56 protein-coding genes, 2 other RNA genes and 1 other annotated feature (1 of these 59 only partly in view) are annotated in these 57,671 nt (G+C 48.4%); of the genes, 31 read left to right on the plus strand and 27 right to left on the minus strand.

The features are described 5' to 3' along the window. Positions 1-110: the 3' end of a Vmh family MBL fold metallo-hydrolase gene (locus FDW97_RS00825; RefSeq protein ID WP_137350507.1), read on the plus strand. It extends 742 nt beyond the left edge of the window; 110 of the gene's 852 nt are visible here — the last part of the coding sequence; its start codon lies beyond the left edge, outside the window; the stop codon is at positions 108-110. 67 nt (positions 111-177) lie between these two features. Here the strand turns inward: FDW97_RS00825 and FDW97_RS00830 are convergent, their stop codons facing one another. The 3 genes from FDW97_RS00830 to FDW97_RS00840 form a co-directional block, all read right to left on the minus strand. Continuing rightward, a complete protein-coding gene (locus FDW97_RS00830) occupies positions 178-366 on the minus strand; it encodes a YdiH family protein (protein WP_029139522.1) in 189 nt (62 codons plus the stop codon). 77 nt (positions 367-443) lie between these two features. Then, on the minus strand, positions 444-854 hold the full coding sequence (gene menI, locus FDW97_RS00835) for a 1,4-dihydroxy-2-naphthoyl-CoA hydrolase (RefSeq protein WP_042308766.1): 411 nt from the start codon (positions 852-854) through the stop codon (positions 444-446). Next, entirely contained in the window at positions 851-3,907 is a 3,057-nt protein-coding gene (locus FDW97_RS00840; RefSeq protein WP_137350508.1) for an FAD-binding and (Fe-S)-binding domain-containing protein, read from the minus strand. Before FDW97_RS00840 ends, menI begins: the two co-directional genes overlap by 4 nt. A gap of 213 nt (positions 3,908-4,120) precedes the next feature. Between FDW97_RS00840 and ydiK the strand changes: the two genes are divergently transcribed. Continuing rightward, positions 4,121-5,221, plus strand: coding sequence for an AI-2E family transporter YdiK (ydiK, locus tag FDW97_RS00845; RefSeq protein WP_069324246.1), 1,101 nt, complete (start codon positions 4,121-4,123; stop codon positions 5,219-5,221). Between the two features lie 184 nt (positions 5,222-5,405). After that, positions 5,406-5,513, plus strand: an RNA gene (gene rprA, locus FDW97_RS00850) — antisense sRNA RprA. Positions 5,514-5,740: 227 nt separating this feature from the next. Here rprA (FDW97_RS00850) and FDW97_RS00855 read toward each other — a convergent pair. The 4 genes from FDW97_RS00855 to FDW97_RS23380 all read right to left on the minus strand — a co-directional run bounded on the left by FDW97_RS00855 (position 5,741) and on the right by FDW97_RS23380 (position 8,996). Continuing rightward, the gene (locus tag FDW97_RS00855; RefSeq protein ID WP_137350509.1) at positions 5,741-7,885 is read right to left on the minus strand and encodes a phage tail tape measure C-terminal domain-containing protein; all 2,145 of its coding nucleotides are present in this window, start codon (positions 7,883-7,885) and stop codon (positions 5,741-5,743) included. A 173-nt stretch (positions 7,886-8,058) separates the two neighbouring features. Then, positions 8,059-8,391, minus strand: a complete 333-nt coding sequence (locus tag FDW97_RS00860; RefSeq protein WP_137350510.1) for a hypothetical protein — start codon at positions 8,389-8,391, stop codon at positions 8,059-8,061. 75 nt (positions 8,392-8,466) lie between these two features. Beyond that, entirely contained in the window at positions 8,467-8,754 is a 288-nt protein-coding gene (locus tag FDW97_RS00865) for a hypothetical protein (protein ID WP_137350511.1), read from the minus strand. A 77-nt stretch (positions 8,755-8,831) separates the two neighbouring features. After that, positions 8,832-8,996, minus strand: a complete 165-nt coding sequence (locus FDW97_RS23380; protein ID WP_170973646.1) for a hypothetical protein — start codon at positions 8,994-8,996, stop codon at positions 8,832-8,834. Between the two features lie 109 nt (positions 8,997-9,105). Here FDW97_RS23380 and FDW97_RS00870 point away from each other — a divergent pair, with 109 nt between their 5' ends. Both FDW97_RS00870 and FDW97_RS00875 read left to right on the plus strand, forming a co-directional pair. Beyond that, positions 9,106-9,465 carry a hypothetical protein gene (locus tag FDW97_RS00870; RefSeq protein ID WP_137350512.1) on the plus strand — a complete coding sequence of 120 codons (360 nt, stop codon included), beginning with the start codon at positions 9,106-9,108 and terminating at the stop codon, positions 9,463-9,465. A gap of 84 nt (positions 9,466-9,549) precedes the next feature. Further along, a complete protein-coding gene (locus FDW97_RS00875; protein ID WP_137350513.1) occupies positions 9,550-9,888 on the plus strand; it encodes a hypothetical protein in 339 nt (112 codons plus the stop codon). Between the two features lie 324 nt (positions 9,889-10,212). Here FDW97_RS00875 and FDW97_RS00880 read toward each other — a convergent pair whose 3' ends face one another. Together FDW97_RS00880 and FDW97_RS00885 are read right to left on the minus strand one after the other, a co-directional pair. Continuing rightward, positions 10,213-11,379, minus strand: coding sequence for a HEPN domain-containing protein (locus FDW97_RS00880; RefSeq protein ID WP_137350514.1), 1,167 nt, complete (start codon positions 11,377-11,379; stop codon positions 10,213-10,215). A gap of 358 nt (positions 11,380-11,737) precedes the next feature. Beyond that, complete coding sequence (locus FDW97_RS00885; protein ID WP_137350515.1) at positions 11,738-11,989, minus strand: helix-turn-helix transcriptional regulator; 252 nt, start codon at positions 11,987-11,989, stop codon at positions 11,738-11,740. 873 nt (positions 11,990-12,862) lie between these two features. On the opposite strand from FDW97_RS00885, the gene FDW97_RS00890 reads away from it, so the two are divergent. From FDW97_RS00890 to FDW97_RS23385, 5 genes are all read left to right on the plus strand, one after another. Beyond that, entirely contained in the window at positions 12,863-13,132 is a 270-nt protein-coding gene (locus FDW97_RS00890; protein ID WP_137350516.1) for a hypothetical protein, read from the plus strand. Positions 13,133-13,147: 15 nt separating this feature from the next. Further along, on the plus strand, positions 13,148-15,037 hold the full coding sequence (locus FDW97_RS00895) for a DUF3987 domain-containing protein (RefSeq protein ID WP_137350517.1): 1,890 nt from the start codon (positions 13,148-13,150) through the stop codon (positions 15,035-15,037). A gap of 69 nt (positions 15,038-15,106) precedes the next feature. Continuing rightward, positions 15,107-15,433, plus strand: coding sequence for a hypothetical protein (locus FDW97_RS00900; protein ID WP_137350518.1), 327 nt, complete (start codon positions 15,107-15,109; stop codon positions 15,431-15,433). Further along, complete coding sequence (locus tag FDW97_RS00905; RefSeq protein ID WP_170973647.1) at positions 15,426-16,430, plus strand: primase-helicase zinc-binding domain-containing protein; 1,005 nt, start codon at positions 15,426-15,428, stop codon at positions 16,428-16,430. Before FDW97_RS00900 ends, FDW97_RS00905 begins: the two co-directional genes overlap by 8 nt. A gap of 160 nt (positions 16,431-16,590) precedes the next feature. Further along, positions 16,591-16,890 carry a GIY-YIG nuclease family protein gene (locus FDW97_RS23385; RefSeq protein WP_170973649.1) on the plus strand — a complete coding sequence of 100 codons (300 nt, stop codon included), beginning with the start codon at positions 16,591-16,593 and terminating at the stop codon, positions 16,888-16,890. Between the two features lie 135 nt (positions 16,891-17,025). On the opposite strand, the gene FDW97_RS00915 is transcribed toward FDW97_RS23385, so the two are convergent. Next, on the minus strand, positions 17,026-17,622 hold the full coding sequence (locus FDW97_RS00915) for a DUF4145 domain-containing protein (protein WP_249359779.1): 597 nt from the start codon (positions 17,620-17,622) through the stop codon (positions 17,026-17,028). Between the two features lie 411 nt (positions 17,623-18,033). Further along, complete coding sequence (locus FDW97_RS23555; RefSeq protein ID WP_249359780.1) at positions 18,034-19,251, minus strand: phage integrase SAM-like domain-containing protein; 1,218 nt, start codon at positions 19,249-19,251, stop codon at positions 18,034-18,036. A gap of 39 nt (positions 19,252-19,290) precedes the next feature. Between FDW97_RS23555 and rprA (FDW97_RS00925) the strand changes: the two genes are divergently transcribed. From rprA (FDW97_RS00925) to FDW97_RS00960, 8 genes are all read left to right on the plus strand, one after another. Then, positions 19,291-19,387: antisense sRNA RprA (gene rprA, locus FDW97_RS00925), an RNA gene on the plus strand. A gap of 158 nt (positions 19,388-19,545) precedes the next feature. Beyond that, positions 19,546-19,902 carry a YdiL family protein gene (locus FDW97_RS00930; protein ID WP_038640241.1) on the plus strand — a complete coding sequence of 119 codons (357 nt, stop codon included), beginning with the start codon at positions 19,546-19,548 and terminating at the stop codon, positions 19,900-19,902. A 48-nt stretch (positions 19,903-19,950) separates the two neighbouring features. After that, complete coding sequence (locus FDW97_RS00935) at positions 19,951-21,171, plus strand: MFS transporter (RefSeq protein WP_137350521.1); 1,221 nt, start codon at positions 19,951-19,953, stop codon at positions 21,169-21,171. A gap of 238 nt (positions 21,172-21,409) precedes the next feature. Beyond that, the gene (locus tag FDW97_RS00940) at positions 21,410-22,645 is read left to right on the plus strand and encodes an MFS transporter (RefSeq protein WP_038640238.1); all 1,236 of its coding nucleotides are present in this window, start codon (positions 21,410-21,412) and stop codon (positions 22,643-22,645) included. A 21-nt stretch (positions 22,646-22,666) separates the two neighbouring features. Beyond that, on the plus strand, positions 22,667-23,533 hold the full coding sequence (gene ydiB / locus FDW97_RS00945; protein ID WP_069324249.1) for a quinate/shikimate dehydrogenase: 867 nt from the start codon (positions 22,667-22,669) through the stop codon (positions 23,531-23,533). 36 nt (positions 23,534-23,569) lie between these two features. Continuing rightward, a complete protein-coding gene (gene aroD, locus FDW97_RS00950; RefSeq protein ID WP_137350522.1) occupies positions 23,570-24,328 on the plus strand; it encodes a type I 3-dehydroquinate dehydratase in 759 nt (252 codons plus the stop codon). Positions 24,329-24,485: 157 nt separating this feature from the next. Continuing rightward, positions 24,486-26,081 carry an acyl CoA:acetate/3-ketoacid CoA transferase gene (locus tag FDW97_RS00955; RefSeq protein WP_137350523.1) on the plus strand — a complete coding sequence of 532 codons (1,596 nt, stop codon included), beginning with the start codon at positions 24,486-24,488 and terminating at the stop codon, positions 26,079-26,081. A 13-nt stretch (positions 26,082-26,094) separates the two neighbouring features. Beyond that, positions 26,095-27,246, plus strand: a complete 1,152-nt coding sequence (locus FDW97_RS00960) for an acyl-CoA dehydrogenase (protein WP_038640230.1) — start codon at positions 26,095-26,097, stop codon at positions 27,244-27,246. A 54-nt stretch (positions 27,247-27,300) separates the two neighbouring features. On the opposite strand, the gene FDW97_RS00965 is transcribed toward FDW97_RS00960, so the two are convergent. Further along, positions 27,301-28,191 carry an AraC family transcriptional regulator gene (locus FDW97_RS00965; protein WP_121528971.1) on the minus strand — a complete coding sequence of 297 codons (891 nt, stop codon included), beginning with the start codon at positions 28,189-28,191 and terminating at the stop codon, positions 27,301-27,303. 474 nt (positions 28,192-28,665) lie between these two features. Here FDW97_RS00965 and FDW97_RS00970 point away from each other — a divergent pair, with 474 nt between their 5' ends. From FDW97_RS00970 to fadK, 5 genes are all read left to right on the plus strand, one after another. After that, positions 28,666-29,430, plus strand: coding sequence for an electron transfer flavoprotein (locus tag FDW97_RS00970; protein ID WP_137350524.1), 765 nt, complete (start codon positions 28,666-28,668; stop codon positions 29,428-29,430). A 21-nt stretch (positions 29,431-29,451) separates the two neighbouring features. Continuing rightward, a complete protein-coding gene (locus FDW97_RS00975) occupies positions 29,452-30,387 on the plus strand; it encodes an electron transfer flavoprotein subunit alpha (protein ID WP_137347204.1) in 936 nt (311 codons plus the stop codon). 55 nt (positions 30,388-30,442) lie between these two features. Further along, positions 30,443-31,732: an FAD-dependent oxidoreductase gene (locus tag FDW97_RS00980; RefSeq protein ID WP_085049450.1), complete on the plus strand. Its 1,290-nt coding sequence runs from the start codon at positions 30,443-30,445 to the stop codon at positions 31,730-31,732. Further along, the gene (locus FDW97_RS00985) at positions 31,729-32,022 is read left to right on the plus strand and encodes a ferredoxin (protein WP_038640220.1); all 294 of its coding nucleotides are present in this window, start codon (positions 31,729-31,731) and stop codon (positions 32,020-32,022) included. The genes FDW97_RS00980 and FDW97_RS00985 overlap by 4 nt, the downstream gene beginning before the upstream one ends. A gap of 81 nt (positions 32,023-32,103) precedes the next feature. After that, positions 32,104-33,741 (plus strand): medium-chain fatty-acid--CoA ligase, encoded by a 1,638-nt coding sequence (fadK, locus tag FDW97_RS00990; RefSeq protein ID WP_137350525.1) that lies wholly within the window; start codon positions 32,104-32,106, stop codon positions 33,739-33,741. 67 nt (positions 33,742-33,808) lie between these two features. Here fadK and ppsA read toward each other — a convergent pair whose 3' ends face one another. Further along, complete coding sequence (gene ppsA, locus FDW97_RS00995) at positions 33,809-36,187, minus strand: phosphoenolpyruvate synthase (RefSeq protein ID WP_042308787.1); 2,379 nt, start codon at positions 36,185-36,187, stop codon at positions 33,809-33,811. Between the two features lie 328 nt (positions 36,188-36,515). On the opposite strand from ppsA, the gene ppsR reads away from it, so the two are divergent. From ppsR to FDW97_RS01035, 8 genes are all read left to right on the plus strand, one after another. After that, the gene (gene ppsR / locus FDW97_RS01000; RefSeq protein ID WP_038640212.1) at positions 36,516-37,349 is read left to right on the plus strand and encodes a posphoenolpyruvate synthetase regulatory kinase/phosphorylase PpsR; all 834 of its coding nucleotides are present in this window, start codon (positions 36,516-36,518) and stop codon (positions 37,347-37,349) included. Between the two features lie 126 nt (positions 37,350-37,475). Further along, positions 37,476-38,522, plus strand: coding sequence for a 3-deoxy-7-phosphoheptulonate synthase AroH (gene aroH / locus FDW97_RS01005; protein ID WP_038640209.1), 1,047 nt, complete (start codon positions 37,476-37,478; stop codon positions 38,520-38,522). Positions 38,523-38,692: 170 nt separating this feature from the next. Next, positions 38,693-38,881 (plus strand): hemin uptake protein HemP, encoded by a 189-nt coding sequence (gene hemP / locus FDW97_RS01010; RefSeq protein WP_137350526.1) that lies wholly within the window; start codon positions 38,693-38,695, stop codon positions 38,879-38,881. 74 nt (positions 38,882-38,955) lie between these two features. Further along, positions 38,956-40,941 carry a TonB-dependent hemoglobin/transferrin/lactoferrin family receptor gene (locus FDW97_RS01015; protein ID WP_137350527.1) on the plus strand — a complete coding sequence of 662 codons (1,986 nt, stop codon included), beginning with the start codon at positions 38,956-38,958 and terminating at the stop codon, positions 40,939-40,941. Between the two features lie 47 nt (positions 40,942-40,988). Beyond that, the gene (locus FDW97_RS01020) at positions 40,989-42,020 is read left to right on the plus strand and encodes a hemin-degrading factor (protein ID WP_137350528.1); all 1,032 of its coding nucleotides are present in this window, start codon (positions 40,989-40,991) and stop codon (positions 42,018-42,020) included. Then, positions 42,017-42,838 (plus strand): hemin ABC transporter substrate-binding protein, encoded by an 822-nt coding sequence (locus FDW97_RS01025; RefSeq protein WP_038640201.1) that lies wholly within the window; start codon positions 42,017-42,019, stop codon positions 42,836-42,838. Before FDW97_RS01020 ends, FDW97_RS01025 begins: the two co-directional genes overlap by 4 nt. After that, positions 42,838-43,830 (plus strand): iron ABC transporter permease, encoded by a 993-nt coding sequence (locus tag FDW97_RS01030; protein ID WP_137350529.1) that lies wholly within the window; start codon positions 42,838-42,840, stop codon positions 43,828-43,830. The genes FDW97_RS01025 and FDW97_RS01030 overlap by 1 nt, the downstream gene beginning before the upstream one ends. Further along, a complete protein-coding gene (locus FDW97_RS01035; RefSeq protein WP_137350530.1) occupies positions 43,823-44,602 on the plus strand; it encodes a heme ABC transporter ATP-binding protein in 780 nt (259 codons plus the stop codon). The genes FDW97_RS01030 and FDW97_RS01035 overlap by 8 nt, the downstream gene beginning before the upstream one ends. Here FDW97_RS01035 and selO read toward each other — a convergent pair. The 14 genes from selO to thrS form a co-directional block, all read right to left on the minus strand. Next, positions 44,599-46,041: a protein adenylyltransferase SelO gene (selO, locus tag FDW97_RS01040; RefSeq protein WP_137350531.1), complete on the minus strand. Its 1,443-nt coding sequence runs from the start codon at positions 46,039-46,041 to the stop codon at positions 44,599-44,601. The two genes, FDW97_RS01035 and selO, sit on opposite strands and share 4 nt — an antisense overlap. A 61-nt stretch (positions 46,042-46,102) precedes the next feature. Continuing rightward, positions 46,103-46,816, minus strand: coding sequence for an EAL domain-containing protein (locus FDW97_RS01045; RefSeq protein WP_137350532.1), 714 nt, complete (start codon positions 46,814-46,816; stop codon positions 46,103-46,105). Between the two features lie 317 nt (positions 46,817-47,133). Continuing rightward, positions 47,134-47,598 (minus strand): NlpC/P60 family protein, encoded by a 465-nt coding sequence (locus FDW97_RS01050; protein ID WP_137350533.1) that lies wholly within the window; start codon positions 47,596-47,598, stop codon positions 47,134-47,136. 77 nt (positions 47,599-47,675) lie between these two features. Next, complete coding sequence (gene btuD, locus FDW97_RS01055; protein WP_137350534.1) at positions 47,676-48,425, minus strand: vitamin B12 ABC transporter ATP-binding protein BtuD; 750 nt, start codon at positions 48,423-48,425, stop codon at positions 47,676-47,678. Further along, the gene (locus FDW97_RS01060; RefSeq protein ID WP_038640185.1) at positions 48,425-48,976 is read right to left on the minus strand and encodes a glutathione peroxidase; all 552 of its coding nucleotides are present in this window, start codon (positions 48,974-48,976) and stop codon (positions 48,425-48,427) included. The genes btuD and FDW97_RS01060 overlap by 1 nt, the downstream gene beginning before the upstream one ends. 60 nt (positions 48,977-49,036) lie before the next feature. After that, entirely contained in the window at positions 49,037-50,017 is a 981-nt protein-coding gene (btuC, locus tag FDW97_RS01065; protein ID WP_042308812.1) for a vitamin B12 ABC transporter permease BtuC, read from the minus strand. A gap of 155 nt (positions 50,018-50,172) precedes the next feature. Beyond that, the gene (gene ihfA / locus FDW97_RS01070; RefSeq protein ID WP_003030571.1) at positions 50,173-50,472 is read right to left on the minus strand and encodes an integration host factor subunit alpha; all 300 of its coding nucleotides are present in this window, start codon (positions 50,470-50,472) and stop codon (positions 50,173-50,175) included. A gap of 4 nt (positions 50,473-50,476) precedes the next feature. Next, positions 50,477-52,864 (minus strand): phenylalanine--tRNA ligase subunit beta, encoded by a 2,388-nt coding sequence (gene pheT / locus FDW97_RS01075; protein WP_121528964.1) that lies wholly within the window; start codon positions 52,862-52,864, stop codon positions 50,477-50,479. A gap of 15 nt (positions 52,865-52,879) precedes the next feature. Next, positions 52,880-53,863, minus strand: coding sequence for a phenylalanine--tRNA ligase subunit alpha (gene pheS, locus FDW97_RS01080; protein WP_003832580.1), 984 nt, complete (start codon positions 53,861-53,863; stop codon positions 52,880-52,882). Positions 53,864-54,028: 165 nt separating this feature from the next. Then, positions 54,029-54,153 (minus strand) — a sequence feature (Phe leader region). Continuing rightward, on the minus strand, positions 54,104-54,148 hold the full coding sequence (pheM, locus tag FDW97_RS01085; RefSeq protein WP_001386830.1) for a pheST operon leader peptide PheM: 45 nt from the start codon (positions 54,146-54,148) through the stop codon (positions 54,104-54,106). Its footprint overlaps the feature before it by 45 nt. 119 nt (positions 54,154-54,272) lie before the next feature. Further along, on the minus strand, positions 54,273-54,629 hold the full coding sequence (rplT, locus tag FDW97_RS01090; RefSeq protein ID WP_003030578.1) for a 50S ribosomal protein L20: 357 nt from the start codon (positions 54,627-54,629) through the stop codon (positions 54,273-54,275). A 54-nt stretch (positions 54,630-54,683) separates the two neighbouring features. Beyond that, the gene (rpmI, locus tag FDW97_RS01095; protein WP_003030583.1) at positions 54,684-54,881 is read right to left on the minus strand and encodes a 50S ribosomal protein L35; all 198 of its coding nucleotides are present in this window, start codon (positions 54,879-54,881) and stop codon (positions 54,684-54,686) included. A gap of 96 nt (positions 54,882-54,977) precedes the next feature. After that, a complete protein-coding gene (gene infC, locus FDW97_RS01100; RefSeq protein WP_048997935.1) occupies positions 54,978-55,520 on the minus strand; it encodes a translation initiation factor IF-3 in 543 nt (180 codons plus the stop codon). Positions 55,521-55,523: 3 nt separating this feature from the next. Then, on the minus strand, positions 55,524-57,452 hold the full coding sequence (gene thrS / locus FDW97_RS01105) for a threonine--tRNA ligase (protein ID WP_032939806.1): 1,929 nt from the start codon (positions 57,450-57,452) through the stop codon (positions 55,524-55,526). Between the last annotated feature and the right edge of the window lie 219 nt (positions 57,453-57,671).

Genomic DNA, 57,671 nt, shown 5'->3' on the forward strand with positions numbered 1-57,671 from the left:
AAGGTTCAGCTTACGTGATTAAAACCATGACGGCGGCATGGCCAGGTCTGGCGGACGCCAGCTCTCTGGAGCTAAGCGCGAAGGTCAATACCGGTGAGATGAAGTGGTAAACAAGATTTAACGCCAAAAATAACCCCGAACGCATGTCGGGGTTACATTACAATAAGCATACCGGAATCAATGAACGCCCATGCGCCAGGCAAAATAGATCTCTTCTTTCAGTTCAGTTGAAGAGAGCGTCAATAAATCCGCAAACTCCAGCTCAAGCTGTTTCAGTCTTTTCAGGTACTGAGCCGGTGAAAGATCGGTTTTATCACGACGTAAAAACTCTATTGCCAGTTGGGCCGGGTCTAATTGGGTAGACATATCATCCTCGCTTGTGTTCAAAACCTGCACAGTATAACACCATTCACTGCGCAGATAATGACCAAAAGCAATATGCATCACAAAATAGCGGTCGTCAGACGCGATGTGCAACACAATCGCCCTTGCTCATCGAAGATTTCGATTTGCCATACCTGATGGCGAGAGCCAGTATGAATGGCGCTACACACGCCTCTGACACGCCCTTCCCGCGCAGAGCGAACATGGTTGGCATTAACCTCAAGGCCCACCACTTTTTGCTCTCCCTGAGTGCACAGGTAACCGGCCACTGAACCAATGCTTTCCGCCAACACCACCGATGCACCGCCATGTAGTAAACCAAAAGGTTGTTTGGTGCGATGGTCCACCGGCATTGTGGCCTCCAGGGTATCGTCGCCAATATGTTCAAAGCGAATGTCGAGCAACCCCACCATATTTCCTTCACCCATGGCATTGAGCGCCTCAAGAGTGACTTCACGTTTCCAGATCATCCTATAATCTCCAGCAGTGCCTGTAATGGATGGCGAACGCCCGTGCCTTCAACGCGTTTAACCTGGCTACGACAGGAATATCCGGTAGCCAGACAACGATTTCGCGGCAGTCGTTGCATTGCCTGGTGCCATGATAGCTCATAGATCCCCAGTGAGTTCTGGTGATTTTTCACTTCGTGCCCATAAGTGCCAGCCATGCCGCAGCACCCCACGCTGACGTTCTCCAGCCTGGCGCCAAAACGGGCAAAAATAGCTGCCCACTGCGCAGGCGCGCCTGGCAGGGCCGTCACTTCGGTACAATGACCAAAGAAATACCACGGCTCACCGGCAATAGCAGCTGGCTGCTGTGACGCCACAACGGTAGATAACCATTCGTTGACCAGCAATACATGGAAATCCCCCCGCTGTTCTCCAAGCGCCAGCTTGTATTCATCGCGATAACAGAGCACCAGCGCCGGATCAACGCCCACCATTGGAATATTCAGCTTCGCCACCCGGTTGAGAAACTCAGATGTCTTTTTCGCTGTTTTGGCAAAACGGTTTAAAAAGCCTTTAATGTGCTGCGCTTTGCCGTTTGGCGAGAACGGCAGCAGTACCGGCTGTAAGCCCAGTTTTTCTACCAGACGGATAAAATCAGCCACCACCTGCGCATCGTAATAGCTGGTGAACGGATCCTGTACCACCAGCACCATACGGGCTTTTTGTTCCGGGCTGAGTAATTCGAGCTGCTCCAGTGTCATGTTGGCAGAACGATGACCAACCAACTGACTTTGCAGCGACGGCGCAGACAACAACGGTAAATCCACCATACCGATGTGCTTTTTAGCCAGATTACGCACCAGCGGCTGATTGATGAAGAAATTAAACGTTTTGGGCGCACGCGCCATGAGCGGCGCATAACTCTCAACGGTCGCCACCATATGATCGCGCAACGGTCGCAGATAACGCGTGTGGTACAGTTGCAGGAAGCGCGAGCGGAACTCCGGTACATCAATTTTAATCGGACATTGCGTGGAACAGGCTTTACACGCCAGACAACCGGACATCGCCTCTTTGACTTCATGCGAGAAATCGTATTCGCCCTTACGCGCATGCCAGCTATTGCGGGTGCGGGCAATCAGCGTGCGTAAACTGGCGCGTTTTTCCGGCAGCTCTTTTTCCAGCTGTATCGGGTCAATTCCACGATCCGCCAACAGACGCAGCCATTCACGTACCAGCGTGGCACGGCCTTTCGGCGAGTGGATACGGTTGAGGCTGATTTTCATCGACGGGCACATGGGGCTTTTCGCATCAAAGTTAAAGCATAACCCGTTGCCGTTACACTCCATTGCTCCGCGCCACTCTTGCCGCACCGCCAATGGGATCTGTCGGTCATAAGTCCCGCGCTTGACGGCATCCACTTTCATCATTGGCGCGTCAACGTCTTCCGGTGGACAGATTTTCCCCGGGTTCAGCCGGTTTTGCGGATCAAATACCGACTTCACTTTGCGCAATTCGCGATACAGTTCGTCACCGAAAAACGCCGGACTGTATTCTGCACGAAAACCTTTCCCGTGTTCGCCCCACAGCAAACCACCATATTTTGCCGTCAGCGCGACCACATCGTCAGAAATGCGTTTCATCAGCACTTCTTGCTGCGGGTCACACATATCCAGCGCCGGTCTGACGTGCAGCACGCCGGCATCCACGTGACCAAACATGCCATAACTCAGACCGTGGCTGTCGAGCAGCGCACGGAACTCGGCAATGTAGTCAGCCAGATGCTCCGGCGGAACGCAGGTATCTTCAGCGAACGGAATAGGCTTCGCGGAACCTTTCGCATTTCCCAGCAAACCGACGGCTTTTTTACGCATGGCGTAAATGCGCTCCACGCCCGCGAGCTCAGTACACAGCTGCCAACCAATGACACCGGCTTCCTGACGGGCAATTAAGCCGTCCAGGCGTTCGCACAGCGCCCTGACCTGAGCATCAATCAATGCTTCATCATCACCCGCAAATTCGACGATATTCAGGCCCAGCATTTCTTTATCCGGTACGTCGGTAATCAACTCACTTACCGAATGCCAAACGATATCTTCCCGCGCCAGATTAAGCACTTTGGAGTCAACGGTTTCTACCGACAGTGCGCGCGCTTCCACCATAACCGGGGCGTTACGCAATGCTGAATCAAACGAGTCATACTTGACGTTGACCAATTGCCTGACTTTGGGCAACGGCGTGATATCCAGGCGCGCTTCGGTAATAAACGCCAGCGTACCTTCTGAGCCGGTAAGAATGCGGGTTAAATCAAATTCGGTCATCTCGTCGTTAAAGACGTGTCGGAGATCGTAACCGGTAAGGAAGCGATTGAGTTTGGGGAATTTATCAAGAATAAGCTGCCGGTTATCACGACACCGCTCATACACCGTCTTATAGATGCGGCCAATAGTGGTATTGCTGTTGCCCAGCGTTTGGGCGAGTTCGACCGGCATTGGCTGAGTATCAAGAATATCGCCGCCCATCAGCACCGCGCGGATACCCAGCACGTGATCGGAGGTTTTACCGTAAACCAACGAACCTTGTCCGGATGCGTCGGTATTGATCATCCCGCCCAACGTTGCCCGGTTACTGGTGGATAATTCCGGGGCAAAGAAATAGCCGTAAGGCTTCAGAAACTGGTTGAGCTGATCTTTGATTACCCCGGCTTCGACCCGCACCCAACCTTCCTGCGGGTTGATTTCAATAATGCGACTCATATAACGGGACATATCAACAACAATGCCCTGATTCAGCGCCTGACCGTTCGTCCCGGTACCGCCGCCGCGCGGGGTAAAAATCAACGACGAAAAAAGAGGTTCAGCCGCCAGACGGGCGATCAGCGCCACATCTGCCGTTGAACGCGGGAAAACCACAGCATCAGGAAGCAGCTGATAGATACTGTTATCCGTCGACATTGTCAGCCGATCGGCGTAGCTCGTTGCCGTATCGCCCGTGAATCCTTGCTGCTCCAGCGCCTGCAAAAAATTGAGCACCAGTTGAACGACACCTGGCGCCTGAGAAATTTGTGGAATCATTATAGTGACCCTTTCCTGCGGTCTGTGTTGTGAATTTAATCGTTTGCGTGTTGCTTTGTTTGTTGTATCACATTTTTTTCTAATACGCTCAGCAGATTTACAGGCAGAATCCGCCTGTTCAAAACCGCTGAAATTGCTCATCATTACAGGGTGTGATTTAAGTGTTCACGTCGCGTCAACGTTCTGACGCAAAGACAAAGGTGAAAAGTATTTATGGTAAATTTTCGTCAGCCCAGGGATATTGCGCAAGTGCTGCTAACGGTGCTGTTTTTAGCCATCATGATTGTGGCCTGTCTCTGGATTGTGCAGCCCTTTATCCTCGGTTTTGCATGGGCGGGTACGGTGGTCATCGCAACCTGGCCTATCCTGTTACGCTTGCAAAAACTGCTGTGGGGACGCCGTTCACTGGCGGTGCTGGTAATGACCCTGCTGTTGGTAATGTTGTTTATCATTCCTATTGCGCTGCTGGTTAATAGCATTGTTGATGGCAGCGGACCGTTGATCCATGCCGTCACCGCTGGCGATATGACGCTGCCGGATCTGGCGTGGTTGAACAGCATTCCGTTGGTGGGAGCCAAAATGTATGGCGCATGGCACAGCCTGCTGGATATGGGCGGCGCAGCCATTATGGCCAAAGTTCGGCCCTATGTCGGCGCCACAACGACCTGGTTTGTCGGTCAGGCTGCGCATATTGGTCGCTTTATGATGCATTGTGGCCTGATGCTGCTATTCAGCGCCCTGCTGTACTGGCGTGGTGAGCAGGTGGCGTTAGGGATCCGTCATTTCGCGTGTCGACTGGCATCCAAACGCGGTGATGCCGCCATTCTGCTGGCGGCGCAGGCCATTCGCGCTGTTGCGTTAGGTGTTGTGGTTACGGCTCTGGTGCAGGCGGTCCTCGGCGGCATTGGTCTGGCGGTAACCGGCGTGCCGTATGCGACGCTGCTGGCAGTATTAATGATCCTCTCCTGCCTGGTACAACTGGGGCCGCTGCCGGTGCTGGTCCCGGCCATTATCTGGTTGTACTGGACCGGGGATTCGACCTGGGGCACCGTGCTGCTGGTGTGGAGCGGTGTGGTCGGAACGCTGGATAACGTCATTCGCCCAATGTTGATTCGTATGGGCGCCGATTTGCCGCTGATCCTTATCCTTTCCGGGGTCATCGGCGGATTAATTGCATTCGGCATGATTGGTCTGTTTATCGGCCCGGTAGTCCTGGCCGTGTCCTGGCGTCTGTTCTCTGCCTGGGTGAATGAAGCGCCTGCGCCGGGGAGCGATCCGGACGAACTCCTCGCAGAAATAGAAAGCAATAAGTAATCCAACGTCAGGCGGCATTGTCGCCTGATTGTTTAGCAATGTTAATCTATCCCGTCCCGGTACTGAGTTAAACCGAACGGTACTCTCCTCGCAGCACTCATTTATGTCGCAAATTCTTTACAGTTTTTAAACTATTGAGATGAATCTGATCGACGTGAAAAATCAGTATGCCTACTATTAGCTCAAGGCTGTAGATCAACACATTGATTTATAAGCATGGAATTCCCCTGAGTGAAACAACGAATTGCTGTGTGTAGTCTTTGCCCATCTCCCACGATGGGCTTTTTTTTATCCTGATTTCGCGTCAGAACCAGCAATTACGGGGTTTAAGAGATTATAGGTATTAAGGGTATGCGATTACCTGTGAGCCTTTTGTGTACCATTTGTGTGCTATAAGGGTAAATCAGGCGAGTGTTACAATAATTTTCTGGCGGGAATTTTGGAGGGGATATCTCGAATTAAACCTAAAAACCCTCCACACCCTAAGGCCATGAAGGGATGATTTTCCGTGTTAACGGGTCAGCGCGTTGACCAGTTCCCTATTGATTTATTAATGCCGCCTTGTCGATTTGAATTAACATTCTGTTGTTTAACGTAATTTTGCATGAATTTATCAAGCGCAACCCCCATTTTCTGTAAGTCGCCATTACTTGCACTAACTTTGCTATCGATTCCCTTATTGCCATTATCATTAATGGTGATATTGATTGTTGGCGCGGCTGAACCCAATCCTGAACCTTGCGTTGCCCCAACGCTAGGAACCTGCATTAAACTTGAACCAAATAAGCCAGATACCCAATTAACCAAATCAGAGCCAGCCCAATAAGCGCCGCCAGTTGTATCAACGCCTTTTGCATTAAATCCCATCATGCCGCCGAAAAATGAATTAACAGGCTTCATAATATCCTGCTCAACAAACATTTTTTCAACGTCCATTAATACAGCTTTTAAAAACTTATCGATATCTAATTTTCCGGCATCTAGGAAATTAACCAACATGCTTTGCATATCGTCTAAAACATCTTTATATGTTGCAGCCGATTCAGCCATAATATTATTTAAATTATCGCTGTATGTAATCCATGCTTTTTTCATTCCATCCAGTGAGCTTTGATTTATTTCCTCTAATTGGCCATAATCGTCTTGCGCTTGCTGCAAATATTGCTGGCGTCCCAAATTAATACTTTGAAGCGCCTTTTTATATTCTTCATCATGCGGCTTATTTTGTCTGGTGTATTTCTGGTTTAATTCAGTAATGAGATTATCAGCATATTGGTTTTCTTGCTCAATTTGATTCAGGAAATTATGATAATCACCCGTCATTGAAAATTGATACGTTTTATTCTCAAAACTACGGTTTAATGAATCCATTCTATTTTGGTTTGAACGTGCGATGTTTTGATTCATCGCCTCCATATTATTAAACCACTCTTGCGCCTTTTTTGCGGCCTTTTGCGCATCACTCAAACCGTGATGTTCACTATAAGAGGGATGATATAATTTACTGAAATCATGATACGCCTTTGTATGGCTTAAATCAGGCGATTTAACAGAATCAATTGATTTCTGTATTGCACTACTGGCTTGTTCATTGGCATCAATAATGGCATCTTTCTTTTTCTTAATTCCATTTAAGATTTTCTGCTGTGTTTGCACTCCAACTGCTGAATACCCTAACGCCCCCATCCCCATATATTGCAAGGCTGTATCCCACCAAGAGTCCCCCTTTAATTCCCCTTGTGTTTTCTGTGATTCGCGCAACTCATTTTGCGCTCCCTGCATTAACTGCGCAATCATATCAGCGCCAGCGGCTTTGTAATTACCACTTTGAATATCGCCATTCACTTTATCAAGTAGGCCGTCACCCATTTTATAAAGTGCAGCATATCCTTTTGTTGCATCAGTCTGTGTTTCAGCAAGGATTTTTTCTAACGCGTCAGTTTGTTTTTCGCCAAACTCCTGCTGATATTGAAGAAGCATTGAACCATTCTTTTTCAAAAAATCAGGAGTTAATCCATCATTAAGCGCGTTAGTGACAAAATTCTCCTTAACTTCCCTTGATGCGTCTTTAATAGTTTGTAGTCCATTAACGATTTCATCAATTCTACCGGAAAATAATGAACCAGCATTTCCAGATAATATTGCTGATTGCTGTAAATCCTTTTGCGCTTGTGCGGCCTCCTGTATGCTTTCGGTTAGTGCCTCGATGCCCTCAAAGGCGGCTGTAAGCCCCATGACGAGGCCAGTGGAGGCAATGCCACCGATACCAGCCGAACCCATCATTATAGCCGCAGAGCCGCGCAGATTAGCCCATCGCCCTGACATAAGCTCATGCCCCATCACACCTAACTCACGTTGAGCGTTATGGTTCTCTTTAATTCCATTAATAAAATTAGTAAACCACTTATTACCAGCCTTTTCACCATCATTAATAATGTCGTTTGTAATGTGATTTTGCATCGCCTGAAAATCACGGGTAATATTACCCATCAATCCACGCCGCATCCCACCACCCAAATTTTGATTAGTAAATGACTCAACCATTTTATCAACATTACTTGTAACTCCCTGCGCCGATTTCGCAAGTTTATCTAAATCGCTAGATGCGCTTTTAACTTGTGACGTATCGACCGAAAAACCTAATTCAGCATTATCACCAGACATTTTATTTTACCTCTTTAATGTGTATTTGTTCGCTACGCTCACGCCCCTACGGGGCTGGTGAGGTGAAGAAAAGGAACTTTTAAACCTTGTATGGGAGTGATTTAATGTGATGGGTTAAATCCCTTAACCCATACAGCATATGGTTTTAAATGTAATTACGCACTTTAACTTTCTTATTTGGTGTTATTCTTAATCATCAATTTTTTAAGAATTTCATAGCGGTTATTCTTTTCCGCTTCTCCTTCATCATTTTTAGTGGCGATTTGTTCTTGCTTATAAATTGCCACATCAACTAAATCAAGCATCGTTCTAACCACTACTTTTCGCTTGTCATTTGATTTATTTAAAATACTGATAAGTGAGCGGCGTTTGTCATTTGCCAGTACCGTTGATGGAAATACTGATAAAGGTTTTAAATACGCATTACAGTACATAGTATCAGGGTTATCGCCATCCGTTTCAGGGTTAATAACAAATACCCCATAACGTCTTTTATCAATGCTCATTTTTAATCTCCTTTCTTAATACGTGAAAAGCCATTGCCATAATAACAATAAATGCAATAATCATTTTGAATAACCTTAATTTGAGGGTTGATGACAATTATTAAATTGACTTTTTTCCATTTCAATAATTGCTTGATTAGCCATTAATTTTTCATGAATAATCTGAACATTTCTGATATGAACATTTAAACTAGTTTCAGAGCCATTATAACTATACCCAAAATTAACAACCCCAACATCTATAATTGTTTTTAGTTCCTTATGGTATTCTTGCATCAATAATTGCTGTCTTAATTCCAGCACTTGCATATACTCACTATGTGAAATAGGCTGATTGGTTAACGCCTCGTGTTGTTGAAACATTTTTTAAATCTCCTATTAAGTAATAAAATATAATTTTCATTGTGATATCCTTTGCATGGTATGGTTTAAATTTATTTTTATTTTGATGCTGCAATTTCAGTTGGTAAACGACTAATTAGCATTTTGATAATTGCAGTTCTATTTAATCGAACGCCATATTTATTTTTATAATACTCCTTATAAGTCTCAATAATACTTAACTCTTGTTCATCAAGCGAGCATATAATACGCTTAACTGGCATAATTCATTCCTCTTGCTGATTGGGTGAAGCTATCATAAGATATATTACACACCATCCACAAGACTATTGTGGATATATTTTTGATGAATCCAATCTAAGGGATCAAATAATGATCAAGCCTGTCAACATATCGCCTATAAGCAAAGAAGAAGCACTCTCATTAGTCAAGCAAGCAGAAGCTAACCTATTGAAAGCTAACGAAAGACTAGATTACCTAACCAGAAAAACATATTTAATACAAATAACCATTGAAAATAAAATTTATTTTTTATGTGACGATGATTCTTTAAGTAAAAATTTCGGAGGGGCAATTAAATTCAAACGAAAATGCGATGCACAACAGGAATTAATGTTTTGGCTTGAGCGAATTGATGCCGTTGGAAATCCCAATCTTAAAAGCGAAATTGTCATTGAAAAAGATTTACTTAGAAATTTTATCTCACATACTGAGAAACAAATTAACAAGTAATCACCTTCTAATTATCGGTTCCAATAATTACCAGACACAAAAAGCGGGCTATCATGCTCGCTTTACTTTTTGAGGATTACAAGTATGAGCATTCTTGTTTTTGGTGTTATCGCTATGATTTTTTTTGCCGCCTGTACTGGCATATCAAAAGGAATGCAATCTGATTGGCCTGTCATAAAATATCGCGTCAAATTAATTGATGATAATGCCGTCTCTTTTTTTGAAGTGGATGGAGAAATGTTTACTCAAATTGAAACTGATTTTTTAAATAGACAGGGTGACGGGATTTACCATTTTGCTGGAGATAAAGGAAGCAATGCTTATATAACATACAGATTAATTAATGGTAAGGTGTGGTTTTGGTTATCTGATAACAAAGACATTGATGGAGTGCCAATTAAATTTATTCGTGAAAGGAATTAATGGCATAAAAATAAAAAATCACGATCATCGAATAAAACGGGAATCATCCCAAAACAGCCAAAGCACCAGCCATCAGAAAGGGGCGCTCTATGCGCCTCTATTCGGCTTCATCCTGACAGGCTACACAATCACACCCTATCACCTCTTACGCTTGCTAGATGTACGATTCCGGCGCAAATCTGAGGCATCTACCATCATGCCTCTATCTACCCTATGACGACAACCAGCCACACCATGATTGTTCAATTTGCGACCGATAGATTCACAGGAAGCATCAGGAGGCGATGACGCGCAAAGGCATACAATCGCATTACCTGACAGCCGTTAGCGCTGCTGCTCTGGACTGAGAAGCCCAAGATTACCCAACTCTTTCAATATAGACCTTCTCAAGAATATTTTTGCTATATATAGCATTCTTTTATCCTTTTCAGACAAATAATTTCTGACACCATGAATTATTTTAGATCTAATTTGATAAATTTCACGGAACATCTTTTTTATTTCATTTCTATCCTTGATGTTACGACCAATTAAGTATGCACATCTGTCAGATAGAATTGTTGTGAGACTTCCTTCATAATCATCATCACCAAAAATCGCTTCAAGTCCCATACATGACTGAATAAATGACATAGTGTCATCTTCGGTTATTTTTGAGTAAACTAACCAATCAATTGCCGCCTTGATTCGTAAGGATTCTTTAGAGTCGTCAGAAACCAATGTATTAGCAATATCAAAAGCATTATACAAGCCCAACGGACTAAAGCCCTCGTCGTTGATAGCATATTTATCATAATATGCCTCAATGTGATCACCCAACTTTGGATACATTTTTATATTAGGGTAATCACTGTTAACAATTTCTATTTTAGCGTTGTTGCCACCACCCCATTTAGGAAAAGGTGATAGTACTTGATTGGTATGTTTATATGAATATTGCGTTATAATTGAGTTTTCTTCAAGAAGAAATAATAGAATATTGATTTTTTGAATAACAATTTTCATGAAGGACTCAGGATACCAACCAGAATAATACCCATGAGTTCCAATATTTATTATTGCATACTCAACACATTCATCAGGAAGTAGAAATGAAGTGCTTTCCTTTCCAATATCTAAATTTATAGCTGCGAATTTATCTAGTTTAGGCAGATCTAGAATTTTTCTGAAATGGAATAAAACATTATATTCCATTGGGGTTTTTTCATAAAATTTATAAACAGATTCAGTAAGATTAGTTATATCTTTATCAGAAATTAATTCATTGTTTTTGCAAAAATCATCTTTAAGGCTCTCAAAAATAATCGAACAAGAATCACGATCTATTTTAAAATCAATTTTTCTTTTATTTAATTCTTTTTCAATCAAAAAGAAAACATCCTCATCATAATTCCTATATGAGAATTTCTCTGCAAGCTCAGGATTATTTATAACTTTTTTTATTAATTCTTTGATTTTGTTTTCTGATGATGGATGTATTTGATTAGTCATGACAGACCCCTACGATCATTTTTTATTATTTTACTCAGCATCTATCCAAAAAGAAAGACATTAAATGCTTCAAATTAATTTAGTATTTGTTCGCTACGCTCACGCCCCTACGGGGCTGGTGAGGTGAAGAAAAGGCGTGATTCAAAACCTTTATCTCTACCTCACCACGCCGTAGGCGGTGGAGCGAAGCGGAACAATGCTTAATTAAGATGGCCTTTGAAATTCGTATTTGTTAACTAGTACATAAATACATATTAATTAATACCTATTACGCACACGCGCGCGGCATGGCCCACACCGCAATCAGACACATTAAAAACAAAAATGCGCCCCATAAATTAGAGACGCATCGATCAATTTAAACAGGTTTTCGAATTACACGATTTATCGGAGAACCATCTTTTTCATAATACCTTGAAGGCCAAATTTCTTGAGGTGAAACACCAATTGCATTTGCAATAATTAATTCGCCTCTAGGCCAATCTCGATTTAAGGCATTTAATAATGTGCCATCAGATAAACCATGTTCGCGAGATAATCCCGCCATGCTGATTTTCTTTTTCTTTAATGCGGCAAGAATATCCGCTTTGTGCCAGTCTGTTTCCTGCATACCCGTTCCTTTTGGTGGTGAATCGAAACGTGGTTTGCAGTACCAGCTAACACCCACTGGCGAGTCTTTCGACTCCCACGCTCCGACCCACCATAGAGAAACTACGGGTGAGCAAGACCGAGCCATTCACATAAGTGAATAGCGTGGTGTTAGTTGGGGCTGCAAATCCCCATCAGCGCCCTTTTCGCACTGACATGTCGAATCTACCACATATCGAAATTGGCGGGAAGCCTAGCGCCGCAAGGGTTTACATGAATAGCTTCCTACTTTTCCAGATTCATTTCCAAATGGCATGGCCCTACAAGCCGCGCCACATCTCACTTTTCCTGTTTATCCGATTTTTCCAACATTATAAGAGATGAGAAACGGTCATTTTATTAGGTATATACATAGGTGATGGAGCACCCCCTCCCCCTTCACATGACACAGGGACATGGGTATGTATTAAGGGATTCTATAAGAGGCTTTAACCCTATAGTGGAAATCTCGGAAATCTGGAAAAACCGCATGGCGTCGGGAATTACAGGCCATTAGATTCAGGAAACGAATCTGGAAAAGCCGGAAATCTACCAGCCTCCAGACAAGCCAACTACAGTCTGTGCAAATTTCACTCAATTGGAAATATTTTAATTTTATTTTTTCCCTTACATATCAAACTGTTCACTATTAAAATCAGTGTCCCTAATTACCCATCCGTTCCCGACGCCATGCGGTTTCCTGCCAAATTGTTGACAGTAAGTAAATCAATGAGTTACGCCCTCACCCTGTTTGACTACCCTATCCAACACGGGTAAAGTTATTTGCATCAAAGCGAGATATATTCCTTCTATTAAGATAATAGATTAACTGAATAGATAATATGGAGCACACAAAATGATTACGCTTAATTTTTGCGCGGATAACTCACGCCATTTTTCAGAAGATAAAATCAACAATAAAGAGATCTTATTGCTATTAAACATAACGACTCAAGAATTTAGCTCAGCGAGAAAATGGAGGCCGGAGGATTTCCCAAAAGGTGTAAGGTGTGGGAAATCAATTTATTATTCAAAAAAAGAAGTAATTGAGTTTTTTGGAAGATATGGATACAGGCCAAAAGACGCACAAGCTAAACCAACTATTGTGGCGGCTAAACTCAGGTAGAGCGGAGTTAGGAAAATGAACGGGTTTAACAGTAACAATGTCCAGCAAATTAATAATAATCAGCAAAAATCACGCATGGTTATTGATTATAACGCACAGCCTTATGATGGTGATTATGATGAATTTGATAATCGTGTTGGCCCATTATATGAATTTATAAAAGACAACAGGCCACGCATTTATATTGACCCAACAGCCAAACCAAATGTGCCTGATGAATTTGGTTTTGTTACCTGTTATGACCCATTATATATTGATTGGTCTGTTAAAGTGCCCGTATATATGGCTGTCGATTGGGATTGCCAACCTTATTACGGGGAATGGGATGAATACAATAATAAGATTGAATTAGCACCTGTAAATAATTTTTGTCAGCCTGCGTTTAATTCTGGCAATAAACAACAAAATATACAGAAAACATCACTACGCATTAATTCTTCAACACTAGTAATTGATAATGCTAATAAACCTAATGCAGAATCATTGGGCAAAGATAAAAATAACGAAAGCGATGAGTTATGCGGTTTAGGTCAATATATTTATGAGTGTATAAATGGCGCTGGTCGAAGAGAATTAAAACCAGCATCAAAAATGGCTGCATTACAGGCATTATCAGCAATGTCACCAAAGATTAAAGGCTACAACAACGTAACAATGGGATTGCTTACTTTTACTGTTTGCGAGTCAGGCGCAGGTAAAGAAAAACCACAAGAATTTTTTGATGATATTGCGGTATCTGCTGGAATGGCAGCGGCTGATGCACCAACATCAAATAAAAGTATTTACATGGATATCTTTCACGGTAAAGGGCGCGCGGCATTTGTGGTTGATGAAGTACATGAAATGCTAAATGGGATGCGCGGTATAGGTTCAAAAAAATCTGAACATGCTAACGGAATGGAAGGAAGTATTTTAAAATTATCTACAAAACACTATGCAAAATTATCTCCTACCTATGCAAAAGAGATTTGTAACTCTATAACGAATGAAATCAATTCAGCTAAGAAGCGAATTGAACAATTTAAAAAAAACTTAGATGAAGACGGGAATGTAATAAATAAAGATATCGCTGAAAGCAGAATTGATAAGATTCAAAAATCTATTGAGTACAAGAAAGAAATGATTAAGAAGATTCGCTCAACTAAAAGAATCGATGACATACGCTTAAATTTATTTGGCTCATCCACTCCGCGAGAAATGAGGCCGCATATTAATAAGCGTTCAATACAGAGTGGTTTTTTAGGCCGAGTAATTATGGGATGGAGTGACAAGGTTAATCCATTGCGTGAACCATACTCAACAGAAATGGAAAAAGAAATGATAATGAATTATGCGGAATGGGTTTCAAGCAGGGAGGGACAAATTACAACCAACAGTGAATCAAAGCGATATCTTGATGATGTAATGTTAAATTATGACACTCAACAATATAGGGAACATAAAGATTATGCCCCTTTATATCGAAGGGTTTATGAAAACACATGCAGAATAGCATCATTACTTGCTGTTGGTAATTTTGATTTGCAAATAACTTTAGCACAAGCAAAAGCAGCATTTAAAATTGTTCTGGATAGTCTCAATGCCGTTATTACACTGTGTGAAGCGAGTGGTAGCGAATCGGAGCAATACGAATTTGAAAAAGAAATAGAGGCAAAGGTTTATACTGTAATAGATAAAAATAAAAACCAGCATGGTTACTGTTATCTTAGCATTCTACGTGACAAATTATTTAATGGTAAAAAAATTAGCAGCATGTTAAACCGCTTTAAGTTAACCGTTGAGCGATTTATGAATAAACTTGTTTCATCAGATTATTTATCTGTTGCTGATGCGAATAAAAAGCCAGCATATAAATTAGAACCATCGGGAATCAATAGAATGTTAACGTTAATTGGTACTGCCTAGTAACTAACATCAAACTTAAACCACCAGCATTAAAGTTAAACTCCCCATCAAATGACTAAGGATATCAAAATGACAGATACAAATTACCTTAAAGAAAAGTTACGATCAATGGCAATTGAAAAACACGTCAAGGAAAATAGAAAGCTAATTGCAGCACAGATAAGCAAGCAATCTCAAAAGGTACATCTCACGGGTCTTGTGTGTGGTAATGATGCAGTTGCATTAGCTGGTGTCAGCAAACCTATGTTCTATGCTGCAAAACGTTTTAATCCTAAAGAATTTCCACAGGCGATTTATCAAGAGACAGAGGGTTATATCTGGTATCGAAAACAGGACATTGTAGATTTTTTTGCAAAACATCCGGCAAGGCGATATGGGAGTAAATACAATGGCTAATTTCTTTACCGACTTAAATAATTTTATCAAGCAAAACCCAATCAAATACATGCACGATTTTAGCATTGAAATTGAACCAGAAAAACAAATGCCATGCCCTATATGTGGGGGCGTTGATAGATTTGAATGGCGAAGCAAAGGAACACATGCAAATACAGGATATTGCCGAAATGAAAGCGCCCATGATGGGTATCATATAATCCAGCCTTTAACTATAATTGAGGCTGCAACTAAGATGAGATATTTAGATATCGGTGCGCATATAGGATTCAAACAACATGGAGGTTACAGAAATCCAAAACACTTTGTAATGAGAAATGCACCAAAGAAAATGACTTCCACACATGAACACAAACTCGCAGAACTGGATTCTAAAAAGCTGAATTTATTTTCTAATAATGTACGCAATGAATCTAAAAATGCCACATGGCGCGAATCCCCTTACCTGTTAACTAAAGGGATTAGTAAAATGATGTGGGTTGGCTGTCATGGTCAAACATTATTGGATTATTACCGCTCAGATAATACATTTTGTGCATTGCAGCGCATTTCTACTGATGGGCGAAGTAAATCATTTGTTCATGACAGTCAGAAGACAGGCGCTTTTCACTGTGAGCGAAATCAGGATGGGAATATTGAAACAATATTCATAGGCGAAGGTTTTGGAACGGTTACAGCATTTCAATACTCGATAAGTGATTTATATCCGGCATCCTTATTCTTAACTGCTGGAAATGATACTAATTTAATCAACGTTGCTGTAGAAGCAAGAAAATACCATCCAAATGCCGACATTTGTATTCTTACTGATAATGATAGTCATAAAGATAACGCTGGTTTAAAGGCGACAATAAAAACAATGTCGCAAGTAAATAAATGTTGGTGGGCTATGCCTGTAACTGCTAGTGAGGATTGGTGTGATGTTTTTCAGCGCGGAAAATTTGCAGTGTGTGATGAATTTCGAAGGGTTCTTACAGACCGCAAACCATCTATATAATTGCAAATACCAATATTCTAATTTCGTAGATTTGTTCACAAAAGTAAGCATTAATTGTCCTGTACATGGCAAATTTGAACGTGTTGGCATTTATCATCTATACGGCGATGAATGCCCTTCATGCCAAACTAATAAAACCAAGACTTATTATAATTACGTTATGCAAACCGATAACATTGTAAAAATAGGTAGAACGGCAAATGTATATGCCCGTATGGGTGAACTATCATTTAGATTAGGACGTAATTGTATTTTAAATTACCTGTGCTCTTACAACTCAAGAAGGGAAGCGTGGGATTCTGAAAGATTTGCACAAGCAATGTTTAAACAGTATCAAATATCACCTTTTGATTTAAAGTTTGCAGGTTCATCGGAATTCTTCAAAATCATGCCATCAATGGCTTTTAGTTCTCTCATTATTTCAGGGGGTAATCCTGTTTACAGAACTGATAGTATTTAGCCCCTTGCGGGGCTGCGCTTCGCGCTGGTGAGGTGAAGAAAAGGCGTGATTCAAAACCTTTATGTCACTTAACCAGCCCCGAAGGGGCAACCCCTGAAAGGGGTTAACGCCAGATAGATTATCCTTATCTAAAAATCACCCATCAATATGGGTGTTACAAGCATGCATATTCATAAATTGATTGTTAATAAGCAATGACACTTGAACGGCAGTTTTTATATATCGTTCGGCTTCATCCTTTGTTAAATCGAAATCTATAAAATGTGCAGCTTTGTTTCTCAGCCTTTGCATCTCGCTAATTAAATTCGCAGTACTTTTATTAATTCTCTTTTCTTCAACTAATGAATCAATGAAATAGCTTATACTCCTTCTTTGTGAGCCTTTCTCTTTATTGATGAAGCCGTCTCTTTCCGCTGCCTCCTCTATTAGAAGCCATGATTCCATTATTGCCGCACGGGGTGAAGTCTCAGCTATTCTTTTTAAATAATTCACACGTTGATTAAATTCACTATTATCAGATTGGACTTCTAATGTCTCACTGTCTTGTTGCTTTTCTGTAACTATGGCCTCTACCATACTCAAGTTCGCAGAAAACTCAGCTTCGGCGCTACCCATTTTAATTTTGGAAATTCGTAGTATAAGTGTTTTTACATCATCACCGTATTTTTTTACAAACCACACGGTTACGGAAGGCCATGCGGCGACTGAGACAAACTCTACAAAAGCAGACATTTTATTCATACCTCGTGGGATAATTTTTTATTTTATCATAACTACCGCATCCATTTCATCCTAAATTGAATTTTATCGAACGAATTTGTATTTAATGTAAAATACATCGAGAACAAATCAATTATGGTAATAAAATATATCCATTTAATTAAGTTTGTTTCTTTTTTGGATGTTACTGAATTATAGCTTTGACATTTCGAGTGTCTTGCGGCTGTACAGGGGCATCAGAGACTCGGAGTGATGTTATATTATGGTGAGCAAGCGATTCCATGACTTCTGGTTTCATCGTCTCCTGGTTCTTCCTGTGCGTTCAATGGTTATTATTTGCGCAGCCCTATCCTGAATGCTTGCATCCAAACCGGGCGGAAGGAAGCGCTCCAGGCAACCCGGTGGAGCGAAGCGGAACAATGCTTAATTAGCGTCGTTCAATGCCTTTAACATTTTCTTCAAAGGTAATCGAGAAATATAAACTCTATCTGTTATTGTTTCCTGTGCATGCCCCATTATCATATTTCGTGTGCTATCTTCCACGCCATCCACATCACGTAATCTGTTTGATAATGAATGCCTAAAGCAATGAGTTGAACGTGCAAGACCAATGTCCTTAAAGCTTTCACTTGTCGCCGCCATCGTTCTGTTATTTCCATATTTCATTACTGGCTTAACATTCCATATGTCTAAATCTAGTAATTTTTGGCATATCGGAATGTTACGTTTGGCATTTTCTGTTTTAACGGTCTTACTTGCTTCGCCATCATCAATTGTGTTTATTGACAGGCACTTAATCCCGTAAAGCTCTATATAGTCAACCTTAGTTATCTGTGTTAATTCACTTACCCTAATGCCCGTATAATACATGATATTCATCGCCCAATATGTTTGGCTATCGTTAATTACCCTGAATTGCTGCATGACAGCTTTGAAATGTTCTGGTGTGATTTCTTCCTTTGGATTTTGAACGTAAACCTTTTTATACTGCAAACCTGTTATGTTATTTTTATCTATCCATTCTTTGATGTTCACACAGAAGTTAAGAAATGAACCGATTCGCGTTATGATTTTGCTTTTAGTTAATGGCGCTAATCCTTCACCGTCCATGTATGCTTTGAAGGCGATTATTTTATCTTTGCTAATTTCTTCAATTGTTGACACGCCATTATCTATACACCAAAAAATAAAACGCTCAAGACAAGCATTATAATCTTTTACGGTTTTTGGCTTCCATTCGGTGTTAGCGTCAAAGTACGCTTTTTGAGCATCCATTAGAGAATGCCCCTGTGCGGCCTTCTGAGAGGTTTTAACCTCCTGTGCACGTGATTGCATTGGCGCATCGATTACAGTGGCTTGTGGCGCATCCTGTGAAGCCATCGCAATCGACCTTAAGCGCTCAATGTCACGTGACGTAATCAGACCATCACGAAACTTTTTAAGCATTTCCCGCATAGCTTCAAATGGAACATCAAGCGATTTTAATTCTATATAGCGAATTGTTATAGATGCCGCTATTTTTATAGCAATTGATTTATCGCGTGTACGCAAGATGATTTCAATAGTGTGTTTTTGGTAGCGCTTGCGCCATAGATACCCCTTTTTATCTGTGTGCGATATGTGTGCAATTTGTGTGTCCATTTTCAAGCCTTGCTTAATTTTGGTTATGCCGAAAACCGCATACCCATAAATCAATCAATGACTTAATTCCCCTGAGTGAAACAACGAATTGCTGTGTGTAGTCTTTGCCCATCTCCCACGATGGGCTTTTTTTTGTCCTTCACTCACCTCTGCACTCGACTGGCTGCAAAACTCAGTACCTCTTCCCTGCTATACAACAAATAATATTGCACAAGATACTGTGACTCTCTTCAAGCCGAAATATCCACAGCAATGCTATTACTATTCCACCGTCTTTTATGAGGTGATCAAATAATGAACGCATTGGAACTGCAGGCTATCCGCCATATTTTTGCTATGACGGTGGAAGAAAGCGCGATGTATATCTCGCGTGATAATAATGTTGCCGCATGGCAACAATGGGAAAATGGCGAAAGGGAAATCCCGGAGTACATCGCGCACATTTGTAAAGAAATGAAAGCCAGACGGAAAGTAAGAATTAATGCAGTTATCGACAAAATTAATAACCGCATTGGTAATAACACTATGCGTTTTTTCCCCGATCTGAACTCATTTCAGACGGTTTATCACCACAACGATTTCCTCGACTGGAAAATCTATCAATCGGCTGCTGTTGAGCTCTACGCTCACGACCTTGAGCGTTTGTGTTAAGCATTTACAACGCCATACCAATTTAGCCTCTTCGCTGAGTAACACATTATGAAAAACACCTATTTCTCCACTGCGATAGGGCTGTACTTTAATTACCTGGTCCACGGCATGGGGGTCATTCTGATGAGCCTCAATATGTCTTCGCTTGAACACCAGTGGCAAACCAACGCCGCGGGCGTCTCGATCGTTATTTCCTCGCTGGGCATCGGTCGTTTAAGTGTCTTATTAATGGCTGGCATGCTCTCCGATCGCTATGGCCGACGACCGTTTATTATTTTCGGCATGATCTGCTACCTGATTTTCTTTGTTGGCATCATCAATACGCATAGTATTTTTATCGCCTATGCCTTTGGCTTTCTGGCGGGAATGGCCAACAGTTTTCTCGATGCCGGAACCTATCCCAGCCTGATGGAGGCGTTTCCCCGATCGCCCAGTACAGCCAATATATTAATAAAAGCCTTCGTCTCCAGCGGCCAGTTTCTGCTTCCTATGATTATCAGTTTGTTGGTGTGGGCCGAGCTTTGGTTTGGCTGGTCCTTCCTGCTGGCGGCCGCCATTATGATAATCAACGGCGTGTTTTTGTTTCGCTGTCGCTTCCCGGCGCATCCCGGAAATCAAACTTCCATCAAGGCATTACCTGCTAAACAGGAAACACAACAATCTGAACATCGTTGTTCGATTCTCGATCTTGCCTGTTACACTCTGTATGGCTATATCGCCATGGCGACATTTTATCTGGTAAGCCAGTGGCTGGCGCAGTACGGACAGTTTGTTGCTGGCATGCCTTATACGTTATCTATCAAATTGTTAAGCATTTACACCTGCGGCTCTTTGCTGTGCGTATTGATTACTGCTCCACTGGCGCGCAAAGCGGAACGCGCGACATTGTTGTTGATGCTGTACACCTTTATTTCATTTATTGCGCTGCTGGTGGTTTGCCTGCACCCGACACCCTACGTGGTTATCACCTTTGCGTTTGTCATTGGATTTTCTTCAGCCGGAGGCGTGGTGCAAATCGGTTTAACACTGATGGCGGCACGCTTTCCACATGCAAAGGGTAAAGCGACCGGCATTTACTACAGCGCGGGCAGCATTGCGACTTTCACCATTCCGCTGATCACAGCAAGAATCTCTGAGACCAGCATTGCTCATATCATGTGGTTTGATGCCGGTATCGCCGCGGTCGGTTTCCTGTTGGCGCTGTTTATTGGGTATCGCAGCCGCGCCGCATTAAAACATCAACTAAAAATGGCGACGGTCGCAGAATAACGGGGATGCAATATTGTTCATCCCTTCTGCAACATAATTGGCTGCCCTTTTAAATTATCAGCGAAAAGTCATCAGGAAGAATTAAATTCACAGTTTAAGATGCAAAATACCTGGTAAGTTAAACGCCATGCTATGTAGGTAATGTGTCTACTGAACGGTATATTAAGCACAAGGTCGCCGAAATTTAAAAATATCGTCAAGCACGAAATAATTTTAAAATCCGCAAGGAGTTGTGAAAATGTCTCAAAACAAGACCTTTAACACGCCATTTCTTCTGGCGATAATCTGTATTTATTTAAGTTATTTTCTCCACGGCATTAGCGTCATTACGCTGGCGCAAAATATGACGTCTCTCGCAGAAAAGTTCTCCACCGACAATGCCGGGATTGCCTATTTAATTTCAGGCATTGGTTTAGGGCGACTGGTGAGTATTTTATTCTTTGGTGTGCTCTCAGATAAGTTTGGCCGCCGGGCGATCATTCTGTTAGGCGCTATTCTGTATATGCTGTTTTTCTTCGGTATTCCCGCCAGCCCTAATCTGCTGATTGCCTTTATTCTGGCTGTTTGCGTTGGCGTGGCTAACTCGGCGCTGGATACCGGTGGCTATCCGGCATTAATGGAATGCTTCCCCAAAGCATCAGGATCGGCTGTTATCCTGGTTAAAGCGATGGTCTCGTTCGGGCAGATGCTCTACCCCATTGTCGTCAGCACCATGCTGCTCAACCATATCTGGTACGGCTATGCGGTCATTATCCCTGGCGTACTGTTCGTCGTTATTACCCTGATGCTGTTAAAAAGCCGCTTTCCCAGCCAGATGGTGGATGCCGGTATCGCTAAAGAGCTGCCACAGATGAACAGCAAACCGTTGGTCTGGCTGGAAGGCGTCGCTTCCGTGATGTTCGGTGTCGCGGCGTTTTCAACCTTTTACGTCATCGTGGTCTGGATGCCGAAATACGCTATGGCGTTTGCCGGCATGGCGGAAGCCGACGCCCTGAAAACGATCTCTTACTACAGTATGGGATCGTTGGTCTGCGTATTTATTTTTGCCGCCCTGCTGAAGAAAATGGTTCGACCGATATGGGCAAATGTGTTTAACGCCGCGCTGGCAACCATCACCGCAGCGGTCATCTATTTATATCCCTCTCCGCTGGTGTGTAACGCCGGTTCATTTCTGATTGGTTTCTCTGCCGCTGGCGGTATTTTACAGCTTGGCGTCTCGGTGATGTCAGAGTTTTTCCCCAGGAGCAAAGCCAAAGTCACCAGTGTTTATATGATGATGGGTGGCGTAGCCAATTTTATTATCCCATTAATCACCGGATACCTTTCTAACATTGGCCTGCAATACATCATTTTGCTGGACTTTGCATTTGCTCTGCTGGCCTTCATCACCGCCATCATCGTCTTTATTCGTTACTACCGCGTATTTGATATTCCCAAAAATGATGTGCGGTTGGGCGAACGTTATTTTCAATAAATTGTTTAGAAGGAGTATCAAATGGACGTAACTGCTAAATATGAACTGATTGGCTTAATGGCCTACCCTATCAGACATAGTCTGTCACCAGAAATGCAAAACAAGGCATTAGAAAAAGCGGGACTACCTTTTACCTACATGGCATTTGAAGTCGATAACTCAACGTTTGCCAATGCCATTGCCGGACTGAAAGCGTTGAAGATGCGCGGCACCGGGGTCTCTATGCCCAATAAGCAGTTGGCATGTGAATATGTTGATGAATTGACCCCTGCGGCCAAACTGGTCGGCGCAATCAATACCATCGTGAACGATGATGGTTACCTGCGCGGTTACAATACCGATGGCACCGGTCATATTCGCGCCATTAAAGAAAGCGGCTTCGATATTAAAGGTAAAACCATGGTACTGTTGGGCGCGGGCGGCGCATCGACAGCCATTGGCGCGCAGGCGGCCATTGAAGGCATCAAAGAAATTAAGCTGTTTAACCGTAAAGATGAATTCTTTGAAAAGGCGCAGGCATTCGCCAAACGCGTCAATGAAAACACCGATTGCGTCGTGACCGTTATCGATCTCGCCGATCGGCAAGCATTTGCCGATGCCCTCGCCAGCGCGGATATTCTGACCAACGGCACAAAGGTCGGCATGAAGCCGCTGGACAACGAATCTCTCGTGACCGACGTTTCCCTGCTGCGCCCGGAGCTGCTGGTGACGGAATGCGTTTATAACCCGCATATGACCAAATTATTGCAACAGGCGCAACTTGCGGGTTGCAAAACAATTGATGGTTACGGCATGTTGTTATGGCAAGGGGCTGAACAGTTCAAACTCTGGACCGGGAAAGATTTCCCACTGGAGTATGTGAAACAGGTTATGGGTTTTGCAGCCTGACGGGCACGCATTTGTAATATATTTAAAGGGTAATCAATGAAAACCGTAACCGTAAGAAACCTCGTGATTGGCGAGGGTGCGCCGAAGATCATTGTCTCGCTGATGGGTAAAGACATCGCCACGGTAAAAAGCGAAGCGCTGGCCTATCGCGAAGCGGATTTCGACATTCTGGAATGGCGCGTTGACCATTTCAGCGATGTCTCTTCCACAGATGCCGTGCTGGAAGCGGCTCGCGCCATCCGCGATGTGATAGCGGACAAACCGCTACTTTTCACCTTCCGCAGCGCCAAAGAAGGCGGTGAACAGGCACTGTCTGTCGAAAACTATATTGCACTTAACCGTGCAGCAGTAGACAGCGGTCTGGTGGATATGATCGACCTGGAGCTTTTCACCGGTGATGAGCTGGTTAAAGCGACCGTCGAACATGCCCACGCGAAAAATGTCAGCGTGATTATGTCGAATCATGATTTCCATAAGACGCCAGCCGCAGAGGAGATCATCCAGCGTCTGCGTAAAATGCAGGAACTTGGCGCGGATATTCCTAAAATCGCCCTGATGCCGCAAAACAAAACGGATGTGCTGACATTGTTGGGCGCTACGCTGGAAATGCAAGAGCGCTATGCGGACCGGCCGATAATTACCATGTCGATGGCTAAAACTGGGGTGATTTCACGTCTCTCCGGCGAGGTTTTCGGTTCAGCAGCCACCTTTGGCGCCGTGAAAAAAGCGTCGGCCCCGGGACAAATTTCGATCGCCGATCTGCGTACTGTATTAACAATATTGCATCAGGCTTAATAGCAGAATATATCCACATCACTATTAGCAATGCCCTGCCCCAGATATTCGCTTAACCACGAATATCTGGCTGGCAGCTAAGCCTGATTAAATTAACTCACAATATTATTGTCGACTATAGCGACAGGTAGTCGCACGCATATAATCTGGAGTTTATATGAAATTTCCAAGACCAAACCGTATCGATGGTCGGGTACCTGTATTATCCGCCGCAGAAGCCATTAATTATATTCCTGATGAAGCAACACTCTGTGTATTAGGCGCAGGCGGCGGTATTCTTGAAGCAACCACATTAATTAATGCATTGGCAGAAAAATACAAAAACACGCAGTCACCACGTAATTTATCATTAATTAGCCCAACGGGTTTAGGCGACCGCGCCGACCGCGGAATCAGCCCGCTGGCGCAGGAAGGTTTAGTCAAATGGGCGCTCTGCGGCCACTGGGGACAATCGCCACGAATCTCCGACCTGGCTGAGCAGAATAAAATCGCCGCCTATAACTATCCTCAGGGCGTATTAACCCAAGCCCTGCGGGCATCAGCAGCCCACCAGCCTGGCATTCTGAGTGATATCGGCATCGGTACGTTTGTCGATCCTCGCCAACAGGGCGGCAAACTGAATGAGGTGACGACCGAAGATCTGATCAAACTGGTGGAAATCGATAACAAAGAGTACCTCTATTATAAAGCCATTGCGCCAAACATCGCTTTTATTCGCGCGACTACCTGCGATAGCGAAGGCTACGCCACCTTTGAAGATGAAGTGATGTATCTCGATGCGCTGGTGATTGCCCAGGCCGTACACAACAACGGCGGCATCGTCATGATGCAGGTGCAAAAAATGGTGAAGAAAGCCACGTTGCATCCGAAAGCGGTGCGTATTCCGGGCTATCTGGTCGATATTGTGGTCATCGACCCCGACCAAACGCAACTGTACGGTGGCGCGCCTGTTAACCGTTTTATTTCCGGCGATTTTGTCCTCGATGACAGCCAGCAAACAGCCCTGCCGCTTAACCAGCGTAAACTGGTGGCCAGACGCGCGCTGTTCGAAATGCGTAAAGGCGCGGTCGGCAACGTTGGCGTGGGCATCGCCGACGGGATTGGCCTTGTCGCACGCGAAGAAGGTTGTGCCGACGATTTTATTCTGACGGTCGAAACCGGCCCGATTGGCGGCATTACGTCTCAGGGCATCGCGTTTGGCGCCAACGTCAACACCCGCGCCATTCTGGATATGACCTCCCAGTTTGACTTCTACCACGGCGGCGGGCTGGATGTGTGTTATTTAAGTTTTGCTGAAGTGGATCGGCACGGCAATGTCGGCGTACATAAATTCAATGGCAAAATCATGGGCACCGGCGGTTTTATCGATATTAGCGCCACCTCCAAGAAAATTATTTTTTGCGGCACGTTAACTGCCGGAAGTTTGAAAACGGAAGTTGCCGACGGCAAGTTAAATATCGTGCAGGAAGGTCGGGTGAAAAAATTCGTTAACGAATTACCTGAAGTCACGTTCAGTGGAAAAATTGCCCTTGAGCGTGGTCTCGATGTGCGCTACATCACCGAACGCGCTGTATTTACGTTAAAAGAAGATGGCCTCCATTTAGTTGAAATTGCGCCAGGAGTCTCTTTGCAGGAAGACATTCTCGACAAAATGGACTTCACTCCGATTATTTCCCCAGACCTGAAACTGATGGACGAAAGATTATTTATCGATGCCTCGATGGGCTTTGTATTACCCGACGCAGCCAATTAAAAGGAGTACCCTGATGGACTTTTCATTAACTGAAGAACAAGAACTGTTGCTTGCCAGCATTCGCGAACTGATTACCAGCAATTTCCCGGAAGAGTATTTCCGCACCTGCGATCAGACGGCGACTTATCCGAAGGAATTTATGCGAGCTCTTGCGGACAACGGTATTTCGATGCTGGGCGTTCCGGAAGAGTTTGGCGGCATCCCGGCTGATTACGTCACCCAGATGCTGGCGCTGATGGAAGTGTCAAAATGTGGCGCGCCCGCATTTTTGATCACCAATGGTCAGTGCATCCACAGCATGCGACGTTTTGGCTCCGCCGAGCAGTTGCGTAAAACGGCAGAAAGCACCATGGAAACGGGCGATCCAGCGTATGCGCTGGCATTAACCGAACCGGGAGCAGGCTCCGACAATAACAGCGCCACCACCAGCTACACCCGCAAAAACGGCAAGGTGTATCTCAACGGGCAAAAAACATTTATCACCGGCGCTAAAGAGTATCCGTACATGCTGGTACTGGCTCGCGACCCGGAGCCGAAAGATCCGAAGAAAGCCTTTACGCTGTGGTGGGTGGATTCAAAGAAACCCGGCATTAAGGTTAACCCGCTGCATAAAATCGGCTGGCACATGTTAAGCACCTGCGAAGTCTATCTTGATAACGTTGAAGTGGACGAAAGCGATATGGTCGGCGAAGAAGGCATGGGCTTCCTTAATGTAATGTACAACTTTGAAATGGAACGCCTGATCAACGCCGCGCGCAGCACGGGTTTTGCCGAATGCGCCTTCGAAGATGCCGCTCGTTACGCTAACCAACGCATCGCATTTGGTAAGCCAATTGGTCATAACCAGATGATCCAGGAAAAACTGGCTCTGATGGCAATAAAAATCGAAAACATGCGTAATATGGTGCTGAAGGTCGCCTGGCAGGCCGATCAGGAACAGTCGCTGCGCACCAGTGCGGCGCTGGCAAAACTGTATTGCGCCCGTACGGCAATGGAAGTGATTGACGACGCGATTCAGATTATGGGCGGGCTGGGTTACACCGATGAAGCACGCGTATCCCGATTCTGGCGCGATGTCCGCTGTGAGCGCATTGGCGGTGGTACCGATGAAATCATGATTTACGTCGCGGGTCGCCAAATCCTGAAAGATTATCAAAATAAGTAAGCGGTATAACTGACCGGATAGCGCAGATGCGCTATCCGGGACGGTGCGGGGGAATCAGACTTCAGGCATCAGGCATTCTTGCTCAGCAAGGTTATTTTTAAACTGCCTACGATAATCGCTGGGAGTACATCCCACATGCCGCTGAAAAAGTTTGGCAAAATGATCGACGTTTTCATACCCTACCCGCCACGAAATTTCCGCCAACGAGGCCTCGGTATTAGTCAGGGAAAATTTCGCCTCCGTCATTCGTCGCTGAATAACATAATTGATGGGTGAAATACGATACTCCTTGGTAAATTCATGGCAGATATAGCTCACGCTGGCGCGGAATTTTTTAGATAACTGTTCGAGAGTGATTTTTTCGCGGAAATTGTTATTTAAATAGACCAGTACATCTTTAATTAAGACATCTTTTTTAATATATCCTTGTTCAGAGCGGTAAGCATTTTTAAAGTTTTCGTAATATAACACGGTTAATGCATACGCGAATGCGTCATAAGCGGAAGACGTCAGGTTGTTCTTGCTCTGCGGGAGCATCACCCCCAGTTCATTAAAAATACTCTTAATAACCTCTTTACCCTGACTGACGCTAATGACCGGACACGAGTGCGTCTGCAATAGCTGATTATCCTGCCAGCCGTTAAACCGGAAACCGTAGAGCGCGCAGGTGTAAGTGGTAGCCGGTGCGCTGGTATCAGATGCAACCGCATGTAATCGCCCTTGTTCAATCACCACAATGTCCCCGGCATGCGCGACATACAGCGAAGAGTCGATGATTAATCTTGCAACCCCCTTTTTAACATAGATAAGCTCCGTTTCATTATCATGAACATGATGGCCGGACTCCCAGTTAGGATCATCGCTAATGACGAATCGGGAAAGTCTCGGCGTTTTCCCCTGCTCAAAAAGGGTCTCCATGGCATTATCAAAGCAGCGTTGATACATGACAACCTCCACCTAAAGGCAGTAATTTTGCGAATAATTAATATCAGAAAGCGAAAACAATAATGATGTTATACAACGTTATTCCTTGCTGGCGAAACAAAATTATTTGCGTCGACTGCAAGATGATACCTCCGGCGCTATCTCGCTGTTCTCTGCGATTATTTCCGTTTTATAAAAACTGATAAGAGTAAATGTTATTAATTCAACATTAACAATTTACATATCAGAAACAAATTAAGCGTAGAAACGATAAAAAACAGGATGCATTTCGCAATTATCCTTCCCTGGTGTGTTTGCTATTTTTTTTCTTCAGTACACAACCCCGAGCTCTCGTTTATGAAACAAGCATTCCCGCCGCACTTTTTTTTGCAAGATTGTTGGGAATGAAAACAGATTGCCCCGTCGAAAACAGTCCCCTCTCTGCCGCACACTATTTTCAGTTAATTTTTCCTACTGTGGATGACTGGAGATGCCATGAAAATAATAACCTGCTTTAAGTTGGTGCCTGAAGAACAGGACATTGTTGTTACCCCACAGCGTTCGCTTAACTTTGACCGGGCCGACGCCAAAATCAGCCAGTTTGATCTGAATGCGATTGAGGCCGCGGCGCAACTGAGTACGGAGGGTGATGAAATCGTCGCTTTAACCGTGGGCGGCTCGCTACTGCAAAATTCCAAAGTGCGTAAAGACGTGCTGTCGCGTGGACCGGACAGTTTGTTCATGGTGCAGGATCCACAGCTGGAGCATTCATTGCCCCGCGACACCGCTCAGGCGCTGGTCTGCGTGGCCAAAAATATGAATTTCGACCTGATGCTGTTCGGAGAAGGATCGGGGGATATCTACGCCCAACAGGTTGGCTTACTGGTTGGCGAACTGTTGCAACTCCCGGTGATTAGCGCCGTCAGCAACATCCAACGTAATGGCGACCGCATTGTGGTTGAGCGTACGCTGGAAGATGAAGTCGAAGTGATTGACCTGCCGCTCCCCGCTGTACTCTGCGTAACCTCGGATATCAACACGCCGCGTATTCCCTCAATGAAAGCCATTCTCGGCGCGGGTAAAAAGCCCGTCACAACATGGCAAGCCAGCGATATTGGCTGGACGCCGGCGTCACCGTTAGCGGAACTGGTAAGCCTTACGGTACCGCCACAAACAGAACGTAAGCACATCATTCTGGAAAATGACTCGGCTGAAGCCATTGCCGAACTGGCGGAACACCTGAAAAAAGCCCTGAACTAAGCTCAACGGAGAGAAATTATCATGAGTAAATTAGCTAACGTATGGGTGTTCAGCGATAACGTAGAACGCTACGCAGAATTAATGGCCGGCGCGCGTCAGTGGGGTGAACACGTCCATCTTATTGTACAAGGCAGCGAACAAGCTAATCAGGTTAAACCTCTGGGTGCCGATGAGATAATCGTGCTCGAAGCCCCCTCCGGTTTACAGCGTGTTGAAAATTACGCCGAAACCATTGCAGCGCAGATGCAAGAACACGCCGGAATGCTGTTGATGCCCGCTACAAAGCGCGCGAAATCACTTGGGGCACGGTTAAGCATCCAACTCAATGCCGCGATGGTGAACGACGCAATATCGGTGACGCTTGAGGATGACACCGTGTTCGCAGAGCACCGCATGTATGGTGGTCTGGCATTCGGCAAAGAAAAAATCAAAAGCGCGCTGGCAATTATCACGCTAGCCCCAGGGGTGCTTGAACCCGTAGCGGAAAACGCATCGCACACCTGTCCTGTTGTCTCGGCAGCTTACATCGCACCGCTTCATGAAATTATGTGCAAGGAACGTCGCGCCAAATCCGTGAGCAGCGTGGACCTCAGTAAAGCCAAACGTGTGGTTGGCGTGGGGCGCGGCCTGGTTGCGCAACACGATCTGGAGATGGTGCACCAGTTGGCATCGGTACTGGGTGCAGAAGTGGGCTGTTCACGCCCGATTGCCGAAGGCGAAAACTGGATGGAGCGCGAACGCTACATTGGCGTTTCTGGTGTATTACTGAAATCAGACCTTTACCTCACGTTAGGCATCTCAGGACAAATTCAACACATGGTCGGCGGTAACGGCGCGAAAGTCATTGTCGCTATCAATAAAGACAAAAAAGCCCCTATTTTCAATTACGCCGATTACGGCCTGGTAGGCGATATCTACAAAGTTGTTCCGGCCCTTATCGAACATCTCAGCCGCTAACCCCCCATTTAACGCACATCTCCCGCTGCTTCGCGGCGGGAAAGGAGCATAAAGCATGTCAGATGAAAAATTCGATGCCATTGTGGTCGGTGCTGGCGTGGCGGGTACAGTTGCAGGCTACGTTATGGCGCAGGCCGGACTGGACGTGCTGGTCATCGAACGCGGAAACAGTGCGGGCAGTAAAAATATGACCGGTGGGCGACTCTATGCGCATAGTCTGGAACGCATCATGCCGGGATTCGCGCAGGAAGCACCACTCGAACGTAAAGTGACCCGCGAAAAAATATCCTTCCTGACCGAAGAGAGCGCCGTAACGCTCGACTTTCATCGGGATAAAGACAACGCGCCAGCGCAGGATTCTTACACCGTGTTGCGCAACCGACTTGATCCCTGGCTGATGGAAAAAGCAGAACAGGCCGGCGCGCAGTTCATCCCCGGCGTCCGCGTTGATGCGCTGATCCGCGAAGGTAATAAGGTCACCGGCGTGCAAGCTGGTGACGATATCCTGGAAGCCAATATTGTCATCCTGGCCGATGGCGTCAACTCAATATTAGGACGGTCGCTGGGGATGGTCCCTCCCTCTTCTGCTCATCACTATGCTGTTGGCGTAAAGGAGTTGATCGGCTTACCTCCGGCTGTGATTGCGGATCGATTCAACCTCTCAGGCGATGAAGGCGCAGCCTGGCTGTTTGCTGGTTCACCGTCGGATGGACTGATGGGGGGAGGCTTTCTGTATACCAACCAGGACTCGGTCTCTCTGGGGCTGGTATGCGGGCTGGGGGATATTGCTCACGCAACGAAAAGTATTCCACAAATGCTGGAAGACTTTAAGCAACACCCGACTATTCGTCCACTGATTGCGGGAGGAGAACTGCTGGAGTATTCCGCACATATGGTACCGGAAGGCGGTCTGGCAATGGTACCCAAACTGGTTGATGACGGCGTAATGATCGTCGGCGATGCCGCGGGTTTCTGTCTGAATCTGGGTTACACGGTGCGTGGTATGGATTTAGCAATAGCCTCCGCAGAAGCCGCCGCCCAAACCGCCATTGCAGCCAAAGAACGCCAGGACTTCTCCGCCAGCAGCCTGATGGACTACAAACGCGCCCTCGAACAAGGCTGTGTGATGCGTGATTTACAGCATTTTCGCAAGATCCCGGCGCTGATGGAAAACCCGCGCCTGTTCACCCAATACCCTCGCATGGTCGCAGATATCATGAACGATATGTTCACCGTTGACGGACGCCCGAACCAACCGATTCGTAAGATGATGATGTCCCATGCGAAGAAAATTGGGTTGATGAACTTACTGAAAGACGGCATCAAGGGGGCAACTGCGCTATGAGTCAGGACAATACCGTTAACGTCGACGTCAAGCTGGGCGTCAATAAATTCAATGTCGATGAAGGTCACCCGCACATTATTCTGGCCGAACATCCCGATCTGAATGAATTTCGCAAACTGCTGAAGGCCTGTCCCGCCGGACTGTATAAGCAGGACGAGAGTGGGAATATTCATTTTGATTCTGCTGGCTGCCTGGAGTGTGGCACCTGTCGGGTGCTGTGCGGCGATACGATCCTCGAACAATGGGAGTATCCGGCAGGAACATTTGGCATTGATTTTCGCTACGGCTAACGGATTGAGCCGTTGTACCCCGGATCGGCCTCCACGGCCAATCCGGTCAGACGTATGCCGATATTATCCAGGGAATAACGAATGAGTATCACACTAACGTTTAACGCCGAACGTCGCGATGCCTGGCGACAACAAGGTTTATGGGGAGATGCTTCGCTTGGCGATTACTGGAACCAAACAGCCAGAGCCATGCCGGATAAAATCGCCGTGGTTGATAATCATGGCGCTTCATATACCTACGCCGCACTCGACGGTGCCGCCAGCAGTCTGGCGAGCTGGTTTTTAGCCTGCGGTATTCAACCCGGCGATCGCGTCGCTTTCCAGTTGCCTGGCTGGTGCGAATTTACCATTATTTATCTGGCCTGCCTGAAAACTGGAGCCGTTTCCGTCCCGTTACTACCCGCCTGGCGCGAAGCGGAGTTAGTATGGGTATTAAATAAATGTAAAGCGAAGATTTTTTTCGCACCTACCCTGTTTAAACAAACCCGGCCGGTCGATTTGATCCTCCCCTTACAAACCCAGTTACCGCATCTGCAACAGATTGTTGCCGTGGATAAACTGGCGCCGGCAACCACCTCGCAGGCACTCAGCCAACTGCTTTTAGCACCGCCGTTAAATCAAACGATTAACGTTCACGCGGATGAACTGGCAGCGGTACTGTTTACCTCCGGAACCGAGGGAATGCCGAAAGGCGTAATGTTAACCCACAACAATATCCTTGCCAGCGAACGCGCCTACTGCGCCCGTCTCAATCTCACCTGGCAAGATGTGTTTTTAATGCCCGCGCCGCTTGGACATGCTACCGGTTTTCTGCATGGCGTTACCGCACCGTTTTTAATCGGCGCACGCAGCGTGTTGTTGGATATTTTTACCCCAGACGCCTGTCTCGATCTGCTGGAGCAACAGCACTGCACCTGCGTACTCGGCGCAACGCCATTTGTCTATGACATGTTGTGTCGCATGGAAAAACGCGCCTGCGATCTCTCATCGCTACGCTTTTTTTTATGCGGAGGCACCACCATTCCGCAAAAGATTGCCCGTGACTGCCAACGGCTCGGCATTAAATTGTTAAGCATTTATGGTTCAACGGAGAGCTCGCCGCATGCGCTGGTCAATCTCGATGATTCACCTTCCCGCATGATGACCACCGACGGCTATGCTGCCGCAGGGGTCGAAATTAAAGTCGTTGATGAAGCGCGCAATACCCTGCCTGCAGGAGTAGAAGGTGAAGAGGCCTCGCGTGGCCCCAATGTTTTTATGGGCTACCTCGATGAACCCGAACTGACCGCCCGCGCGCTGGATAAAGAGGGGTGGTATTACAGTGGCGACTTATGCCGGATGGACGACGCGGGATACATCAAAATAACCGGGCGTAAAAAAGATATTATTGTGCGCGGAGGGGAAAATATCAGCAGCCGCGAGGTAGAGGATATTCTATTGCAACATCCACGCATTCATGATGCCTGCGTTGTCGCGATGCCGGACGAACGGTTAGGTGAAAGGTCATGCGCTTATGTGGTACTAAAAGCCCCGCATCATTCGCTGTCGCTGGAATCTGTCGTCGCCTTTTTTAGCCGCAAACGTGTAGCAAAGTATAAATACCCGGAGCATATCGTGGTTGTCGAGAAGTTACCGCGTACAGCGTCCGGCAAGGTACAAAAATACCTGTTGCGTCAGGATATTACTAAACGTTTGAGCATGGAGAGTGTTGCAGGATAAAGTGCCGGATGGCGATGCTAACGCATCTTATCCGGCCTACGTTGAATAGGCCGGATAAGGCATAATGTTACTTGTTCAGTTCAGCCAGGCTCAGCCAGGTCTGTACGACGGTGTCCGGGTTCAGCGACAGACTGTCGATCCCCTCTTCCATCAGCCAGGCCGCGAAGTCTTCGTGGTCAGAAGGTCCCTGACCGCAAATACCCACGTATTTGCCCTGTTTCTTAGCAGCGCGAATCGCCATCGACAGCAGCGCTTTCACCGCGTCGTTACGCTCATCAAACAGTTCAGAAACCACACCCGAGTCACGGTCCAGGCCCAGCGCCAGCTGCGTCATGTCGTTTGAGCCGATGGAGAAGCCATCGAAGTACTCAAGGAACTGTTCTGCCAACAGGGCGTTAGACGGGATCTCGCACATCATGATGATCTTCAGGCCATTCTCGCCGCGTTTCAGCCCCTGGCGCGCCAGCTCTTCAACCACCGCTTTCGCCTGGGCAACGGTACGTACAAACGGTACCATCACTTCAACGTTAGTCAGACCCATGTCGTTACGGACACGTTTCACCGCGTCACATTCCAGTGCGAAACAGTCGCGGAAGCTGTCTGAAACGTAACGGCCCGCCCCGCGGAAGCCCAGCATCGGGTTCTCTTCGTGCGGCTCATAACGCTCACCGCCGACCAGGTTAGCATATTCGTTGGACTTAAAGTCCGACATACGCACGATGACGCGTTTCGGATAAAACGCCGCACCCAGCGTCGCGATCCCTTCCGTCAGACGACCAACGTAGAATTCACGCGGAGAGTCGAAACCTTTCATCATGCCGCGGATTTCATTTTGTAGCTCAGGCGTCTGGTCATCAAACTCCAGCAGCGCACGAGGGTGCACGCCGATCATGCGGTTGATAATAAATTCCAGACGCGCAAGGCCGACACCTTCGTTTGGCAGGCAGGCAAAGTCAAAAGCCCGGTCCGGGTTGCCGACGTTCATCATTACCTTCAACGGCAGATCCGGCATGGTCTCCACGCTGGAGCTCTTCACGCTGAAATCAAGCATCTCAGCGTAAACATAACCGGTGTCGCCTTCGGCACAGGAGACAGTGACCTTCTCACCATCCTTCATGCGCTCGGTGGCATCGCCGCAGCCAACCACGGCAGGGATCCCCAGTTCACGGGCAATGATCGCCGCGTGACAGGTACGGCCGCCACGGTTGGTCACAATCGCCGCCGCTTTCTTCATGATCGGTTCCCAGTCCGGGTCGGTCATATCAGTCACCAGTACGTCGCCGGGTTCAATACGGTTCATTTCGCTGATGTCGTGAATAACTTTGACCGGGCCGGCGCCAATGCGGTGACCGATGGCGCGACCTTCAGCAATAATTTTACCCTGGGCGTGCAGCGTATACCGCTCCATCACCTGCCCGCGAGAACGCACGGTTTCCGGGCGAGCCTGAACAATGAACAGCTTGCCGGTATGACCGTCTTTCGCCCATTCGATGTCCATCGGACGACCGTAGTGCTTCTCGATCTGTACCGCCTGCTTCGCCAGTTCCTGCACTTCATCATTGGTCAGAGAGAAAATATCGCGTTGTTCCTGCGGCACATCCTCAATGGTCACCTGCTTACCGTGTTCCTGGGTTGGCGCGTAGACCATACGGATTTTTTTCGATCCCATGGTGCGACGAACGATCGCCGGACGATTAGCCGCCAGAGTCGGTTTGTGCACGTAGAACTCATCCGGGTTAACGGCACCCTGCACCACCATCTCGCCCAGACCCCATGCGGAAGTGATAAACACCACCTGGTCGAAACCGGATTCGGTGTCGATGGAGAACATAACGCCTGAGGACGCAAGGTCAGAGCGCACCATTCGCTGGACACCAGCAGAAAGCGCCACGCCGCGGTGGTCATAGCCCTGGTGAACACGATAAGAAATCGCGCGGTCGTTAAACAGCGAAGCAAATACGTGTTTGATAGCGACCAGGACAGCATCGAAGCCCTGGACGTTAAGGAAGGTTTCCTGCTGACCAGCAAATGACGCATCTGGCATATCTTCTGCGGTGGCGGAAGAACGCACGGCAAAAGAAGCATGGGCATCGTCTGCTGACAGCTGCGCGTAGGCATCGCGGACGGCATTTTCCAGCTCCGGCTGGAAAGGAGTGTCGATAATCCACTGGCGGATTTGTGCCCCGGCTTTCGCAAGCTCGGTAACATCATCAATATCCGTTTTATCCAGCAGCTCATAAATGCGCTGGTTTACACCGCTTTGGTCCAGAAACTGGTTAAACGCATCGGCGGTTGTTGCAAAACCATTCGGTACGGAAACTCCCATACCGGAAAGGTTAGTAATCATTTCACCCAGGGAGGCATTTTTGCCCCCAACTCTGTCTACATCATTCATGCCGAGTTGGTTATACCAAAGCACCAGCGGTGACGAGCCATTGTTGGACATCGAACAATCCTTATATATGAACGAGGTTAGGAAACTCAATTTTGCGTATTTATCTTTGCATATTTACCGCGGCGAAAAAAACGGTGAATCGTTCAAGCAACTTTATTTTTTATTTTTTAAGATTGTTTCCGCATTTGCGCAAACCCGCGAGCGACACGGGATCACCACAAAAACTATCGGTATAAACATTTGTTCCGAAAAATGAAATGCACTTTTCATTAAATATAAAAATAGCGTTTCACTTTATAAAAGTGATGGCGCAATATTCGCTTCTGGCGAATTTTAATTTATGCTTTCAGAGAATTATGTCTGCCCCAGGATGAGTAAAATGGATAATGCTGTTGATCGTCACGTTTTTTATATTTCTGATGGTACGGCCATCACCGCCGAGGTATTGGGCCACGCGGTAATGTCGCAATTTCCGGTCACTATCAACAGCATTACGCTGCCGTTTGTTGAAAACGAGAGCCGCGCGCGCGCGGTTAAAGACCAGATTGACGCCATTTACCAACAAACCGGCGTGCGTCCTCTGGTGTTTTACTCCATCGTCTTGCCGGAAATCCGCTCGATCATTCTGCAAAGCGAGGGGTTTTGTCAGGATATCGTACAGGCGCTGGTCGCTCCATTGCAGCAAGAGATGAAGCTCGACCCAACGCCGATTGCCCATCGTACCCACGGCCTGAATCCCGGCAACCTCAACAAGTACGATGCGCGTATTGCCGCTATTGATTACACCCTTGCCCATGACGATGGTATTTCGTTGCGCAACCTCGATCAGGCGCAGGTGATCCTGCTCGGTGTTTCCCGTTGCGGCAAAACCCCGACCAGTTTGTATCTGGCCATGCAGTTTGGTATCCGCGCGGCCAACTACCCCTTTATTGCCGATGATATGGATAATCTGGTGCTGCCCACATCCCTGAAGCCGCTGCAGCATAAACTGTTCGGCCTGACCATCGACCCCGAACGCCTGGCGGCGATCCGCGAAGAGCGACGAGAGAACAGCCGTTACGCCTCGCTACGCCAGTGTCGGATGGAAGTTGCCGAAGTGGAAGCGCTGTACCGGAAAAATCAGATCCCATGGTTAAACAGTACCAATTATTCGGTAGAAGAGATTGCTACCAAGATCCTCGACATTATGGGGCTGAATCGCCGCATGTACTAGAATGCTAGTGCATTGGTTCGATTTTTTGTTATTATGCTCGCCACCAGGCCGGATGAGTGTGATATTGTGATGCACATCACTTCCCGGTAGTCCTGCCGTTGAAGCAACAAATTTCTGAGACAAGTAATGAACAGAACCGATGAACTCCGTACTGCGCGTATTGACAACCTGGTCACTCCAGCAGAGCTTGCGCAGCGGCATCCTGTTTCGTCCGCCGTCGCCCGTCATGTTACGGACTCCCGACGCCGGATAGAAAAAATATTGAATGGCGAAGATCCCCGTTTGCTGGTGATCGTAGGCCCTTGCTCAATTCACGATCTCGATGCCGCCGTGGAATACGCGACGCGCCTGCAGGCGCTGCGCGAAAAGCACCAGACGCGTCTGGAAATCGTGATGCGTACCTATTTTGAAAAGCCACGCACCGTCGTGGGCTGGAAAGGCTTAATTTCCGACCCGGACCTGAACGGCAGCTACCGTGTGAACCACGGCATTGAGCTGGCGCGTAAACTGCTGCTGCAGGTCAACGAACTGGGCGTCCCCACGGCCACTGAATTTCTCGATATGGTGACCGGCCAGTTTATTGCTGATTTAATCAGTTGGGGCGCCATTGGCGCGCGCACCACCGAAAGCCAGATCCACCGCGAAATGGCGTCTGCTCTTTCCTGCCCGGTTGGGTTTAAGAACGGGACGGATGGTAATACCCGTATCGCCGTCGATGCGATTCGCGCCTCCCGCGCCAGCCATATGTTCCTCTCCCCGGATAAAACCGGCCAGATGACCATTTATCAGACCAGCGGTAATCCATACGGGCATATCATTATGCGCGGCGGTAAAAAGCCGAATTATTTTGCTGAAGATATTGCCGCCGCCTGCGATACCTTGCACGAATTTTCCCTGCCTGAGCATCTGGTCGTCGATTTCAGCCATGGTAATTGCCAGAAGCAGCATCGCCGTCAGTTGGAAGTGTGTGATGACGTATGCCAGCAAATTCGCAACGGTTCGACGGCGATTGCCGGGATCATGGCGGAAAGTTTCCTGCGTGAAGGCACGCAAAAAATCGTCAGCGGTCAGCCGCTGGTTTACGGTCAGTCGATTACCGACCCGTGCCTGAACTGGGAAGATACTGAACTACTGGTGGACAAACTCGCCTCGGCGGTTGATAGCCGTTTTTAACGCTGTATACCGGGTAACACCACGTTGCCCGGTGGTAATTCTTTGTTTTTCCCTTCATTGTTGTGCAAAAACTGTTCCCGTCACAATTATTTCACAAAAACGCTTGCCGCACATTTGCAGTTTGATGATAATGATTATCATTGTTACATTGATTGCTATTTTTAAACTCTATGGCACGTATGGATAACACAACAGCAACGCCTGCAAAAGAAAAAACACCGCCTGCCGTCGCCGCAACCGAGCGTCGCATTGACAGTAAAAGTTTGCTGGGCAAAGAAGGACGCGTGATTATAGAGCACGATGGCCAGCACTACCTGCTGCGCCAGACCCATGCTGGAAAACTCATTCTGACTAAATAAACGACACTTTTCGCCAGCCACCCAGGTGATACCCAGGCAGCCAGCGCTTTTCGATTTTCTAATGGAGAGTTGCTATGCCCCACCTGCACACCGCATCCTTGCGCCCGTCGCTCCTGGCGTTGGCGATTGTCAGTAATCTTCCCGTCGTTGCCTGGGCGGCAGTAGAGGATATGACCGTCACCGCCACCGGTAATCCCCGTAGCGCCTTTGAAGCGCCGATGATGGTCAGCGTTATCGACGCTACTGCACCTGAAAACCAGACAGCCAGCTCGGCAGCCGACCTGTTACGGAAGGTTCCGGGCCTGAGCCTTGACGGTACGGGGCGGACAAATGGTCAGGACGTCAATCTGCGCGGCTATGACCGTCGCGGTGTTCTGGTGCTGGTGGATGGCGTTCGCCAGGGAACCGATACCGGGCACCTGAACAGTACCTTCCTCGATCCGGCGCTAATCAAGCGGATTGAAGTGGTGCGCGGCCCTTCCGCACTGTTGTATGGCAGCGGCGCGCTGGGCGGCGTAATCGCCTATGACACTGCGGATGCTAAAGACTTACTGGAGGCGGGTCAGAATAGCGGTTATCGCGTGTTCGGTACCGCGGCTACCGGCGATCACAGCCTCGGTATGGGCGCCAGCGCATTTGGCCGCACCGATACCCTCGACGGGCTGCTGGCCTGGTCCAGTCGCGATCGCGGTAATTTGCGCCAGAGCGACGGCACTACCGCCCCGAACGATGAAGCAATTAACAATATGCTGGCGAAAGGCAGTTGGAAAATTGACAGCGCCCAGACGCTGGCCGGCTCGCTGCGTTATTACAACAATGATGCCCGGGAACCTAAAAACCCACAAACCAGCGCGGCGGATACCACCAGCAACCCGATGACCGATCGCTCAACCATCCAGCGCGATGCGCAACTGACCTACTCCCTCGCCCCGGCGGATAATGACTGGCTAAACGCGGATGCCCGCATCTACTGGTCCGAAGCGCGCATTAATGCACAAAACACGGACAGCACCGGCGAATTTCGCAAGCAGACCACCAAAGGCGGGAAAGTCGACAACCGTAGCCGCCTGTTTACCGATTCATTTGCTTCTCACTTACTGACCTACGGCGGTGAATACTATCGTCAGGAACAACAACCGGGCGGCGCAGCCACCGGTTTCCCGGAGGCAAAAATCGATTTTAGCTCCGGCTGGCTACAGGATGAAATCACCCTGCGCGACCTGCCGGTTACGCTGCTGGGAGGTACCCGTTATGATTCTTATCGTGGCAGCAGCGACGGTTATGAAGATGTCGATGCCGATAAATGGTCGTCCCGCGCTGGACTCACCGTTGCGCCTGCCGACTGGCTGATGCTTTTCGGTTCATACGCTCAGGCCTTCCGTGCTCCAACCATGGGCGAGATGTATAACGACGCGAAACACTTCTCGATTGGCCGTTTTTACACCAATTACTGGGTGCCAAACCCGAACCTGCGTCCGGAAACCAACGAAACACAGGAATACGGATTTGGCCTGCGCTTTGACGATCTGTTGATGGCGAGTGATGCGCTCGAATTTAAAGCCAGCTATTTCGACACCAAAGCCAAAGATTACATCTCCACCAGCGTCGATTTTGCCGCTGCGACGACCATGTCCTATAACGTACCCAACGCCAAAATCTGGGGCTGGGACGTGATGGCGAAATACACCGCCGATCTGTTCAGCCTCGATATGGCCTATAACCGCACGCGGGGTAAAGATACTGACACGGGCGAGTACATTTCCAGCATTAACCCGGACACCGTCACCAGCAAACTGAACGTGCCGGTTGCGCACAGCGGTTTCTCCGTTGGCTGGATAGGTACATTTGCTGACCGCTCAACGCACATCAGCAGCAGCTACGCCAAACAACCCGGCTATGCGGTAAACGACTTCTACGTGAGCTATCAGGGGCAACAGGCGCTAAAAGGCATGACCACCACATTGGTCCTGGGCAACGCCTTCGACAAAGAGTACTGGTCGCCGCAGGGCATTCCGCAGGATGGCCGCAATGGCAAAATTTTCGTGAGTTATCAGTGGTAATCACTTTTCCCCGGTTCGCCGGGGCAGCAATCTGGAAGGAAGAGACAATGAATCACCACACACGCTGGCTGGAACTGAAAAAAGAAAACCCTGGCAAATACGCACGTGACATCGCGGCTATGATGCACATCAGCGAGGCAGAACTGACCTTCGCGCGCGTCGGTCATGACGCCTGGCGTTTACGTGGCGAAGTCCGCGAAATCCTCGGCGCGCTGGAAGCCGTAGGCGAAACCAAATGTATTTGCCGCAACGAATATGCGGTGCATGAGCAGGTCGGCACCTTTACCAACCAGCACCTGAGCGGGCATGCCGGGCTGGTACTCAATCCACGCGCCCTCGATCTGCGTCTGTTCCTGAATCAGTGGGCAAGCGCCTTTCATATCAGAGAAACAACCGCTCACGGCGAGCGTCAGAGCATTCAGTTTTTCGACCATCAGGGTGATGCATTACTGAAGGTCTATGCCACACAAAATACCCTCGTTGAAGAATGGGCAGCGTTACTGAGCCGTTTCATCTTCACTGAAAACCCGCCACTGGCGCTGCAATCCGCTAAAAACCCTGCTCCTGCTACCGTCACCGTTGATGCACAGACCGTGGATCAAGAGTGGCGAGCCATGACCGATGTCCACCAGTTCTTCGGTCTGCTGAAACGCCACGATCTCACTCGCCAACAGGCGTTTAATCTGGTAGGCGATGACCTGGCCTGTAAAGTAACCAATGGCGCACTGGCGCAGTTACTCAATACCGCGCGTCAGGATGGCAATGAAATTATGGTGTTTGTGGGTAATCGCGGCTGCGTACAAATTTTTACCGGCGTGATAGAAAAACTGGTACCGATGAAAGGCTGGCTGAATATATTCAATCCAGCATTTACATTACATCTGCTGGAAGAAAGCGTGGCTGAAACGTGGGTAACGCGCAAACCAACCGCCGATGGACACGTTACCAGTCTGGAACTGTTTGCGGCCGATGGCACACAGATTGCCCAACTGTATGGTCAACGTACGGAAGGCGAACCGGAGCAAACGCAATGGCGCGCGCAAATTGACGCACTGACGCCGAAAGGGCTGGCCGCATGAACAAATTGCTGCTCCTGATTGCGTTGCTGCCCGTTACTGCGCTGGCGGTCCCCGAGGAAAGAGTCGTTACTCTGGGGGGCGACGTCACCGAAATTGTGTACGCGCTGGGGGCCCAGTCAACGCTTGTGGCGCGAGACAGTACCAGCCAGTGGCCTGAAGCCGCAAACGCCCTGGCTGACGTCGGCTATTTACGCCAGCTTAACGCCGAAGGGATCCTTGCCACCCGTCCGACGCTGGTCCTTGCCAGTGCGCAGGCGCAGCCTTCTCTGGCGCTAAAACAGGTCGAGCAGAGCAACGTCAGGGTTGTTACGATCCCGGCAAACAACGACCTTAACGCGATTGATGGAAAAATTCGCGTCATTGCCGAGGCGACTCACCGGGAGGCCGATGGCGAAACGTTGCGTGCAACCTTACGTCAGGAGCTGGCGGCGCTCCCGTCATCTGAACTTAACAAACGCGTCCTGTTTATTCTTAATCATGGTGGGATGACCGCCATGGCCGCAGGCCAGCAAACCGGAGCCGATGCCGCTATTCGCGCCGCCGGTTTGCGCAACGCGATGCAGGGGGTTAACCGTTATCAACCTCTTTCACAAGAAGGTGTGATTGCCAGCCAGCCGGACCTGGTGGTGATTTCACGGGAAGGTGTTAAGGCAATGGGTGGCGAGGCGAGCCTGTGGGCGCTGCCGGGGCTGGCGCAAACACCTGCGGGACGGAATAAACAGGTATTGCAGGTTGATGATATGGCACTGCTTGGCTTCAGTATCCGCACGCCGCAGGCCATTTTGCAGCTACGCGCGAAAGCAGAGCAATTGCCCTGATGTCCCGACGAATCACTTGTTCTTTGTGGGTCATGGCGCTAATGCTGGTCGTAATGACATTTTTGGCTACCGGTTTTGGCGCGTTGCGCCTGCCGGTAAGTCTGCTCTGGCGTGATGACAATGAAACTCTGCGTCAAATCTGGCTCACTATTCGCCTGCCCCGTGTTCTGCTGGCGCTGGTGATTGGCGGTTCTCTGGCGCTATCCGGTTGTGTGATGCAGGGACTGTTTCGCAACCCACTTGCCGACCCGGGATTACTCGGAATTAGCAGCGGTGCGGCCTGCGCCGTCGCCCTGTGGGTGGTACTGCCTGTCTCTTTGCCCGCGCTACTGATGCTGTATGCGCCAATGTTGGCTGCATTTGTCGGTGCACTGGCGGCAACCGTGGTGATTTTTATCCTCAGCCAACAGCGCGACGGTTCACTCTCGCGGCTGCTGCTGGTCGGTATTGCGATCAACGCGCTCTGCGGGGCGGCTGTTGGCGTTCTGTCGTGGGTCAGTAATGATGCGCAACTGCGCCAGCTGTCGCTGTGGGGGATGGGAAGTCTGGGCGCTGCGCAATGGTCCACGCTGCTGGCAGTTACCTCGCTGGCTATCCCGACGGTGCTGATCGTCTGGCGTCTGGCTTCGGCCCTGAACCTGCTGCAACTGGGCGAGGAAGAGGCGCATTATCTTGGCGTGAATGTGCGTACAATCCAGCGTATTTTACTGCTTTGCAGCGCCTTGCTGGTAGCCGCAGCGGTGGCAGTAAGCGGCGTAATTGGCTTTATCGGGCTGGTTATCCCGCATTTAATACGTATGTGGCTCGGCGCAGACCATCGGGCCGTTATCCCCGGTTCCGTGCTGGCGGGCGCGTTTTTATTACTGATTGCCGACACGCTGGCCCGCACTTCAGTTGCGCCAGCGGAAATGCCGGTCGGTCTGTTAACCAGTCTGCTCGGCGCCCCATGGTTTTTATGGCTTATTTTTCGTCAGCGAGGATCGCATGGCTGAACATTTCGTTGCTGAAGGACTTCACTATCGCGTGGCTGGCAGGTCGGTGATTGCTGATGTATCGCTTGCCCTCGCAAAAGGTGAACTGGTGGCGCTCATCGGCCCAAACGGTGCGGGGAAATCTACCCTGCTGCGCCTGTTGACCGGTTTTCTCAAACCGATTGCCGGGCGCTGCATGCTGGCGGGCAAAGCGCTGGATGAGTGGCATATGCAGACGCTGTCGCGCCATCGGGCGGTGATGCGTCAGCAAACGCAACTGGGATTTGACTGGCCGGTAGAGGCCGTTATCGCGATGGGCCGTGCGCCCTGGACCCAGCGTTCGGAACCTCGCCTTATCGCGCAGGTGATGGAGATGACCGGATGCGCGCCGTTGGCAGGTCGGCAATACGCCACGCTTTCCGGCGGCGAGCAACAGCGCGTGCAGTTAGCCCGCGCCCTGGCGCAACTCTGGTGCGACGGAGCGCCTCGCGGCTGGTTATTTCTTGATGAACCCACCTCGGCGCTGGATCTTTACCACCAGCAACATCTGCTGCGGTTACTGAAAACGCTTGTCGCTTCAGGAGAGCTGCATGTGTGTATTGTGCTTCACGATTTGAATCTGGCAGCTTTATGGGCTGACAGAATAGTGTTACTGCATAATGGCAGGCTGGCGTCGCAAGGGACGCCGGAGACCGTGTTACGGGCCGATGATCTGATGCGCTGGTACGGTGCTGAGGTTCACGTTGGCCATCATCCGGCCAACGTGTCCCCCCAGGTGTTTCTGGCGCCTTAGCTTGAACAGCTCACTTCCAGCCGTTTGCCCCACTCAGGCGGCCGGCTGACATAGTCATCATCGCGATCGACAAACGGGGTACGCAACGCCTGGTGCAGCCGATGTAGCTCGGCGTAATCTCCCTGCTCCGCCTGACTAATCGCCCGTTGCGCCAGCCAGTTGCGTAAAACCATCGCCGGGTTTGCCGCCTTCATCTGCGTTTGTCTGACATCGTCAGCAACGCTGTCCTGTTCCAGGCGCGAGCGATACCGTGTGAACCAGTCGTCAAACGCCGCACGATCCACAAACTCATCGCGTAGCGGAGATAGCGCACTGTGTTGTTCCGTCAGACTGAGCATGCGAAACGTTCGCGTATAGTCGCTTCTTTCTCGCGCCATCAGGCTAAACAGTTCACTCAGCAGCTCGTTATCGTTTTTCTGCTCGCTAAAGAAGCCGAGCTTTTGCCGCATCCGTTGACCGTAACGCGTTAACAGCGCCAGTTGGTAATTGTCCAGCGCATCATTGAGCGCCTCGACCGGGATAAATGGCGACAGGGTTTGTGCCAGACGTTGCAGGTTCCACAGCGCGGCTGCAGGTTGATTATCGAAACTGTATCGTCCCTGATGATCGGAGTGGTTACAGATAAAATCCGGCACGTAGTCATCAAGAAAACCATACGGACCGTAATCCATCGTCAGCCCCAGAATAGACATGTTGTCCGTATTCATAACGCCATGCGCAAACCCTACCGCCTGCCAGTCGGCGATTAAGCTTGCGGTACGCGTGACAATATCGCTAAACCACAGCTGATATTTATCGGCTTCTTCCTGCCAATGCGGCCAGTAATGACGAATCGCGAAGTCTGCAAGTTGACGGACTTTCTCCGGCTCGCGGCGATAGTAAAAGTGTTCAAAATGGCCAAAGCGCATATGGCTTTGCGCCACGCGAATGAGCATCGCCCCATGCTCTACCGTTTCGCGATATACCGGCGTGTCGCTGGTGACAATCGACAATGCCCGCGTGGTGGGTATTCCCAGATAGTGCATCGCCTCGCTGGCCAGGCTTTCGCGAATGGTTGAACGCAGCACGGCGCGCCCATCCCCCATGCGGGAATAAGGCGTCAGTCCGGCACCCTTAAGGTGCCAGTCAAGCGTCGAGCCATCAGCAAGCTGTTGTTCGCCCAGCAGGATCCCGCGTCCGTCACCAAGCTGCCCGGCCCAAACGCCGAACTGATGTCCGCTATAAACTTGCGCTAAAGGCGACATCCCGGGAAGCAAGGATTCGCCTCCCCAAACGCCTGAACCCTCTGGAATAGTAAACAGCGCCGCAGGAATAGCCAATTGCTCAGCCAGAGCATCGTTATGCCAGATAAGATGCGCGTTTTTCAGGGGCGTAGGCGAGAGTGCTGTATAGGTTGCTGGTAATTCATCACGCCAGCGGGTGGTAAAAGACAGGGTCATAGGGCCTCCTGTCTCTAGTGTAGACTGTTAATAGCCTGTTAAACACCAGCAAATAAAAGGGTTATATCCTCGATAACGAAATTATCTGCGAGGGCGGTACCGCAGGCCACAGTCCTCCCTGCATGGCGCTGAAACCGAGGGAAAGTACTCGTGCCAACATTTCTTGCGTATCAATACCGCTAATGATGATTGACTCACAGCAGGGTGATATTTGCGCCTGGATAGCGCGCATAAATGGTTCAAATGAAATATGTGCAATCCTTTGTTGAACAAAGTTTTTATCCAACACCACACGTTTGAACAGGCCATCAAAAATTGCCCGCGTTGATATGCCGCCAGCGCCATAATTTTGCAGAATTAATGGAAATCTTGCCGCAAGTGCAGCCAGCGTTGGATTGTCTTTACCCTTGTTTAACTCTGGATAGCTTTCATTAATAGCCAGTTCCAGAAATGAAAATCGTTCAATTTGTGAAGCATATTCAGCGTCTGATAATAAAGTATGAGCAACTGCCGGGGTTAAATTAATCCAGACTGAGACTTTTCGCTGAATAAAAAAATGTTGGCACGTTTCGATTAATTCTAGTTTCTCTGCAAATAAACGACATTGTTCATCGTCCGACATCCGAGGTAAGACCAGCTCGGTTGGTATGCGCACATCCCCCTGCAGGCTGGCAAAACTGGTGATGATATCTACGAATTCAAGATCGCCTTTTTCACTTCTCGCAGGAAGAAAAGACAACTCCGATTGATAAAGATTATCCAGTGAAACAATCATCGTACCAGCCCCTCTGCATAGGTGTTATCCGGCATCCTGTAGCAAAGGATGGAGAAATACGTTACTGCTGATGCAAGTAGAGGCTCTTTCATTTGTCCCTTTATAGCCAGTAAATCGAATCCTTTTTTTTAGCTTATCGTGATTATAAGCGAATATCCAGCTTTGCACTTTTTAATATCCCGGCATAAATCATATTTTTAGCAAGATACACTCTTAACACACAGGGTTATTGATCGGCGGAAGCAGTAATAACAGTTAGCATTCAAATGAAAATGTCGAGGCTGCACAGTCGTTAGCAGCCTCGTCAGTTGTGAGGATTAAATACGTCGAGCCTGCCAGAAGTTTTTACGCCAGTAGACATTATCCAGTGACGAGCGCATCACTCCGCGGCTGGTTGAGGCATGAATAAATTGATTATTGGTGTCGTAAATGCCGACATGCAGACCACTTTCTCCGGATCCGGTTTTAAAGAAAACCAGATCGCCTGGCAGCAAATCATCTTTATCGATTTCGGTACCAATCTTTGATTGCATGCGCGTATCGCGCGGGAGTTGTAGATCGAATTTATCCCGCATCGTCATCAAAACAAACCCTGAGCAATCCACCCCGCTACGGCTCATACCACCATAACGATAAGGTGTACCATGCCAGGTTTGTAGCTGGTCATTAAGACCGGCGATCACGGCGATAGAATTCGACAAATGGGCATTTGGCGCAGGAGCACGATGGCTGCTGCAGCCCGCCAAAAACAATGCTGTGATGAAAAGGAGCCAAAAGCGCATTCAGGACGAATCCTCTGGATTTTATTTTTATGCCAATTTAGCGTGGAAATTACAGGATTTTCAAGAACCCATTTAACTTAAGTGGTTGATATGAGCATTCTGTGACCTTCGATATCCAAACGACGGAAGTTCACGCCGTAAGCCGCAGACAGATTAGCTGGTGTCAGGACCGTATCACGTGAGCCACTGGCAAGCAGCTTCCCACGTTTGAGCAACCAGGCCTTATGCGCATGGCGCAAGGTATGATTGAGGTCATGGCTGCTCATCACAATCGCTATTCCCTGCAAACACAGCTGGCCCAACAACCTGTCCAGGGCGTTTTGTTGCGCGACGTCCAGGCTGTTCATCGGCTCATCCAACAGTAAAAGCTGACCGAATGGATTAGCTTGCGGGCAAATTTGCAAAATAACGGCCGCCAGGCGCACACGCTGCCACTCACCGCCGGAGAGTTGATTGACGCCACGCCCCAGCTTATCCCCCAGACCAAGCGCATCGGCGACCTCCTGTAACAGATCGGCACGCGCTTTGTCGGGTTGATGCAGCATCAGAAAATGCCAGACCGGCATGGCAAAAGGCGGGTTTTGCTGTTGCGCAAGATAAGCACGATATTGCGCCAGCTTTGCTGCCGGCCACTCTTCAAGCGGCATGTCGCCGAAGGTGATGCTGCCCTCCCCGGTCGTCAAACCCGCCATACGCGCCAACAGAGTACTTTTCCCCGCACCGTTAGGCCCCACCAAATGCAGGATTTCTCCTGCTTTTATTTCGCCAGAAAGCGGGCCGAGCCGGGTCGATTCCGCTACATCCTGTAGCTGCATCAATCGAGACATTAGTTTGCCAGCGCCTTCTTGATGCTTTGCACCAGCATCGGATCCTCAGGCGTCATATCCGGAGAGAATCGTTGCAGTACTTGCCCATCCCGTCCCACTAAAAACTTCTCAAAGTTCCACAGGATATCGTCCGGGTAGAGCGGCGCCCGGCCTTTACTGGCCATACGTTCATAGAATCCACTGTCTGCTGGCGCCACAGCCGTTGGCGCGGCATCAATCAGCTTCTGATACAGCGGATGACGCCCCTCGCCGTTGACGTCAATCTTGCTGAACATCGGGAAAGTAACGCCCCAGGTCATACTGCAGTACGTTTTGATTTCGTCTTCGCTGCCCGGTTCCTGGCCCAGAAACTGATTGCAGGGAAAACCAAGCACATTGAAGCCCTGCTGATGCCAGGCTTTCTGCAGGTTCTCCAGTTGTTCGTATTGCGGCGTCAGTCCACATTTTGAAGCAACGTTGACGATTAACAGTACATTGCCGGAATACGGTTGCAGCGTAGTCGCCTCGCCGTCAATGGTCGTCACTTCTGTATTGAGGATAGTGTCTTGCATAGCATCTCCAGAACAACAGGTTGATTTTCAGTTTTTAATCATAGACCGAACCAACGCTTTCTAGCGCGCGGCTTTCAACAATAGCCAGATAAATACCGGTGCTCCCATGGTAGCCGTCACCACGCCGATGGGCAGTTCAGCCGAAGCCAAGACCAAACGCGCGACAACATCAGCAAACAATAATGCGATTGCGCCAGCCAACGCGCAGCCAGGCAGGAGAACACGGTGATCGGTTAAACCACACAACCGCAAAATGTGGGGGATAACCAACCCAATAAAACCAATCGCACCCGCCAGAGCCACGCTTACGCCGACCATCCATCCTGTGGCGACCACCAGCAGATTGCGCCAGAACCATAATGGTAACCCCAGTTGGCGCGCAGAAGTTTCCCCCAGCGCCAGCATATTCATCGGCTGAGACTGACAGCAGATCCATATCAGTACGGGGATCAACGCCACCATCAGCCAGGCCTGATGCCAGTCGACGCCGCCAAAGCCCCCCATCATCCAGTACATCAGTTGTCGTAAGTCAAAAGAGGTGGAAAAATAGATGGCCCACGTCATCAACGCGCTACAGATAATGCCCAGCGCCACTCCCGCCAGCAGCAAGCGACTGGTAGACAAATGACGACGGGCAAAGCGTAACAGAATGAGAGTAATAATCAGCGCCCCGGCGATGGCACATAAGCCCAACGCCCAGCCGGGAAGCTGCCCCTGCCCGAGCAGCACAGCAGCAATGAGTCCTACACCTGCGCCGTTAGACACGCCCAGTAGACCCGGTTCCGCGAGTGGATTTTCAAAGAGGGCCTGCATTACCGCACCGGATAAAGCCAACGCAGCGCCTACCAGCAAAACGGCGAGGGTACGAGGAAAGCGGATTTGCCAGACGAACAGATCGCCGCGGGCGCTGAACCAGTCGCCAGGAGCGATCCACTGTTCTCCTGCGCACAGGCTTAAAATCGTTGCCAGTAACATCAGCACTGACAGTGACAGTATCCAGCGCACGTTTCGTCGCTGCTGTTGATGGGCGAAAGTCAGCATGTTTTCCATTCTGCTGAAAAGAGATGGGGGTGATTCTACGGTGCTGTTTCGGTAGTGAAAAGGAAAAAGGCCGCAGAGCGGCCTTTTTAGTTATATACGTCATGCTTTACGCTGCCGCTTTGATGGCAACGCAAGTGGTTTAACGAATCGTTAAATCACTCTTCTTTGGGCGTTGCGTTTTCAACCCGACTTTTTAACTTCTGTCCGGGTCTGAAGGTCACCACGCGCCGTGCTGTAATGGGAATATCTTCGCCCGTTTTCGGGTTACGTCCCGGACGTTGATTCTTATCACGCAGATCGAAGTTACCAAAACCAGAGAGTTTTACCTGCTCACCATTTTCCAGAGCACGACGAATCTCTTCGAAAAACAGCTCGACCAGTTCTTTGGCATCCCGCTTGCTAAGCCCAAGCTTATCAAACAGATATTCTGACATTTCAGCTTTTGTAAGCGCCATAGGTTCAATCCCTCAATGATGCCTGGAATCGCTCTTTTAATGCCTCTACACATTTGGCGACGGTAGCGGCAATCTCCTCTTCTTCAAGTGTACGGCTGGTATCCTGAAGGATCAGGCTGATAGCGAGGCTCTTATAGCCCTCCGCAACACCCTTACCGCGGTACACGTCAAATAAGTTTACGCCAACTACCTGATTTACGCCAACTTTCTTACACTCGGATAAAATATCCGCAGCGGGAACGTTTTCTGCCACAACGACTGCGATGTCGCGACGGTTCGCTGGGAAGCGAGAAACTTCACGCGCCTGAGGCACCACGCGGTCTGCGAGCTTGTTCCACTCCAGTTCAAACACCAGAGTGCGACCGTTCAGATCCAGTTTACGTTCCAGCTCAGGATGAACAACCCCAATGAAACCAATACGTTCACCTTTCAGATAAATCGCCGCAGACTGACCCGGATGCAGTGCTGGATTCGCTTCAGCTTTGAACTGAATGTCCGCCAGTTTGCCGGTCAAGTCGAGAACCGCTTCCAGATCGCCTTTCAAATCATAGAAATCAACGGTCTCTTTTGCCAGATTCCAGTGTTCATCATGACGATTACCGCAGATCACGCCTGCCAGCATCAGATCCTGACGGATCCCGAGGTTGGCCTGCGTATCCGGTACGAAACGTAAACCCGTTTCAAAAATACGCACACGGTTCTGCTGACGGTTCTGGTTATACACCACCGTTGACAGCAAACCGGTCCACAGCGACAAGCGCATTGCCGACATATCAACAGAAATTGGGCTTGGCAGCAGCAGCGATTCTTCACCCGGATGCAGCAATGCCTGAATTTTCGGGTCGACAAAGCTGTAGGTGATAACTTCCTGGTAGCCTTTGTCATTCAGCATGGTTTTTACACGTTTCAGCGATAAATCCGCTTCACGATGCGTACCCATGATCAGACCTGCCTGAATTGGCGTATTCGGGATATTGTCATAACCGTAAACGCGGGCAACTTCTTCGACCAGGTCTTCTTCGATTTCCATATCGAAACGCCAGCTCGGCGCTACCGCTTTCCACTCATCCTGACCTTCCGTGACGTCACAACCCAGACGACGCAGAATATCACTCACCTGGTCATCAGCAATATGATGTCCGATCAGACGATCCAGTTTGCTGCGGCGCAGCGTAATGGTCGCGCGTTTTGGCAGCGTCGCTTCGTTGGTTACATCAATAATTGGACCGGCTTCACCGCCGCAGATATCAATCAGCAAACGGGTAGCACGCTCCATCGCTTTGTACTGCAGCGCAGGATCGACACCACGCTCATAGCGGTGAGAAGCATCGGTGTGCAGGCCATGACGACGTGCGCGACCGGTAATAGACAGCGGACTGAAGAACGCGCATTCCAGCAGGACGTTTTGCGTTTCATCATTCACGCCGGAATGTTCGCCACCAAAGATGCCGCCCATGGCCAGCGCTTTGTTATGGTCGGCAATCACCAGCGTATCCGCATGCAGTTTAGCTTCGCTGCCGTCCAGCAGAACCAGGGTTTCCCCCTCTTTTGCCATCCGGACAACAATCCCGCCTTCAATGCGGTCTTTGTCGAACGCGTGCATCGGCTGACCCAGTTCGAGCAGCACATAGTTCGTTACGTCAACCACGGCATCGATAGAGCGGATGCCGCAGCGACGCAGTTTTTCTTTCATCCACAGCGGGGTTGGCGCTTTAACGTTGATGCCTTTCACCACGCGCCCCAGATAGCGTGGGCAGGCTTCCACCGCGTCGACCTGAATCGGCAGGACATCGCTAATGGTTGCGGCTACTGGCGCCATTTCAGGTTCAACCAGCGGAGCCTGGTTCAGTACGGCAACATCACGTGCCACGCCGATGATACCCAGGCAGTCGGCGCGGTTCGGCGTAACGCTGATTTCGATAGTGTTGTCGTCAAGCTTCAGATATTCGCGGATATCGGCGCCAATTGGCGCATCGGCGGGCAGTTCGATAATGCCGCTATGGTCGTCGGAAATACCCAGCTCGGAGAACGAGCACAGCATGCCTTCAGACGGTTCACCGCGCAGTTTCGCTGCTTTAATTTTAAAGTCGCCTGGCAGTACGGCGCCCACGGTTGCCACCGCCACTTTCAGGCCCTGACGGCAGTTCGGCGCACCACAGACGATATCCAACAGGCGGTCACCGCCTACATTCACTTTGGTGACGCGCAGTTTGTCAGCGTTCGGGTGCTGAGCGCACTCAACCACTTCACCCACCACAACGCCGTTGAACGCGCCCGAAACAGGTTCCACACCGTCAACTTCCAGACCCGCCATCGTGATTTGGTTTGACAGCGCATCGCTATCAATCGCCGGGTTTACCCATTCGCGTAACCACAGTTCACTGAATTTCATTGTTTTATCCTGCCTTTATTTAAACTGTTTGAGGAAACGCAGATCGTTTTCGAAGAAAGAACGCAGATCGGTCACGCCATAACGCAGCATGGTCAGACGCTCCATACCCATACCGAATGCAAAGCCGGAGTAGATTTCCGGATCGATACCCACGTTGCGCAGCACGTTCGGGTGAACCATCCCGCAGCCCAGCACTTCCAGCCATTTGCCATTTTTGCCCATCACATCAACTTCCGCAGAAGGTTCGGTGAACGGGAAGTAAGAAGGACGGAAGCGAACCTGCAGGTCTTCTTCAAAGAAGTTGCGCAGGAAATCGTGCAGCGTACCTTTCAGGTTGGTGAAGTTGATGTTGGTATCAACAATCAGCCCTTCCATCTGATGGAACATTGGGGTGTGCGTCTGATCGTAATCGTTACGGTATACGCGCCCAGGGGCGATGATACGGATCGGCGGCTGTTTTTCTTTCATGGTGCGGATCTGCACGCCGGAAGTCTGCGTACGCAGCAGACGGGTCGCGTCAAACCAGAAAGTGTCGTGGTCAGCACGCGCCGGGTGATGGCCAGGAATATTCAGTGCGTCGAAGTTATGATAGTCATCTTCGATTTCCGGACCGGTCGCCACGGTAAAGCCCAACTCACCGAAGAAGCTTTCAATACGATCGATAGTACGTGTTACCGGATGCAGACCGCCATTTTCGATACGACGTCCCGGCAGAGAGATATCGATCGTTTCTTCAGCCAGACGGGCATTCAGCGCAGCACTTTCTAATTCGGCTTTACGTGCGTTCAGCGCTTGCTGTACCTGCTCTTTGGCTTCGTTTATCACCGCACCTGCTGCCGGACGCTCTTCTGGCGGCAGCTCGCGCAGGGTTGTCATTTGAAGGGTCAAGTGCCCTTTCTTGCCCAAATATTCGACGCGGACATTGTCTAACGCGGCAACATCTGAAGCCTGGTTAATGGCGGCCGTTGCACTGGCAACCAGCTCTGCGAGATGTGACATGGTTTTCCTCGTTATGTGGCGATATTCACTAGTCGCTCGTCTATACGCAAAATCATTCAGGTTGTATCAAGGCGGCAAAAGAGCAAATCCTCAGGAGCGTACATCAGTACGTGACTGGGGTGAGCGAATGCAGCCAACACAGAGACAACTTGAAGGATGACGCGTATAAAAAAAGCCTCCACCAGGGAGGCTTTTAGGCGCTGTTTTCCGTTTCTTCTTTCACGCGCAAGCCTCCTGGATTCAGGTGCTAAAGTAAAAGAAGAAGCGGAAAATAGCAGCATTCATGCTTGCATTACCTTATGTGGTAAAAACCGGACAACCTTTATTGAAAAGGCTTACGGGTAAAATGTCAACTAATTGATTGCGCTACAATAAAAGAGAGGGAGCCAGGCTCCCTCTTTTCACCGGCTTATGCCAGAGCTGCTTTCGCTTTTTCGACCAGAGCGGTGAACGCTACTTTGTCGAATACTGCGATGTCAGCCAGGATCTTACGGTCGATTTCAACAGAGGCTTTTTTCAGGCCGTTGATGAATTTGCTGTAAGAAATACCGTTCTGACGTGCTGCTGCGTTGATACGCGCAATCCACAGTTGACGGAACTGACGCTTTTTCTGACGACGGTCACGATAAGCGTACTGACCAGCTTTGATAACAGCCTGGAAGGCAACGCGGTATACGCGAGAACGCGCACCGTAGTAGCCTTTAGCTTGTTTCAAAATTTTCTTGTGACGTGCACGGGCAACTACACCACGTTTTACGCGAGCCATATGTGCTCTCCTGTATCTATATTCTTAGTAAAAAATTAATTAAACGTTAACGGCTTATGCGTACGGCAGGCACGCGATAACCAGACCCAGATCGCCTTTAGAAACCAGGCCTTTTGGACGCAGGTGACGTTTACGCTTAGTAGATTTTTTGGTCAGAATATGACGCAGGTTTGCGTGCTTACGCTTAAATCCACCACCACCGGTTTTTTTGAAGCGCTTAGCAGCACCGCGTACGGTCTTAATTTTTGGCATTTTAATAACTTCCACTTCGCATTGTTAATAAACGAAACGTAGGCGAACAACGGCTGTGGAACCCGCAGGCTCCACAGACATTGCTACTTGAAGGCCTTACTGTTTCTTCTTAGGAGCGAGCACCATGATCATCTGACGGCCTTCGATCTTCGTAGGGAAGGATTCGACTACTGCCAGTTCACTCAGATCGTCACGGACGCGGTTGAGCACTTCCATACCGATCTGTTGGTGGGCCATCTCACGGCCGCGAAAACGCAGCGTGATCTTAGCCTTATCGCCATCTTCCAGAAAGCGTACCAGGCTGCGGAGTTTTACCTGGTAATCGCCATCGTCGGTGCCAGGACGGAATTTAATTTCCTTAACCTGGATAACTTTTTGCTTTTTCTTCTGTTCCTTAGAAGACTTACTCTTTTCATAAAGGAACTTGCCGTAGTCCATAATACGACAAACTGGCGGTTCGGCGTTAGGGCTGATTTCAACTAAATCTACTCCAGCTTCTTCAGCTTTTTCGATTGCTTCTCTCAGACTCACAATACCCAAAGCTTCGCCTTCCAGACCTGTTAAGCGAACTTCCAGGGCGCGAATCTCGCCATTAATACGATTCGGACGTGCCGTTTGAACTCGTTTTCCGCCTTTAATACCTTATTCCTCCAGTTGTTGAAGACTGCGGCTGCGAATCTCTTGTTGCAGCTTCTCAATCACTTCATTTACGTCCAGGCTGCCCAAGTCTTTGCCACGACGGGTGCGCACGGCAACTTTGCCTGCTTCAACCTCTTTGTCGCCACAGACCAACATGTAAGGGACACGACGTAAAGTGTGCTCGCGGATTTTAAAGCCAATCTTCTCATTTCTCAAGTCTGCTTTTACACGAATGCCCGCATTTTGTAGTTTCTGCGTTAATTCGTTAACGTATTCAGACTGAGAATCGGTAATGTTCATGACCACAACCTGAACCGGCGCAAGCCAGGTCGGGAAGAAGCCAGCAAACTCTTCGGTCAGAATACCGATGAAACGTTCCATCGACCCAAGAATTGCGCGGTGAATCATAACCGGCACCTGACGCTCGTTGTTTTCGCCAACATAAGAGGCGCTTAAACGGGACGGCAGAGAGAAGTCCAGCTGTACAGTACCGCACTGCCATGCACGATCGAGGCAGTCATACAGGGTAAATTCAATTTTCGGACCGTAGAATGCGCCCTCACCCAGTTGGAACTCAAACGGGATGTTGTTTTCTTCCAACGCAACGGCCAGGTCAGCTTCAGCACGGTCCCACATTTCATCGCTACCGATACGTTTTTCGGGGCGAGTGGACAGTTTGACGACGATCTTCTCGAAGCCAAAGGTGCTGTACATATCGTAGACCATACGAATACAAGCGTTAACTTCATCACGGATCTGTTCTTCAGTACAGAAGATATGCGCATCATCCTGAGTGAAGCCACGAACACGCATCAGACCGTGCAGCGCGCCTGACGGCTCGTTACGGTGGCAGCTACCAAACTCAGCCATACGCAGCGGCAGATCGCGATAAGATTTCAGACCCTGATTAAAGATCTGTACGTGGCCCGGGCAGTTCATGGGCTTAATGCAGTATTCACGGTTCTCTGAAGACGTCGTGAACATCGCATCTTTGTAGTTATCCCAGTGACCTGTTTTTTCCCACAGCACGCGGTCCATCATGAACGGACCTTTAACTTCCTGATACTGATATTCTTTCAGTTTCGAACGAACGAAGACTTCCAGTTCACGGAAGATAGTCCAGCCATCATTGTGCCAGAACACCATACCCGGCGCTTCTTCCTGCATATGATACAGGTCAAGCTGTTTACCGATTTTACGGTGATCGCGTTTGGCGGCTTCTTCCAGACGTTGCAGGTAGGCGTTGAGGGCTTTTTTATCTGCCCATGCAGTACCATAAATACGCTGCAGCATCTTATTATTGCTGTCGCCACGCCAGTATGCCCCTGCGGTCTTCATCAGTTTGAAGTGATGGCAGAAACGCATGTTCGGCACGTGCGGGCCACGGCACATATCGACATATTCTTCATGATGGTACAAGCCAGGCTTGTCATCATGGGCAATGTTTTCATCAAGAATAGAGACTTTATAGGTCTCGCCACGCTTCACGAAGGTTTCACGCGCTTCGTACCAGCTGACTTTCTTCTTAATGACATCGTAGTTTTTCTCAGCGAGCTCGTGCATCCGCTTCTCGAGCGCGTCGACGTCTTCCTGGGTTAACGTACGGTCAAGATCGATATCGTAGTAAAAACCGTTGTCAACAACCGGTCCGATCGCCATTTTGGTGTGCGGCCAGAGTTGTTTGATCGCGTGCCCTAACAGGTGCGCACAGGAGTGACGAATGATCTCCAGACCTTCTTCATCCTTCGCGGTGATGATGGAGAGCTTCGCATCATGTTCAATCAGATCGGAAGCATCTACCAGCTCACCGTTAACACGGCCAGCAATCGTGGCTTTCGCCAGACCTGGACCGATGTCCAGCGCAACATCCATGGGGCTTACAGCGTGGTCGTAATGGCGTTGGCTGCCATCAGGAAGAGTAATAACAGGCATGTTATATCCTTATTTGCAGTGGTGCCCCACACGTAAGAGCACATACAAAGATTCAATATTTAAAATTATCAAAAAGGTGTGGGCTGATTCCCGCTTCACTCTGCGAAATATGTCACGGGTCGCCTTGGTGGCGACGCTGGACCTACGCCCTTTTTTTGATAACACCGTTGACAGTGTACACGGTGTTACGAGCCGATCAAAGCAGCAATCAACGCGCAC

Source organism: Citrobacter sp. wls708, from assembly GCF_005281255.1.
Classification (GTDB): domain Bacteria; phylum Pseudomonadota; class Gammaproteobacteria; order Enterobacterales; family Enterobacteriaceae; genus Citrobacter; species Citrobacter werkmanii.

Bases quoted from the DNA above. Each gene is read 5' to 3' on its own strand.
- FDW97_RS00830 (WP_029139522.1), bottom strand. From the start codon at position 366: ATGTCTACCCAATTAGACCCGGCCCAACTGGCAATAGAGTTTTTACGT.
- menI (WP_042308766.1), bottom strand. From the start codon at position 854: ATGATCTGGAAACGTGAAGTCACTCTTGAGGCGCTCAATGCCATGGGT.
- FDW97_RS00840 (WP_137350508.1), bottom strand. From the start codon at position 3,907: ATGATTCCACAAATTTCTCAGGCGCCAGGTGTCGTTCAACTGGTGCTC.
- ydiK (WP_069324246.1), top strand. From the start codon at position 4,121: ATGGTAAATTTTCGTCAGCCCAGGGATATTGCGCAAGTGCTGCTAACG.
- FDW97_RS00855 (WP_137350509.1), bottom strand. From the start codon at position 7,885: ATGTCTGGTGATAATGCTGAATTAGGTTTTTCGGTCGATACGTCACAA.
- FDW97_RS00860 (WP_137350510.1), bottom strand. From the start codon at position 8,391: ATGAGCATTGATAAAAGACGTTATGGGGTATTTGTTATTAACCCTGAA.
- FDW97_RS00865 (WP_137350511.1), bottom strand. From the start codon at position 8,754: ATGTTTCAACAACACGAGGCGTTAACCAATCAGCCTATTTCACATAGT.
- FDW97_RS23380 (WP_170973646.1), bottom strand. From the start codon at position 8,996: ATGCCAGTTAAGCGTATTATATGCTCGCTTGATGAACAAGAGTTAAGT.
- FDW97_RS00870 (WP_137350512.1), top strand. From the start codon at position 9,106: ATGATCAAGCCTGTCAACATATCGCCTATAAGCAAAGAAGAAGCACTC.
- FDW97_RS00875 (WP_137350513.1), top strand. From the start codon at position 9,550: ATGAGCATTCTTGTTTTTGGTGTTATCGCTATGATTTTTTTTGCCGCC.
- FDW97_RS00880 (WP_137350514.1), bottom strand. From the start codon at position 11,379: ATGACTAATCAAATACATCCATCATCAGAAAACAAAATCAAAGAATTA.
- FDW97_RS00885 (WP_137350515.1), bottom strand. From the start codon at position 11,989: ATGCAGGAAACAGACTGGCACAAAGCGGATATTCTTGCCGCATTAAAG.
- FDW97_RS00890 (WP_137350516.1), top strand. From the start codon at position 12,863: ATGATTACGCTTAATTTTTGCGCGGATAACTCACGCCATTTTTCAGAA.
- FDW97_RS00895 (WP_137350517.1), top strand. From the start codon at position 13,148: ATGAACGGGTTTAACAGTAACAATGTCCAGCAAATTAATAATAATCAG.
- FDW97_RS00900 (WP_137350518.1), top strand. From the start codon at position 15,107: ATGACAGATACAAATTACCTTAAAGAAAAGTTACGATCAATGGCAATT.
- FDW97_RS00905 (WP_170973647.1), top strand. From the start codon at position 15,426: ATGGCTAATTTCTTTACCGACTTAAATAATTTTATCAAGCAAAACCCA.
- FDW97_RS23385 (WP_170973649.1), top strand. From the start codon at position 16,591: ATGCAAACCGATAACATTGTAAAAATAGGTAGAACGGCAAATGTATAT.
- FDW97_RS00915 (WP_249359779.1), bottom strand. From the start codon at position 17,622: ATGTCTGCTTTTGTAGAGTTTGTCTCAGTCGCCGCATGGCCTTCCGTA.
- FDW97_RS23555 (WP_249359780.1), bottom strand. From the start codon at position 19,251: ATGGACACACAAATTGCACACATATCGCACACAGATAAAAAGGGGTAT.
- FDW97_RS00930 (WP_038640241.1), top strand. From the start codon at position 19,546: ATGAACGCATTGGAACTGCAGGCTATCCGCCATATTTTTGCTATGACG.
- FDW97_RS00935 (WP_137350521.1), top strand. From the start codon at position 19,951: ATGAAAAACACCTATTTCTCCACTGCGATAGGGCTGTACTTTAATTAC.
- FDW97_RS00940 (WP_038640238.1), top strand. From the start codon at position 21,410: ATGTCTCAAAACAAGACCTTTAACACGCCATTTCTTCTGGCGATAATC.
- ydiB (WP_069324249.1), top strand. From the start codon at position 22,667: ATGGACGTAACTGCTAAATATGAACTGATTGGCTTAATGGCCTACCCT.
- aroD (WP_137350522.1), top strand. From the start codon at position 23,570: ATGAAAACCGTAACCGTAAGAAACCTCGTGATTGGCGAGGGTGCGCCG.
- FDW97_RS00955 (WP_137350523.1), top strand. From the start codon at position 24,486: ATGAAATTTCCAAGACCAAACCGTATCGATGGTCGGGTACCTGTATTA.
- FDW97_RS00960 (WP_038640230.1), top strand. From the start codon at position 26,095: ATGGACTTTTCATTAACTGAAGAACAAGAACTGTTGCTTGCCAGCATT.
- FDW97_RS00965 (WP_121528971.1), bottom strand. From the start codon at position 28,191: ATGTATCAACGCTGCTTTGATAATGCCATGGAGACCCTTTTTGAGCAG.
- FDW97_RS00970 (WP_137350524.1), top strand. From the start codon at position 28,666: ATGAAAATAATAACCTGCTTTAAGTTGGTGCCTGAAGAACAGGACATT.
- FDW97_RS00975 (WP_137347204.1), top strand. From the start codon at position 29,452: ATGAGTAAATTAGCTAACGTATGGGTGTTCAGCGATAACGTAGAACGC.
- FDW97_RS00980 (WP_085049450.1), top strand. From the start codon at position 30,443: ATGTCAGATGAAAAATTCGATGCCATTGTGGTCGGTGCTGGCGTGGCG.
- FDW97_RS00985 (WP_038640220.1), top strand. From the start codon at position 31,729: ATGAGTCAGGACAATACCGTTAACGTCGACGTCAAGCTGGGCGTCAAT.
- fadK (WP_137350525.1), top strand. From the start codon at position 32,104: ATGAGTATCACACTAACGTTTAACGCCGAACGTCGCGATGCCTGGCGA.
- ppsA (WP_042308787.1), bottom strand. From the start codon at position 36,187: ATGTCCAACAATGGCTCGTCACCGCTGGTGCTTTGGTATAACCAACTC.
- ppsR (WP_038640212.1), top strand. From the start codon at position 36,516: ATGGATAATGCTGTTGATCGTCACGTTTTTTATATTTCTGATGGTACG.
- aroH (WP_038640209.1), top strand. From the start codon at position 37,476: ATGAACAGAACCGATGAACTCCGTACTGCGCGTATTGACAACCTGGTC.
- hemP (WP_137350526.1), top strand. From the start codon at position 38,693: ATGGCACGTATGGATAACACAACAGCAACGCCTGCAAAAGAAAAAACA.
- FDW97_RS01015 (WP_137350527.1), top strand. From the start codon at position 38,956: ATGCCCCACCTGCACACCGCATCCTTGCGCCCGTCGCTCCTGGCGTTG.
- FDW97_RS01020 (WP_137350528.1), top strand. From the start codon at position 40,989: ATGAATCACCACACACGCTGGCTGGAACTGAAAAAAGAAAACCCTGGC.
- FDW97_RS01025 (WP_038640201.1), top strand. From the start codon at position 42,017: ATGAACAAATTGCTGCTCCTGATTGCGTTGCTGCCCGTTACTGCGCTG.
- FDW97_RS01030 (WP_137350529.1), top strand. From the start codon at position 42,838: ATGTCCCGACGAATCACTTGTTCTTTGTGGGTCATGGCGCTAATGCTG.
- FDW97_RS01035 (WP_137350530.1), top strand. From the start codon at position 43,823: ATGGCTGAACATTTCGTTGCTGAAGGACTTCACTATCGCGTGGCTGGC.
- selO (WP_137350531.1), bottom strand. From the start codon at position 46,041: ATGACCCTGTCTTTTACCACCCGCTGGCGTGATGAATTACCAGCAACC.
- FDW97_RS01045 (WP_137350532.1), bottom strand. From the start codon at position 46,816: ATGATTGTTTCACTGGATAATCTTTATCAATCGGAGTTGTCTTTTCTT.
- FDW97_RS01050 (WP_137350533.1), bottom strand. From the start codon at position 47,598: ATGCGCTTTTGGCTCCTTTTCATCACAGCATTGTTTTTGGCGGGCTGC.
- btuD (WP_137350534.1), bottom strand. From the start codon at position 48,425: ATGTCTCGATTGATGCAGCTACAGGATGTAGCGGAATCGACCCGGCTC.
- FDW97_RS01060 (WP_038640185.1), bottom strand. From the start codon at position 48,976: ATGCAAGACACTATCCTCAATACAGAAGTGACGACCATTGACGGCGAG.
- btuC (WP_042308812.1), bottom strand. From the start codon at position 50,017: ATGCTGACTTTCGCCCATCAACAGCAGCGACGAAACGTGCGCTGGATA.
- ihfA (WP_003030571.1), bottom strand. From the start codon at position 50,472: ATGGCGCTTACAAAAGCTGAAATGTCAGAATATCTGTTTGATAAGCTT.
- pheT (WP_121528964.1), bottom strand. From the start codon at position 52,864: ATGAAATTCAGTGAACTGTGGTTACGCGAATGGGTAAACCCGGCGATT.
- pheS (WP_003832580.1), bottom strand. From the start codon at position 53,863: ATGTCACATCTCGCAGAGCTGGTTGCCAGTGCAACGGCCGCCATTAAC.
- rplT (WP_003030578.1), bottom strand. From the start codon at position 54,629: ATGGCTCGCGTAAAACGTGGTGTAGTTGCCCGTGCACGTCACAAGAAA.
- rpmI (WP_003030583.1), bottom strand. From the start codon at position 54,881: ATGCCAAAAATTAAGACCGTACGCGGTGCTGCTAAGCGCTTCAAAAAA.
- thrS (WP_032939806.1), bottom strand. From the start codon at position 57,452: ATGCCTGTTATTACTCTTCCTGATGGCAGCCAACGCCATTACGACCAC.